42 protein-coding genes and 3 pseudogenes (1 of these 45 running past the window's edge) are annotated in these 57,671 nt (G+C 73.1%); 29 read left to right on the forward strand and 16 right to left on the reverse strand.

From position 1 onward, the window contains the following. The 8 genes and pseudogenes from AB0B33_RS13550 to AB0B33_RS13585 form a co-directional block, all read left to right on the forward strand. Positions 1–1,337 (forward strand): annotated as a pseudogene (locus tag AB0B33_RS13550) (hypothetical protein); the annotation flags it as partial. Between the two features lie 99 nt (positions 1,338–1,436). Next, positions 1,437–1,742 carry a DUF1883 domain-containing protein gene (locus tag AB0B33_RS13555; protein ID WP_247023020.1) on the forward strand — a complete coding sequence of 102 codons (306 nt, stop codon included), beginning with the start codon at positions 1,437–1,439 and terminating at the stop codon, positions 1,740–1,742. Positions 1,743–1,824: 82 nt separating this feature from the next. Then, positions 1,825–2,301, forward strand: coding sequence for an MSMEG_6728 family protein (locus tag AB0B33_RS13560; protein WP_360770681.1), 477 nt, complete (start codon positions 1,825–1,827; stop codon positions 2,299–2,301). Positions 2,302–2,773: 472 nt separating this feature from the next. Next, entirely contained in the window at positions 2,774–5,323 is a 2,550-nt protein-coding gene (locus AB0B33_RS13565) for a DUF5127 domain-containing protein (protein WP_360770684.1), read from the forward strand. A 22-nt stretch (positions 5,324–5,345) separates the two neighbouring features. Continuing rightward, positions 5,346–6,488 (forward strand): type III PLP-dependent enzyme, encoded by a 1,143-nt coding sequence (locus AB0B33_RS13570; protein WP_360770687.1) that lies wholly within the window; start codon positions 5,346–5,348, stop codon positions 6,486–6,488. Further along, entirely contained in the window at positions 6,481–6,840 is a 360-nt protein-coding gene (speD, locus tag AB0B33_RS13575; protein ID WP_247023024.1) for an adenosylmethionine decarboxylase, read from the forward strand. Before AB0B33_RS13570 ends, speD begins: the two co-directional genes overlap by 8 nt. Beyond that, positions 6,840–7,712: a spermidine synthase gene (locus AB0B33_RS13580; protein ID WP_360770690.1), complete on the forward strand. Its 873-nt coding sequence runs from the start codon at positions 6,840–6,842 to the stop codon at positions 7,710–7,712. The genes speD and AB0B33_RS13580 overlap by 1 nt, the downstream gene beginning before the upstream one ends. A 182-nt stretch (positions 7,713–7,894) precedes the next feature. Further along, entirely contained in the window at positions 7,895–8,521 is a 627-nt protein-coding gene (locus AB0B33_RS13585) for a DUF4360 domain-containing protein (protein WP_360770693.1), read from the forward strand. Positions 8,522–8,593: 72 nt separating this feature from the next. Here the strand turns inward: AB0B33_RS13585 and AB0B33_RS13590 are convergent, their stop codons facing one another. The 3 genes from AB0B33_RS13590 to AB0B33_RS13600 all read right to left on the reverse strand — a co-directional run bounded on the left by AB0B33_RS13590 (position 8,594) and on the right by AB0B33_RS13600 (position 9,729). Beyond that, a complete protein-coding gene (locus AB0B33_RS13590; protein WP_360770696.1) occupies positions 8,594–9,025 on the reverse strand; it encodes a hypothetical protein in 432 nt (143 codons plus the stop codon). A gap of 116 nt (positions 9,026–9,141) precedes the next feature. Then, positions 9,142–9,264, reverse strand: coding sequence for a hypothetical protein (locus AB0B33_RS13595; RefSeq protein ID WP_281506286.1), 123 nt, complete (start codon positions 9,262–9,264; stop codon positions 9,142–9,144). A gap of 30 nt (positions 9,265–9,294) precedes the next feature. Continuing rightward, positions 9,295–9,729 (reverse strand): MarR family transcriptional regulator, encoded by a 435-nt coding sequence (locus tag AB0B33_RS13600; protein WP_360770699.1) that lies wholly within the window; start codon positions 9,727–9,729, stop codon positions 9,295–9,297. 74 nt (positions 9,730–9,803) lie between these two features. Here AB0B33_RS13600 and AB0B33_RS13605 point away from each other — a divergent pair, with 74 nt between their 5' ends. Continuing rightward, positions 9,804–11,867: an MMPL family transporter gene (locus tag AB0B33_RS13605; protein ID WP_360770702.1), complete on the forward strand. Its 2,064-nt coding sequence runs from the start codon at positions 9,804–9,806 to the stop codon at positions 11,865–11,867. 444 nt (positions 11,868–12,311) lie between these two features. On the opposite strand, the pseudogene AB0B33_RS13610 reads toward AB0B33_RS13605, so the two are convergent. From AB0B33_RS13610 to AB0B33_RS13645, 8 genes and pseudogenes are all read right to left on the reverse strand, one after another. Continuing rightward, a pseudogene (locus AB0B33_RS13610) lies at positions 12,312–13,534 on the reverse strand (DUF222 domain-containing protein). A gap of 60 nt (positions 13,535–13,594) precedes the next feature. Beyond that, entirely contained in the window at positions 13,595–13,948 is a 354-nt protein-coding gene (locus tag AB0B33_RS13615; RefSeq protein ID WP_360770704.1) for an STAS domain-containing protein, read from the reverse strand. Next, the gene (locus tag AB0B33_RS13620) at positions 13,945–15,015 is read right to left on the reverse strand and encodes a cobalamin-dependent protein (RefSeq protein WP_360770707.1); all 1,071 of its coding nucleotides are present in this window, start codon (positions 15,013–15,015) and stop codon (positions 13,945–13,947) included. Before AB0B33_RS13620 ends, AB0B33_RS13615 begins: the two co-directional genes overlap by 4 nt. Further along, a complete protein-coding gene (locus AB0B33_RS13625) occupies positions 15,012–16,637 on the reverse strand; it encodes a PP2C family protein-serine/threonine phosphatase (protein ID WP_360770710.1) in 1,626 nt (541 codons plus the stop codon). The genes AB0B33_RS13620 and AB0B33_RS13625 overlap by 4 nt, the downstream gene beginning before the upstream one ends. After that, a complete protein-coding gene (locus AB0B33_RS13630; RefSeq protein WP_247023034.1) occupies positions 16,630–17,028 on the reverse strand; it encodes an ATP-binding protein in 399 nt (132 codons plus the stop codon). Before AB0B33_RS13630 ends, AB0B33_RS13625 begins: the two co-directional genes overlap by 8 nt. A 92-nt stretch (positions 17,029–17,120) precedes the next feature. Continuing rightward, positions 17,121–17,504 carry an STAS domain-containing protein gene (locus tag AB0B33_RS13635; RefSeq protein WP_360770713.1) on the reverse strand — a complete coding sequence of 128 codons (384 nt, stop codon included), beginning with the start codon at positions 17,502–17,504 and terminating at the stop codon, positions 17,121–17,123. A 98-nt stretch (positions 17,505–17,602) separates the two neighbouring features. Continuing rightward, positions 17,603–18,775, reverse strand: coding sequence for a VanZ family protein (locus AB0B33_RS13640; RefSeq protein WP_360770715.1), 1,173 nt, complete (start codon positions 18,773–18,775; stop codon positions 17,603–17,605). Positions 18,776–18,849: 74 nt separating this feature from the next. Continuing rightward, positions 18,850–19,044 carry an antitoxin gene (locus tag AB0B33_RS13645; protein WP_125316185.1) on the reverse strand — a complete coding sequence of 65 codons (195 nt, stop codon included), beginning with the start codon at positions 19,042–19,044 and terminating at the stop codon, positions 18,850–18,852. A gap of 195 nt (positions 19,045–19,239) precedes the next feature. Here AB0B33_RS13645 and AB0B33_RS13650 point away from each other — a divergent pair, with 195 nt between their 5' ends. From AB0B33_RS13650 to AB0B33_RS13675, 6 genes and pseudogenes are all read left to right on the forward strand, one after another. Beyond that, positions 19,240–19,644, forward strand: a complete 405-nt coding sequence (locus tag AB0B33_RS13650) for a PPOX class F420-dependent oxidoreductase (RefSeq protein WP_360770718.1) — start codon at positions 19,240–19,242, stop codon at positions 19,642–19,644. A gap of 96 nt (positions 19,645–19,740) precedes the next feature. Then, the gene (locus AB0B33_RS13655; protein WP_360770720.1) at positions 19,741–21,405 is read left to right on the forward strand and encodes a sulfatase; all 1,665 of its coding nucleotides are present in this window, start codon (positions 19,741–19,743) and stop codon (positions 21,403–21,405) included. Positions 21,406–21,572: 167 nt separating this feature from the next. Further along, positions 21,573–21,902 carry a hypothetical protein gene (locus AB0B33_RS13660; protein ID WP_247023039.1) on the forward strand — a complete coding sequence of 110 codons (330 nt, stop codon included), beginning with the start codon at positions 21,573–21,575 and terminating at the stop codon, positions 21,900–21,902. A 480-nt stretch (positions 21,903–22,382) separates the two neighbouring features. Continuing rightward, positions 22,383–23,504: a S1 family peptidase gene (locus AB0B33_RS13665; RefSeq protein WP_360770723.1), complete on the forward strand. Its 1,122-nt coding sequence runs from the start codon at positions 22,383–22,385 to the stop codon at positions 23,502–23,504. A 100-nt stretch (positions 23,505–23,604) separates the two neighbouring features. Continuing rightward, complete coding sequence (locus AB0B33_RS13670; RefSeq protein ID WP_360770725.1) at positions 23,605–24,183, forward strand: dihydrofolate reductase family protein; 579 nt, start codon at positions 23,605–23,607, stop codon at positions 24,181–24,183. A 135-nt stretch (positions 24,184–24,318) separates the two neighbouring features. Then, a pseudogene (locus AB0B33_RS13675) lies at positions 24,319–24,792 on the forward strand (integrase core domain-containing protein); the annotation flags it as partial. On the opposite strand, the gene AB0B33_RS13680 reads toward AB0B33_RS13675, so the two are convergent. Genes AB0B33_RS13680 through AB0B33_RS13690 form a run of 3 tightly spaced genes read right to left on the reverse strand, consistent with a single transcriptional unit; the run spans position 24,789 to position 26,915 of the window. Further along, complete coding sequence (locus tag AB0B33_RS13680) at positions 24,789–25,379, reverse strand: TetR/AcrR family transcriptional regulator (RefSeq protein WP_360770728.1); 591 nt, start codon at positions 25,377–25,379, stop codon at positions 24,789–24,791. The pseudogene AB0B33_RS13675 and the gene AB0B33_RS13680 overlap by 4 nt on opposite strands. A gap of 4 nt (positions 25,380–25,383) precedes the next feature. Further along, positions 25,384–26,253 carry an alpha/beta fold hydrolase gene (locus AB0B33_RS13685; RefSeq protein ID WP_360770731.1) on the reverse strand — a complete coding sequence of 290 codons (870 nt, stop codon included), beginning with the start codon at positions 26,251–26,253 and terminating at the stop codon, positions 25,384–25,386. A gap of 35 nt (positions 26,254–26,288) precedes the next feature. Further along, the gene (locus AB0B33_RS13690; RefSeq protein ID WP_360770733.1) at positions 26,289–26,915 is read right to left on the reverse strand and encodes an NAD(P)H-binding protein; all 627 of its coding nucleotides are present in this window, start codon (positions 26,913–26,915) and stop codon (positions 26,289–26,291) included. A 366-nt stretch (positions 26,916–27,281) separates the two neighbouring features. On the opposite strand from AB0B33_RS13690, the gene AB0B33_RS13695 reads away from it, so the two are divergent. Next, positions 27,282–27,794: a VOC family protein gene (locus tag AB0B33_RS13695; RefSeq protein WP_247023045.1), complete on the forward strand. Its 513-nt coding sequence runs from the start codon at positions 27,282–27,284 to the stop codon at positions 27,792–27,794. A gap of 51 nt (positions 27,795–27,845) precedes the next feature. Here the strand turns inward: AB0B33_RS13695 and AB0B33_RS13700 are convergent, their stop codons facing one another. Then, positions 27,846–28,271 (reverse strand): DoxX family protein, encoded by a 426-nt coding sequence (locus tag AB0B33_RS13700; RefSeq protein ID WP_360770737.1) that lies wholly within the window; start codon positions 28,269–28,271, stop codon positions 27,846–27,848. A gap of 375 nt (positions 28,272–28,646) precedes the next feature. On the opposite strand from AB0B33_RS13700, the gene AB0B33_RS13705 reads away from it, so the two are divergent. The 5 genes from AB0B33_RS13705 to AB0B33_RS13725 all read left to right on the forward strand — a co-directional run bounded on the left by AB0B33_RS13705 (position 28,647) and on the right by AB0B33_RS13725 (position 32,747). Then, entirely contained in the window at positions 28,647–29,333 is a 687-nt protein-coding gene (locus AB0B33_RS13705; protein WP_360770740.1) for a TetR/AcrR family transcriptional regulator C-terminal domain-containing protein, read from the forward strand. Beyond that, a complete protein-coding gene (locus tag AB0B33_RS13710; protein ID WP_360771152.1) occupies positions 29,330–30,436 on the forward strand; it encodes an FAD-dependent monooxygenase in 1,107 nt (368 codons plus the stop codon). Before AB0B33_RS13705 ends, AB0B33_RS13710 begins: the two co-directional genes overlap by 4 nt. A gap of 14 nt (positions 30,437–30,450) precedes the next feature. After that, positions 30,451–31,134, forward strand: a complete 684-nt coding sequence (locus tag AB0B33_RS13715) for an alpha/beta hydrolase (RefSeq protein WP_360770744.1) — start codon at positions 30,451–30,453, stop codon at positions 31,132–31,134. Between the two features lie 28 nt (positions 31,135–31,162). Further along, the gene (locus AB0B33_RS13720; protein ID WP_360770747.1) at positions 31,163–32,413 is read left to right on the forward strand and encodes a helix-turn-helix domain-containing protein; all 1,251 of its coding nucleotides are present in this window, start codon (positions 31,163–31,165) and stop codon (positions 32,411–32,413) included. Between the two features lie 85 nt (positions 32,414–32,498). Beyond that, the gene (locus tag AB0B33_RS13725; protein WP_360770748.1) at positions 32,499–32,747 is read left to right on the forward strand and encodes a hypothetical protein; all 249 of its coding nucleotides are present in this window, start codon (positions 32,499–32,501) and stop codon (positions 32,745–32,747) included. Positions 32,748–32,784: 37 nt separating this feature from the next. Here AB0B33_RS13725 and AB0B33_RS13730 read toward each other — a convergent pair whose 3' ends face one another. Then, on the reverse strand, positions 32,785–33,687 hold the full coding sequence (locus AB0B33_RS13730; protein ID WP_360770751.1) for a LysR family transcriptional regulator: 903 nt from the start codon (positions 33,685–33,687) through the stop codon (positions 32,785–32,787). A 122-nt stretch (positions 33,688–33,809) separates the two neighbouring features. On the opposite strand from AB0B33_RS13730, the gene AB0B33_RS13735 reads away from it, so the two are divergent. From AB0B33_RS13735 to AB0B33_RS13770, 8 genes are all read left to right on the forward strand, one after another. After that, positions 33,810–34,520 (forward strand): type 1 glutamine amidotransferase domain-containing protein, encoded by a 711-nt coding sequence (locus AB0B33_RS13735; protein ID WP_360770754.1) that lies wholly within the window; start codon positions 33,810–33,812, stop codon positions 34,518–34,520. A 311-nt stretch (positions 34,521–34,831) separates the two neighbouring features. Beyond that, entirely contained in the window at positions 34,832–38,263 is a 3,432-nt protein-coding gene (locus tag AB0B33_RS13740; RefSeq protein ID WP_360770756.1) for a beta-ketoacyl synthase N-terminal-like domain-containing protein, read from the forward strand. Positions 38,264–38,320: 57 nt separating this feature from the next. After that, positions 38,321–41,755 (forward strand): amino acid adenylation domain-containing protein, encoded by a 3,435-nt coding sequence (locus tag AB0B33_RS13745; RefSeq protein WP_360770759.1) that lies wholly within the window; start codon positions 38,321–38,323, stop codon positions 41,753–41,755. Next, positions 41,752–47,019, forward strand: a complete 5,268-nt coding sequence (locus AB0B33_RS13750; protein ID WP_360770761.1) for an SDR family NAD(P)-dependent oxidoreductase — start codon at positions 41,752–41,754, stop codon at positions 47,017–47,019. Before AB0B33_RS13745 ends, AB0B33_RS13750 begins: the two co-directional genes overlap by 4 nt. 10 nt (positions 47,020–47,029) lie before the next feature. Next, positions 47,030–50,014: an amino acid adenylation domain-containing protein gene (locus AB0B33_RS13755; RefSeq protein WP_360770764.1), complete on the forward strand. Its 2,985-nt coding sequence runs from the start codon at positions 47,030–47,032 to the stop codon at positions 50,012–50,014. Then, on the forward strand, positions 50,011–55,404 hold the full coding sequence (locus AB0B33_RS13760) for an amino acid adenylation domain-containing protein (RefSeq protein ID WP_360770766.1): 5,394 nt from the start codon (positions 50,011–50,013) through the stop codon (positions 55,402–55,404). The genes AB0B33_RS13755 and AB0B33_RS13760 overlap by 4 nt, the downstream gene beginning before the upstream one ends. After that, positions 55,401–56,654 (forward strand): ATP-grasp domain-containing protein, encoded by a 1,254-nt coding sequence (locus AB0B33_RS13765; RefSeq protein WP_360770769.1) that lies wholly within the window; start codon positions 55,401–55,403, stop codon positions 56,652–56,654. Before AB0B33_RS13760 ends, AB0B33_RS13765 begins: the two co-directional genes overlap by 4 nt. Next, positions 56,651–57,671, forward strand: the 5' portion of a protein-coding gene (locus AB0B33_RS13770; protein ID WP_360770771.1) for an ATP-grasp domain-containing protein. The gene runs 233 nt beyond the window's last position; 1,021 of the gene's 1,254 nt are visible here — the first part of the coding sequence; its start codon is at positions 56,651–56,653; its stop codon lies beyond the right edge, outside the window. Before AB0B33_RS13765 ends, AB0B33_RS13770 begins: the two co-directional genes overlap by 4 nt.

Genomic DNA, 57,671 nt, shown 5'->3' on the forward strand with positions numbered 1-57,671 from the left:
ACGTTGCTCGCTCAGCCGGATCGGTGGCCGCCGGTGTGGTTTCGCCGGGGGCGCACGTTGCCCGCTCGGCCGGTTCGGTGGCTGCTGGTGTGGTTTTGCCAGCGGCACACGTTGCTCGCTCAGCCGGATCGGTGGCCGCCGGTGTGGTTTCGCCGGGGGCGCACGTTGCCCGCTCGGCCGGTTCGGTGGCTGCTGGTGTGGTTGTGCCGGTGGCTGCGCAGGGAGCGCGGGCTGCCCGCTCGGCTGGGTCGGTGGCTGCTGGTGCGGTTTCGCCAGTGGTTGAGCCGGGGGCGCAAGCTGCCCGCTCAGCCGGGTCGATGGCTGCTGGTGTGGTTTCGCCGGTGGTTGCCCAGGCTGTGCGCTCGGCCGAGCCGCTGGTCGAGCTCACTGGGCAGGCCGCTCGCGCGGCGGAGCCGGTGGCCGCCGCGGTGGTTTCGGTGGTCGGGCCCGTATCCCAGGCCGCCCGCGCTGCCGAGCCGGTGGCCGCTCTGGGGACTGCGCCGGTGGTGCGGTCCGTTGAGGCTGTCACCAAGCCCGTCACACCCGTGCTCGAGCCGATAGCGCGGGTCGTGCGCTCCGCCGAGCCGATTACCAATGCGGCTGCTGCTGTGGTCGGACCCGTTGCCTCGATCGCCGGGCCGGTGACGAGTGCCGTCAAGCCGGTCGGCGAGACCGCAGGTGTCGTCGCGGGGACCTTGCTCGACCCGGTGACCGATGTCGTGCAAGTCGTGGCGAGGCCGGTGACCTGCACCGTCGGCGCCGTGGTGAAGCCCGTCGTGCGCGCGGTCGGGCCGGTGCTGTCGCCCGTGACCAGGACCGCCACCAGAGTTCTCGCGCCGGTGACCGATGTCGTGCAGCCGGTGGTGAACACCGTCGAGCCGATCGTCGCTCCCGTGACCGGCACCGCCGGGAACGGCGGTGAATCGCGGCCCAGGCCCGTGCCCGATGTCGTCGAGCCGCCCGTGTTGCAGGGGAAGTTCACACCGCCGTCGCGGAAAGCCGTTCTCCCAGTGCCCGCGAACGTGACCACGTCTGAGCACAGCCGGCTGTACGCCGCGGAAATCCAGCGGCCGGGGCAAAAGGCGCACCGGGCACGTCCGGCGCACCAGCCGGACCGGACGTCCCAAGCCGGCCGGGGACCCGCGAAGACCCCGCCCGCGCCGATGGTTCCCGGGGCGCCGGTGCCGTCCGATCTCGCCGGTAGTGGCGGCAGTTCCATTCCGCCCGCGTTCCTGACCTCCTACCACGGGACCCGCGACCTGCGGCCCGACGCGCGGGTGTCCGAGGACTTCGTGCCGCTCTTCCGGCCCTGCGAACCGGGCACCGGTCCCGGCTAGGCCCGTCTCGATCTTCCGCTCCGTCGCGATTCGCGGCGCGATCCGCGCTGCCCGCGACCAGAACTCGAACCGACCAACCACGCGTGGAAGAGGGACGTAATGGAAGCGAACGTGTTCGACCTCGGGAAAGTGCGAAGAGACGCGGTGGTCACCGTCCGCCTGGACGCGATGGCCAACGTCAGGCTCCTGACGGAGGTCAACTTCCAGGCATACCGGCGCCGGCAGTACTACCGGATGCACGGCGGGGTGGCCACCGCACCGATGTTCAAGATCCACATCCCCGCCAACGCCCACTGGTTCCTGGTGCTCGACGTAGAGGGGCTGGAAAACCTGCCCTTGCGCCCGCGGGTGAGCGTCGAGCCGGAACCGGCCGCCGCGGCCAAGGGACGCACGGACCGCCGGTGATCCGGTCCCTCCGCGGCCCCCGGACCCCGGGCCGCGGAGGGATCCACGTGTGGGCGCCCGGCGGCGGGGTAACCCGCGTCCGATGCAGACGTTCCTGCCTTGCGCCGACTTCACGGCCAGCGCCCGCACACTCGACCGGCGCCGGCTCGGCAAACAGCGCGTCGAAGCACTCCAGGTGCTGCGCGCGCTGGTCGTGCCGGGTTACGGCTGGCGCCACCACCCCGCGGCCAAGATGTGGACCGGCTACGAAGAAGCCCTGACCCGCTACGGCTTCGAGGTCTGCGCGGTGTGGCGCGCCCTGGGTGCGGCCGACACGTGCGCGGTGAAGCTCGCCGACGAGTACACGCGATCCCTCGGCGGCACCACGATCCGCACGCAGGCCGAGCTCGCGGCCGCCGGCGAGCTGCCGCCTTGGCTGGGCGACGACGCGGTGCACCGCAGCCACCAGTCCGCACTGGTGCGCAAGGACCCGGACCACTACGGCGCGCAGTTCCCGGACGTGGAGGCGGACTTGCCGTACGTGTGGCCGCCTTCGGACCGCCCCGCGCGCACGGCCTGAGGTCGCGCGCAGCCCGGGATGGAGCTGCCCGGCGTTGCCGAAACAGCCTATGGCCGCCCCGGCTTACTACGCCGGAAGCCGGGGCGGGCCGGACCGGGAACACCTGGGACCGACCGGGCTGCCACGAGCGGCTCGCTGCGGCCGGCGCTGCCCGGGGGAGGTGCTGGTCGGGTGCCGCACACCGGCGCCGCCGGCTCTCGACTGGTGCCGCCGGCTCTCGACCGGCGGCCGGGCCACTGCCCGGCCAGCGCCCCGCGAGCCTGCCCGCGACCAACGCCCAGCGAGCCGGTTCTCCCGCCGCGCCACCCGACCCGGTCCACCACCCTGTCCGCGACGTCCGAATCGTCCCCGGACCTGCGGCTCCCGTGGTCCGCACCCCGCCTCCCAGCCGACCTTCGGCGGATTTACAACGTTGTACCAACGATGTAAAAGTTGGTCCGCGCCTGTTCGCACGCCGTCGAAGGGGTCACCGATGTCCTCGCCCGCACGTGCTCACCTCACCCGTCGCGACCTGCTCCGGCTCGCCGGGGGAACCGCCGCCGCCGTGGCCGCCGCGCTCTGGTTGCCCGCGACCGCCGCCGTCGCCGGGACCTTCAGCCCGATCCGGCCGCCCGCCACGCCGCTCATCGTCCGGTCGCCCTACCTGTCCACCTGGCAGCCCGCCGACAACCTGCCCGGGACCTGGGCCGGCTTCTGGACCGGGCACGTCACCGCGCTGTGCGGCCTCGCCCGCATCGACGGCGCCGCGTACGTCTTCGCCGGGGCTCCCGGGCTGCCGTCCGGTCCCGCCCTCACCGCCATGACGCAGGTCAGCCTGCAGGTCACCGGCACCCGCTCGACCTACGTCCTCACCGGCGGGGGCGTGAACCTCACCGTCACGTTCTTCTCACCGGTCGACCCGGCGAACCTGCAACGCCAGAGCGTGCCCTTCGGCTACGTGACCGTCCAGGCAGCCAGCGCCGACGGGCGCGCGCACGCCGTCGACCTGCACTTCGACACCTCCGCCGAGTGGGTGCACGGCACCACCGGGACCCCGGTCACCTGGACCCAGCAGCAACGGAACGGCTACACCCTCCTCAGCTGCACCCCCGCCAGCCCGGGCGTCCTCCAGGAGAACGGCGACCAGGCCAGCTGGGGCTCCCTCGTGCTGGCCGCGCCCACGTCCGGGGTGAGCTGGCAGATCGGGCAGGACACCGTCGTGCGCGCCGCTTCGGCCGGTCAAGGTGCCCTCAACAACACCAGCGACACCGCCCAGCCGCGCGCGATCAGCGACCGGTGGCCGGTGCTCGCGTTCAACCGGGACCTCGGCACCATCCCGGCCGGTGGCTCCTCGGCGCCGTTCACGCTCTCGATCGGGCACGTCCGCACGCCCGCCGTCCGCTACCTCGGCACCACCCTGAACCCCTGGTGGACGCACTACTGGGGCAGCTGGCAGGACATGGCCGTCTGGTTCGCGAACGACTACGCGAGCGCGCTGTCCGCCGCGACCGCGATCGACCAGCGCCTGCACGACGACGCCGTCGCCGCGGCCGGGGGCGGGAGCACGGGCGAGCACTACGCCGCGATCTGCGCGCTCGCGCTGCGCCAGGCCTTCGGCGGCACCGAGCTGGTCGACCGCGGCGGCTCGCCGTGGGGTTTCCTCAAGGAGATCTCCTCCAGCGGCAACATGTCCACAGTGGACGTCACCTACCCGGCGTTCCCGGGCTACCTCTACCTTTCCCCGGCCTACCTCCGGCTGATCCTGGAACCGCTGCTCGACTACCCCGAGCACGGCGGCTGGCCGATGCAGTTCGCCGAGCACGACATCGGCGCGCACTACCCGGACGCGGCCGGGCACAACGACGGCAACGAGGAGAGCATGCCGGTCGAGGAGTCGGCCAACATGCTGATCATGGCGGCCGCGCTCGTGCAGCGGCTCCCGTCGGCCGAAGCCCTGTCCTTCGCCAGCACCCACTACCGGATCCTGCGGCAGTGGGCCGAGTACCTGATCGGCGCGACCCTCGACCCCGGCTTCCAGAACCAGACCGACGACTTCACCGGCTTCATCGCCCACAGCGCCAACCTCGCGCTCAAGGGCATCATCGGCGTCGGGGCGATGGGGATCATCGCCGCCGCCGTCGGCAACACCGCCGACGCCCAGCGCTACCGCTCGACCTCCCGCAGCTACATCAGCCAGTGGGTGACGCTCGCGCAGGACCCGTCGAACCAGCACCTCAAGCTCGCCTACGACCAGGACGGTACGTGGAGCCTGAAGTACAACGGCTTCGCCGACCGCGTGCTCGGCCTCGACCTGGTCCCGCTCGGCGTCGCGGCGCAGGAGGCCGCCTGGTACCAGGCCCGCGCGGGCGCCCACGGCGTCCTGCTCGATCCGCGCAACAACTACACGAAGGCCGACTGGGAACTGTGGACCGCGGCCTGGCTCACCGACCAGCCGAACATCCGCACCACCCTGGTCGAGGGCGTCTACAGCTTCGCGAACAGCACGCCGCAGCGGGTGGCGTTCACCGACTGGTACGTCGTCGCCGACGCGACCCAGCGCGGCTTCCAGGCCCGCCCGGTCGCCGGGGGCTACCTCGCCCTGCTGACCCGCCCGGCCGCGTCGACGACGGTGTGGCGGAAGCTGCAGAACCAGCGTTCGGGCAAGGTCCTCGCCGTCTCGAACATGGCGCTGGCCGACACCGCCGAGGTCACGCAGTGGACGGACAACGGCACGGCCGACCACCTCTGGGCCGTCGTGGACAACGGCGACGGCACCGTCCGGATCGTCAACCGCAACAGCGGCAAGGTCCTCGCGGTGCACGACCAGAGCCTCGACAACGGCGCCCACGTCCAGCAGTACCAGGACAACGGCACGCCGGACCACAACTGGCGGATCGTCGACGCCGGCGGCGGCTGGTCCAAGATCGTCAACGTCCGCAGCGGCAAGGTCATGGCCGTCGACCAGCAGTCCACGGCGGACGGCGCCCAGGTGACCCAGTGGGACGACAACGGGACACCGGACCACCTGTGGCGGTTCGCCTGACGCGGTTTGCGACACTGGCGCCGTGCGCGCCGACCCCATCCGCCGGTTCCTGGCCGAGCAGGACCCGCCGACGCCGTGCCTGGTCGTAGACACCGACGTCGTCGCCGCCCGGGCGCGGGAGTTCCGCGCGGCCTTCCCCGGCGCGCTGATCCGGTACGCGGTCAAGGCCAACCCGGCGCCGCCGGTGCTCGACGCGCTGGTGGCGGCCGGGGCCGGCTTCGACGTGGCCGGCCCCGCCGAACTGGCGCTGTGCCTGGCGCGAGGGGCCGAGCCGGCGGACATCGCCTACGGCAACCCGATCAAGAAGCCGCGGGACATCGCGTTCGCCTTCGAGCACGGCGTCCGGGAGTTCACTTCGGACGCCCCGGACGACGTCGACCACCTGGGCCGCCACGCGCCCGGCTCGGCCGTGTCGATCCGGGTGGTGTTCGACGCGCCGGACTCGGTGACGCCGTTCGGCCGCAAGTTCGGCTGCGAGCCGGCCGAGGCGCTGGACCTGGTGCTGCGCGCGGCCGCGCTCGGGCTGCGGCCCGGCATCGCCTTCCACGTCGGCTCGCAGCAGCCCGACGTCACCGCGTGGGACATCGGGATCGCCACGGCGGCGAAGCTGTTCGCCGAGGCCGGCGCGCAGGGCATTGCGATGACGCGGCTCAACCTCGGCGGCGGCTTCGCGACCGCGCACCGGACCGGCGTCCCGTCGCTGGACGCGTACGCGACGACGATCGCGGCGGCCCTCGACACGCACTTCCCGGGGAACCGGCCCGAGCTGCTGCTGGAGCCGGGCCGGGTGTTCGTCGCCGACGCGGGCCTGCTGCGGACCGAGGTCGTGCTCGTCGCGCAGCGGGGCGAGCGGCGCTGGGTGTACCTCGACATCGGCCGCTACAACGGCCTCGCCGAGGCCGAGAACGAGGCGATCGCCTACCGGTTCGAGCCGGTGGACCCGCCCGGCGGCCCGAGCGGCCCGGTCGTGCTCGCCGGGCCGACCTGCGACGGCGACGACGTGCTCTACCAGCGGACGCCGTACCAGCTGCCGCTGGCCTTGCGGACCGGCGACCGGCTCGACGTGGCGGGCACCGGGGCCTACACCGCCAGCTACGCGTCGGTGGGCTTCAACGGCATCGAGCCGCTGCGCACGTACTGCCTCGGGAGGTGGGGGGATGTCTGAGGTCGGCCGGTTCACCGGGCGGCACGTGCTGGCCGAGCTGCACGGCGTCGACCCCGGCCTGCTCGACGACCCCGTGCGGCTGGGGGAGCTGCTGCGCGCCGCGGTGACCGAGGCGGGCGCCACGGTCGTCGACGTCGTCGCCAAGCGGTTCGCGCCGCAGGGCGCCACCGTGATCGCGCTGCTGGCCGAGTCGCACGCGTCCGTGCACACCTACCCCGAGCACGGCTCGCTGTTCGCCGACGTGTTCACCTGCGGCGAGCGCGCCGACCCCGAGCACGCGCTGCGGTTGCTGGCGAAGTCGCTGGACGCCGCTTCGGTCCACCTTTCCGTCCTGCACCGCGGAGAACGCTGATGCCCCAGATCCCCGAACCGGTCGGCCCCGGCCTCACCCGCGTGTGGGAGGTCGGCGAAGTCGGGTACGACGAGCGCACGCCGTACCAGCACGTGCTGATCGGCAAGACCGCGCAAGGGGTCTCGCTGTTCTGCGACGGCGAGCGCCAGAGCACCGAGGCGAGCCAGCTCGTCTACCACGAAGCTCTGATGCTGCCCGCGCTGCTGCTGGCCGATCAGGTGCGCCGGGTGCTCGTCATCGGGTCGAGCGAAGGGGTCGCCTCCCAGCTGGCGGTGGCCGCCGGGGCGGCGCACGTCGACCACGTCGACATCGACGAGCAGGCCGTGCGCGCCTGCGCCGAGCACCTGCCCTACGGCTACACGCCGGCGGAGCTGGAGCGGGCTTCGCGGGGCGAAGGCCCGATCCGGGTGTCCTTCGAGGACGGCTGGACGTTCCTGGCCGCGGCGGCGGACCAGGGGCTGACCTACGACGTCGTCGTGATCGACCTGCCGGACGAGAACACCGACCCGGACGCGCAGCACAACCGCTTGTACGGCACGGACTTCCTCACCCGCTGCGCGCGGCTGCTCGCGCCCGGCGGCGTGGTGACCGGCCAGGCGGGCTGCCCGACGCTGTGGCGCAACGAGACGCTGCGGGCGTCGTGGCGCCGGTTCCGCGAGGTGTTCGGCACGGTCCTGTACTTCGGGTCCGACGAGCACGAGTGGGCGTTCCTGTCCGGCCGCGCCGACCAGGTCGACGACCCGGGCGCGCTGGTGGCGCGGCGGTTCGCGGAGCGGGGGAGCGCGGCGGCGACGCTGGACGCCGAGGCGCTCCTCGGCGGCGCGACCCCGCCGTATTCGCTCCGGCACGGGAGTGGTCCGGACCACTCTTGACCTTCGAACATCCGTGTATTCCTCGTTTTTTGCCGTGAAATTGCGGGAAATGGATTTCCCGTACTCTTCGCGGTGGTGTTACTCCGTTCAGTGGCCGTCGAATAGGTTGCGATCGCGCTACGATCTGCTCCGCGCGCGATCGGCTCGATCACCAGGCACCGTGGCCCGTTTGGAGGAGCGTCATGTTCGTTGTTTCGGTCGTCGCCGGAATGGTTCTGTCCGCGCTCGCAGTTCCCGTCGATTCCTCGGCCGCTTCGGCTCCGACCGAAAAGATCACGCTCGACATCAAGACCGTCAACGGCTCCGGCTGCCCGGCCGGCACCGCCACCGCGTCGGCGGACGTCGCCTCGGACAACACGTCCTTCACGGTGCACTACACGAACTTCACCGCCAAGGCCGGCGGCGGCGCTCCGGCGCTCGAAGCCCGGAAGAACTGTCAGATCAACGTGCTCGTCCATGTCCCGCAAGGGTTCACGTACGCGATCGCCGAAGCCGAGTACCGCGGCTTCGCGCACATCGAGAGCGGGGCGAGCGCGCTCGAGCAGGCCAACTACTACTTCGCGGGGACGTCGCCGACCGCGCGGGTGCGCCACACCTTCCCCGGCCCGTTCCACGGCGTGTGGCGGGCCTCGGACGTGACCGAGGTCGCGGAGCTGGTGTTCGCCCCGTGCGGGGAGAGCCGCAACCTGAACGTCAACGCGGAACTGCGGGCGGACGCGGGCACCTCGAGTGGTGCGACTTTCATCGAAATGGATTCCGAACACGCGAGCGTGGACACGATTTACCACTTCGCGTGGAAGACCTGCTGAATTCCGCGGGCATTGCCGGAAACGGACCGCTCACCGGGACCCCGCCGGTGGGCGGTCCGCCCGTTCACGCGCTCAGACGTGGGTGACCAGCAGGGTCACGCCCGCTTCGCCACCGCAGTCCACGAAGACCGGGCCCACCCCGTTGCCGATGGTCTGCACCACGGTGGCCTTGGCCACGAAGTGGTCCGGGCCGGCCGACAGGATCCGGATGTTCTCGAGTGCCGGCCGCTCCGGGAAGCCGCCGAGCACGGACTTCAAGCCCGTGCCGCCGCCGCAGTCGCCGGTGATCGTCACCTCTTGGCCGCGGTGGGTGGTCGGGTTGGGGCTCACCTGCACGGTGGCCCGCGCCCCCTTCGGGGGCTGGTTCGCGTTCGTCATCGTCCCCTCCGTGCTCCCCGGTTGCGCCGTCGCGCCCCCGGCCATCCCGATGCTCGCCGCCGTGACCAGGCCGGCCGCGAGGGCCAGGCCGAGTGCGGTGCGAACGGTTTTCGGGTTGCTGCGCATGGTGTTCTCCTCCCTTGAACCCGGTCTCGGTCCGCCGGATCCACCCGGTCAGTCGCCGGGGGACGGGCCCGAGGTTCTCGTGGGAGGAGAGTGAGACGTGGATCACAAATGAGGGGTCAGCGTGCGACGCGAGGCTGTTCGGTCTCGGCGGTCGGCACCAGGCGGCATCGTCGTTCGAACCGCTCCATCAGGACGGTAGCGATCAGGAGGGCCACTGGGGTGCTCACCGCGATCCACATGCCAGGGAACCTACCCAGCCCCGCGACGTCTCAATCGCCCGCCGACAGGCTCGTGATCACCTCCAGCAGCCGGGCGCGGAAAGCGTCGTCCGCCCCGAGCCCGCCGAGCAGGGCGGGCTCGGCACGCACCGCCCGTTCGTGGATCGTCCGGCCGGCCGAAGTCAACCGGGTCAGGTGACGCCGGGCGTCCGCCGGGTCCGGCGTCCGCGTCACGAAACCCGCCTTCGCGAGGCGGTCGAGCGTGCGGCTCATGGTCTGGTCGGTCACCTGGCAGTGCTGGGCGAGCGTCCGCTGGGGGAGCGGCCCGTCACGCAGCGAGTGCAGCGCGATCAGCCCCGCGTGGGTGAGCCCCATGCCGGCGAGGACGGTCACCCAGCGTTGCTCCACCAGCCGGGCGGCGACGGCGAGCAGGCGCCCGGTGGGCCACGTGCTCAGGTCGGGTTCGGGGGCTGTGCTCACCGTCACTCCGCGTCGTCGTGCAAAATGTTCAGCCTGCTGAACAATAGGGCGTGTTCGCCCTCGAAAGGACCTTAGCGACCATGAACGACTCCCCGCGCCGCCTCCGCTGGCTGCTCCCCGCGTTGCTCGTGGTCGCCTGGCTCGGGCTGGGCGGGTTCGGCGGGCCGTTCGCCGGCAAGCTGAGCGAGGTCGCGAAGAACGACAACGCCGCGTTCCTGCCGAGCTCGGCCGAGGCCACCGAGGTCTCCGACGAGCAGAAGGCGTTCACCCCGCGCCAGGTGCTGCCCGCGACCGTCGTCGCCGAGCGCCCGGCCGGCCTGACCGCCGCCGACCGGCAGTTCCTCGAGACCAAGGCGCGCGAGCTCGGCAGCGTGCCCGGCGTCGTCGGCCCGCTCGGAGTCCCCGAAAAGGCGCCGCGGGACGACCAGGCCGTGCAGCTCAGCGTGCCGATCCTCGCCGACGGCAACCCCGGCGAGGTCGTCAAGGAGGTCCGCGCGAAGCTCACCGGCGGCCCCGAAGGGCTCACCGTGCTCGTCACCGGGCCCGCCGGGCAGATCGCCGACCTGGTGAAGGCGTTCGGCGGCATCGACGGCATCCTCCTGCTCGTCGCGGGCGGGGTGGTCGCGCTGATCCTCATCGTCGTCTACCGCAGCCCCCTGCTGCCGTTCCTGGTCCTGCTCTCGGCGGTGTTCGCGCTCGGGCTCGCCAGCCTCGTCGTCTACCTGCTGGCCAAGAACGACGTCCTCGCGCTCAACGGCCAGAGCCAGGGCATCCTCTCGATCCTCGTCTTCGGCGCGGCCACTGACTACGCGCTCCTGTTCGTCGCGCGGTTCCGCGAGCAGCTGCGAGACACCCCGAGCCGCTTCGACGCGGTGAGGCTCGCCTGGCGCGCGACGCTGGAACCGATCGCCGCGTCCGCGGGAACCGTCGTGCTCGGCGTGCTGTGCCTGCTGTTCAGCGACCTCAACTCGAACAAGGGACTCGGGCCGGTCGCGGCGATCGGCATCGGCGCCGCGTTCCTGGCGTCGACCACGTTCCTGCCCGCGGCGCTGGCGCTGTGCGGCCGCGGCGCGTTCTGGCCGTTCAAGCCCGCGCTCGGCTCGCCGCACCCGGAGACGGCGGGCATCTGGGGCCGGGTGGCCGGGCTGGTCGGCCGCCGCCCGCGGGCGGTCTGGGTGGTGACGGCGCTCGTGCTCGGCGTCGGCGTCGCGTTCCTGCCGCAGCTCAAGGCGTCCGGCACCGCGCAGTCCGACGTGTTCCTCACCGAGGTCGAATCCGGCACGGGGCAGGAGATCCTCGGCCGCCACTTCCCGGGCGGCCTCGGTGCCCCGGCGATCACGATCGCCGACGCCGGCGCGCTGCCCGCGGTGCTCCAGGCGTCCACGATGGACGGAATCGCGCAGTCGTTCCCGCTGCCCGGCCCCGACGGGAAGCCCAAGGTCGTGAACGGCCGCGTGCAGATCCTGTCCGTGCTCGACGACCCGGCGGACTCGGAAGCGGCGGTCGCGACGGTCGGCAAGCTGCGCGACGCCGTCCACGCGGTACCGGGCGCGAACGCGAAGGTCGGCGGCCCGACGGCGATCCAGCTGGACACGCAGCAGACGTCCAAGCACGACCGCGCGCTGATCATCCCGATCGTGCTGCTGGTGATCTTCCTGGTGCTGGCGCTGTTGTTGCGGTCGCTGCTCGCACCCCTGCTGCTGATCGCCACGGTGGTCCTGTCGTTCGCGGCGACGATGGGCGTGTCGGCGCTGGTGTTCAACCACATCTTCGGCTTCCCGGGCGCGGATCCGGTGGTGCCGCTGTTCGGCTTCGTCTTCCTGGTGGCGCTGGGGATCGACTACAACATCTTCCTGATGACCCGCGTCCGCGAGGAAGCACTGACCCGCGGAACACTCGCCGGCACGCTGCGCGGGCTGTCGCTGACCGGCGGGGTGATCACGTCAGCCGGCGTCGTGCTGGCGGCGACGTTCTCGGCGCTGGCGGTCATCCCGATCCTGTTCCTGGCGCAGATCGCGTTCATCGTCGCGTTCGGCGTCTTGCTGGACACGCTGCTGGTGCGGTCGCTGCTGGTGCCGGCGCTGACCGTGGACGTGGGGCGCCGCGTGTGGTGGCCGTCGAAGCTGGCCCGCGCGGAGAAGTAGGGCGTGTCCTGGGGGTCTTCATCGGAGGCGAAGGCCGATGCAGGCGCGGTGGTAGGCCGCTTGTTTGGCGTATCCAGGTGGCCGGGCCGCGGAATTGCTTGAGCCGGGCTCGATTACGTTGCGCAGCTTGGAGAGGCTGGGTGTAGGCCTTGTCGGCCAGCACCCGTCCGACCCCGCACCCGCTGCGGGTTGTCTCCGGCCTGACCGGGGGTGAAGACCACCGCCAAGGGATCCGTTGCCACGGTCCCGTGCGCGGTTCACTTGAGCAATCGCTCGTGCGGGGTCCGTTCCGCGGGTTCGAGGAGTCCGTCCCTAGGGCACGAGCTCGCTGTAGCGAGTAGGCAGGCCCGCACCGCCCGACCGGCCGCGGACTGCTGTATATGCGAGCAGAACATCTGTGGACATGGGTCTGGGCCCGCAGCCGGTGGCTGCGGGCCGATCCCATCACGCTGCGAAGGGCAATGGTTGATGCAGGTTATTGCGCCGGGGTTTTCGGCGTTTGTCCAGGAAACGTGGGGGTAGGAATTCGGGGTGGCCGTCGGTCGCGAGGCGGACCTGCCAACCCGAGCGGTGCATCAAGCGGTGATGGTGGGCGCAGAGCAGGACCAGGTTCGCGAGATCGGTGGGGCCGCCGTTGGCCCAGTGGCGGATGTGGTGGCCTTGGCAGTGCCGGGGTGGGCGGTGGCAGCCGGGGAAGGCGCAGCCTCGGTCACGGAGGAACAGGGCTCGGCGGAGGTCGGGGGAGATCAGGCGGCGGGCTCTCCCCAAGTCCAGAGGTTCACTGGCGGCGCCGAGGACGGTGGGGATCAGTTTGCAGTCGCAGGCGTGGATGCGGGCCTCGACCGCGGAGATCCGGCCGGTGTCGCCCAGGGTCGCCTGGCCGAGGCCGGATTGCAGGTCCGACAGGGAGACGGCAACCAGGAGGTGGGCGCGTTCACCGGCCTGGGTCGGGAGCTCTGGGGAGTTCAGGGCCAGGTCGATGGCGTCGGAGAAGGCGTCGCCGTAGCGTTCCTGCGGGGAACGGAAGTCTCCGCCGTCGTCGGAAGTGCGGCGTTCGGCCAGCGCGTCGAGCAGGGCGCTCGCTCGGGTGCCGGTTTCGTCGTCGAACCGGCCCGACAGTTCCCAGATCCCGGTTCTTTTGCGGCGCAACGACAGTTCCCGGGCCGGGGCGATGGGTTCGGTGTCCTCGGGCTCGGTGCCGTCAGGGTCGAGGTGGGCCAGGATTCGGGTGCCGAGGGCGGCGACTTGTTTGTGGCCTGCGTCGGCGGCGAAGGCGAGCAGGTCCTGTTCGGCGGTGTCGCGGTGCTCGACGGGGATCCGCAACACGGCCTCGATGATGGTGTCGATCATCGGGGTGCTCAGGGATCCCGTCAGAGCGGCGACGCCGGTGGCGGGGGCGATAGCGGGCGGCGAGTCGAGGGTGTGCGCAGAGGTGAGAGCGAGGGCTCGGGCGACCGTGCGTTGGGCGGCTGCGTGGGGAATGTCGGCGAGGTGTTCGAGTAACCGGGCAACCAGCGGTAGCCGAAGAGTTCCATCACGCCACGCGACTCGATTTCCACCAGCAGAGTTCCGATTTCCGCCTCGGCAGCCCGCACGACGGTGAGCAGCCCACGGAGACGGTCGGCCAAGGCCTCCGCGTCCGCTTGCCACGCCGCTTCTCTGTCCACACACCAAGATTACCGGTGTCCGAACATCTGTTCATCACTCGATCAGGTGGAGGTCAAAGCCTAAGAATCGTGCAGCGCCCGCGAATCCGCAGTCTCACCGGTCAGGTACTTCGCCGTCCCCGTCAGCGCAAAGAGACGGTCGAGCGCGGGCTTCCGGTTGTCCAAGAACAACCGACGACCCGTCCCGACGACCGCGCGGTGCACCTTGATCAGCTCCGACAACCCGGACGAGTCGCAGAAGCCGATCTCGCCGCAGTCGAGGCGCACCTCCCGCACGCCGGGATCACCGGCCAGGCGGTCGGCGACCAGGCGCACGAGCAGGCCGGCCGTGGCGAACTCGAGGTCGCCGGTGACCGTGACGCGCGCCGTGCCCTCGTCCGCGATCGTCCAGGTGCAGGTCAAGCCGCTGGTCATGCCGTTCGCTCCGTTCCGGCGGCCGGCTCCACCAGGTGCGTGCGGGCGGCTCGGAGCAGGCCGGTGGCGCGCGGGAAGTCGCGCAGCTCCGCTTCGAGGAGTTCGAGGGCGGGCACCAGCGAAGCGGCGGGGACGCCCCGCGCCGTGAGGATGCCCGCGGTCCAGGTCAGGAACCCGGTGAACAGCTCTTCGTCGCCGACGTACAGCGCCGTCGCCAGGTACTCGACGATGTGCGCCAGGTCTTCGGCGGTGTACTGGCGCTGCAGGTCGGTGTAGTCCCGCATCGCCGGGATGCGCTCCTCCAGCCCGGCCAGCACCGCCTTCACGAGCCGGCCGGAGCTGCGCGTCACCAGCGTGTACTCCTGGTCGGCCAGGTGCGGCAGGTCGTCGAGCGGCTGGTGGGCCGCGAGCGGGCGGGGGAGCGGCTTCGCGAGCCTGTCGGCCGCCGTCCGGGCGTCCGGGGCCCACGCTTCGGCGCCCAGCAGCCGCGCGTAGCGGCCGTCGGGGCCGAAGGCGGCGCCGCCCGCGATGACCGGGGTCGCGGCCGCCTGGCAGGCGGTGATCGTGGCGTGCGCGGTCGGCAGCCGGGTCGCGATCGAGCTGGACAGCGCGACCGCGTCCGGCCCGGTCCGGTGCAGGTGGGCCACCAGGTGCGGGGCGGGGACCTGCGCGCCGAGGTAGTCGACCTGGAACCCGCGCAGGCGCAGCACCTCGGACAGCAGCCGGGCCGGCATCGCGTGCCATTCGCCGTCGACGCACGCGACCGTGACGCGGCCGAGGTGCGGCTCCGGGCGCTCCAGGACGTGGCCGAAGGTCGCGATCACGCGGTCGTTGATCGCGGTCGCGGCGTGCTCCTGGGCGACGCTCAGGCGGTTGGCCGCCCACTCCTGTCCGACCCGCCGCTGCACCGCGGCGATCACGTCGAGCAGCACGCTCTCCGGGTCGGTTCCATCGCTCAGCGCCTGGACGACGACGTCGCCGGCGGCGTACTCGTCGCCGGTCGTGACGGCGGCCCAGAGCCGCTCGGCCTGCTCGGCCACCCCGGTGCTGCGGGTAGCGGTGCTCATGCGGTGTACCTCCCGCGGCCGTGCCCGCCCACCGCCGCCAGGTGCTGCCCGCGCGGCGCGGTGATCGCCAGCACGGCCATGTCGTCGTGGGTGCCGCGCCCGATCCACTGCGAGGCGAGCATCTGCACCCGCTCGACGACGGCGTCGGCGGGCATGTTGGCGCACTCGGCGAGGGCCTGGTGGAGCCGGTCCTCGCCGAACATGGCGTCCCCGAGCGGGCCGCCCTTCGCCTCGATGATCCCGTCGGTGTAGAGCAGGCAGGTCTCACCCGGGTTGAGCGTGACGTCGGCGCTCACCGACTCGATCTCGGGCAGGACGCCGATGAGGCTGCCCTGCGTCTTCGCCTCCTCGACCCGCCCGTCGGCCCGCACGATCAGGGGCGGCGGGTGCCCGGCGGCGGTGACGCGCAGCCGGACTGTCGCGCCTTCGCGGCGCGCGGAGGCCAGCACCAGCGTGACGTACCGGGCGTCGGCGTTGTCGCCGAGCGTGCGGTTCAGCAGGTCGAGCAGCCGGTGGTGCTCGCCGGCCATCGGCAGCAGCGCCCGCAGCGTCGTGCGGATCTTGCCGGTCAGCACGGCCGCTTCGAGACCCTTGCCGCAGACGTCGCCGAGCACGGCCAGCGACTCGTCGTCGCCATCGGCGGTGACGGCGGAGTGGACGTCGTAGAAGTCGCCGCCGATCCGCTCGCCGTCGCGGGCCGGGCGGTAGCGGCCGGCGAACTCGACGCCGCCGAGCTGCTCCAGGGTGGGCGGCAGCAGCTCGCGCATCAGCGTGTCCGTGATGGACGCCTGCAGCGCGAACACCCGCGCCGCCGACATCGCCGCGCCGGCGCGGGCCGCGAACAGCCGCGCGAAGAGCTCTTCCTGGTCGGAGAAGGACGCCCGGTCGCCGCGGCGCAGCAGCACCAGTGCGCCGGCGGGCACGCCGTGGCCGGGCAGCGGCGTCACGACGATCGACCCGACCGGACCGAACCCCGCGGGCAGCACCCAGCTGGGTGCCGCGTCCGGGTCGAGCCAGCGCGAAGGCACCGGCGGGAAGCCCTGCAGGGCCTCGCCGAGGCCGGGCAGCTCGTCCGGGTCGATCACCAGCCGGGAGCGGGCCGGTTCGCCGCCGCGCACGCAGGCGACGGCGGGGAAGCTCCCGCTGTGGGTGGGGGCCAGGACCAGCGCGGCGTCGGCGAGGTGCTCCGCGGCCAGCCGGGCGGCGACCTCCATGCAGCGTTCGAGGTTGAGCGAGCCCAGCAGGGCGGCCGACGCGTCGCTCAGGAAGGCGGTCCGCTCCTGCTCGCGGGCCAGGGCGTCGCGGGCCACGCGGGCGTCGGTCTCGTCCACGAGCCACCACGTCACGGCGTCGCCGTGCAGGATCGGGTGCGCCGCGAACGACCGCTCGCCGACCTCGCCGCGGGCGACCCCGCCGGGGCCGTGGGCGGCGGCCAGCCAGTCCGCGACCGCGCCGTCGAGCGGCCGGCCGGGAGCGGCGGCGGGGAAGAGCAGGCGGGCGGCCTCGTTGAGCGAGCGGATCACCCCGGATCCGTCCGCGACGACCGCCGCGATGGGGGCGGCGGCCCACTCCCGGCCGGCGTCGACCGAGGTGGCGGGCGCGGTGCGCGCGCGGTCAGCCACGGGCTCCGGCCGGGTCCGGGTCGGTGACCAGCTCGGCCCACAGGGTCTTGCCGCTGGGCCGGCGCAGCTGGCCCCACGCCGCGGCGCAGCGCTCCACCAGCAGGAGCCCGCGGCCGCCGTGGTCGGACGGCGCCCGGCGGCGGGCGGTTTCGCCACCGCCGTCGTCGACCTCGATCCGCAGCTTGGCGGCGCCGGGCAGCAGCCGGACGTGGTAGGGCGCGCGGCCGTGGCGCAGCGCGTTCGAAGTCAGCTCGTCCACCACCATCACGGCGGTGCTGACGACGTTCACCGGCAGATCGCACAGCACGGTGCGCACCCAGTGGCGGACCCGGGCCAGCTCGGAGAGCTCGGCGGAGATGCCGAGCTCGTGCCGCACATCGCGGAGCTTCACAACCGCCTCCTTCGCCGTGCCCGGCCCCTGGGGGAGGCCTTCCCCTTCTTCATGCCCGGATCCGGGGCCGCTCACACGGGTATCGGAGCTCGTCACGCGTCTCCCCAGGAAGATAGGGCCGCTTCGAGGGTCGGGTGCACCGGCATCAGGTCGCCGAGCCCGAGCAGTTCGATCGGCCGGACCACGACGGGCGCGGTCGTCACGACGGCGAAGCGGCCACCCGCCCGGAGCAGCTCACGGCCGAGCCGCAGCAGGACCTGCAGGCAGCTGGAGTCGCAGTACTGCACGTCGGCCATGTCCACGACGATCCGCGCGGCGCCGGGATCCGCCGGCACCAGGGCCGCCAGCTTGGCGGACACCGCGAAGTCGAACTCACCACGCAGGGTGTAGACGCTCAGGTCCCCGTCTTCGGAGCATTCCAGGGACCAGCCGTCACCGGAAGATCGCTGCCGGGACCGCGCTGCGTCGGTGGTCATACGAACTCCAGGTCGGGGAGCGGGACACGGGCTGGCGGCTCAACCCGTTCCGCACGCAATCTACCAGCGCCGCCCGGCGCGGGCAGCACGGTGTCCGTTCACCGTCCTTTGAGGACAGGCTGCCGAGGCTGCGGTTCGGCAGCCGGTTCGGGCTCGTCGGGGGTGGGCGGCACGATGGCGGTGTTGACGGTGCGGGTCAGCCGTTCGTAGGGGGCGCGGTGCTCGTCGTCGAGCAGCACCGCCAGCGGCGTCCAGACCCCGACCACGAACACCGACGCGGCGAGCGCGACGGGCAGCAGCAGCTGCTCGGGGTGGCTGCCGAGGTCCCAGCGGTCGAGGTCCAGCAGCCACCAGCCGAGCCACAGCGGGGACAGCAGCACGCCGTTGCGGACCAGCAGCGAGACAGGCCCGGCCCGGCGCCCGCCCCGGCGCGTGACCCGCAGCAGCATGGCGCGCTTGCCGGGGGTCGAACCGGTCACCGCGGGCAGCACCACGAACCAGACGAGGGCGAGGATCACGACCGGCGTGTCGCGGTGGCGCAGGTCCTCGCCGAACAGCGTGAGCAGGCCGAAGAGGAAGCCGAGCAGCGCGGCGAACCCGAGCAGGTCGCTGGCCAGCGCGAAGAGCCGCCGCGTGAAGGTGACCTTCGCGGCGTAGCGGCGCCGGTCGTGCTCCGGCTCCGGCGAGGGCAGCAGGCGGCCGAGCGGGCCGGCCACGAGCCAGCCCACGACGACACCGGCGGTGTTGAGGATCAGGTCGTCGACGCTGAACAACCGGTACGGGCACGGGTAGACGAACCACAGGCCGGTCAGCTGCGTCAGCTCGAAGAACAGGGAGACGCCGAAGCCGATGAGGGCCGCGGGCACCAGCCGCATCCGCTGCGCGTACCGGACGTAGAAGCCGAGCGGCGCCAGCATCACGACGTTGAGCGCCGTGGTCCAGACCGCGGGGTTGTGCAGGAGCGCGCCGGGGCTCCAGTGCCCGCGGGCGCGCTGCGAGACCACTTCGACGAAGTAGAAAGGCCGCAACTGGGGAGAACTCGCGTACGTGTGCCCCGCGCAGTACGCCGGATCGGCGGGCAGCGGCAGCACCGTCTGCGTCGCGATCGCCAGCAGGTAGAAGAGGAACGTGTAGAAGACGAAGGTCGGCCAGCCGCCGGCGCGGCCGCGGCGGCGGTAGCTGACGAACGCGGCCGGCAGCATGACGGCCAGCACGAGCAGCGGGAAGAGGAGGAGGGCGGTGCGGACGGGGACGAGGTAGGTGGCGACCACGGAGCCGGTGGTACCCAGCCGCGCGGGAGGTGAAGCGTGCTTCCCCCGGACGGCTGGGTTTCACCGGCGGCCGGTCACTGCGGAGGCGCGTCCTGCTGCCCGCCGCCCTGCTTGTGCAGGAAGTCCTTCACCTTGTCGGAGCCCTGGTCGATCTTGTCGGAGTGCTCGCCGAACCGCTGCTTCGCGGCCTCGGCGGCCTTGTCGACACCCTGGTCGGCCTGCTCCGGGTTCTTCCCGAGCGCTTCCTTGGCCTTGTCGAACAGGTTCATCCGTCCTGCCTCCGTCCGGAATTCGATCATCGGTCGTCCCGAGGAGAACACCGGCTCCCGGCGGCCGCAACCACGAGGCACCCGTCGCGGGGATTTCCGGTGTTTTAGCGGGTGAAAGGTGGTGCGCGGGGTTTGGGCCCGAGGCTTCGGGGTAAGGGCCGATTCCTTTCCGGGACGGCGCCGGTCGGTACCGGCATGAGCGATCCCCTCCTGAACGCCGCCGCCCGCGAGGTGCTGGACGGCCCGCACACCGCCGTGCTCGCGACCTCGAACGCCGACGGCAGGCCGCAGTCGTCGGTGATCTTCGTGAAGCGCGACGGCGACGCGGTCGTCTTCAGCACGATCCACGGGCGGCTGAAGACCCGGAACATGCTGCGCGACCCGCGGGTCAGCCTGCTGGTCGCCGGCGAGCCCGGCCGGTACGTCGAGATCCGGGGGAGCGTGGAGCTCACCGAAGACCCGGAAAAGGTGCTGCTGCACGAAATGTACGCCCGCCACATGGGCGGGGCGGCGCCGCCGCCCGAGCCGGGCGCGCGGCGGGTCGTCGTCCGGATCCTCCCGGAAAAGGTGTACCTGTGGCCGCCCGCGGGCCGGGCGTGAACCACTCGGCGGCCCGGCCCGTATACCGGGTGAGGATCGCCGGTCCCGCCGCACGGGCCGGGCGGTCACCGCCGCGATCGACGACGTGAGGCCCGCATGCTTGGAAGAACCGCCCCGGCCGCGCCCCTGCCCGACTTCGGCCTGCCCCGGCCCGGCCGCCGGCACGCCGTCGCGGGCCGGGTGCTGACGGCGCTGGCGGCGCTGCTCGTGCTGTTCGCGCTCCTCGCGCCGGACGACCTCACGGCGTTCTCGGCCGAGGCGCTCGTGCGGGTGCCGGTGGAGGGTGTCGTCGTCGCCGCGTTCGTGCTGGTGCTGCCGCCGCGTCCGCGCCGCGTCGTCGCCGTCCTCTTCGGTCTGGTGCTGGGGCTCCTGACCTTGATGAAGGCGCTCGACACCGGGTTCTACGCCACCCTCGAGAAGCCGTTCGACCCGGTTTACGACTGGAGCTTCTTCCGCGCCGGTGTCGAGTTCCTGGCCGGCCAGATCGGGGACGCGGCCACCGTCGGCGCGCTCATCGGCGCCGGCGTGCTCGCGGTGGTCGTCGTGGTGCTCATGGTGCTGGCGATGCTGCGGCTCTCGCGCGTCGCGGCCGGGCGCCGGACCGCGGCGACGCGGGTCGTGGCGGTGCTCGGGGTCGTCTGGATCGTCTGCTCGGTGTTCGGCGTCGAGATCGCGCCCGGCCAGCCGGTGGCCGCGCAGAGCGCCGCCGCGCTGGCCTACGGCGACCTGCGGCAGGTGGGCGCCGACCTGCGGGAGCAGCGCCCGTTCGGCGAGGTGGCGGCGGAAGACGCGTTCCGCGTCACCCCCGGTGCGCAGCTGCTGAACGGGCTGCGCGGCAAGAACGTCGTGCTCACCTTCGTCGAGAGCTACGGCCGCGTCGCGCTCGACGACCCGGCGATCGGCCCGAAGATCGGTGCGACGCTCGACGCCGGCACCGCGGAGCTGCGCGCGGCGGGCATCGGCGCGAAGAGCGCTTTCCTGTCGTCCTCGACGTTCGGCGGCGGCAGCTGGCTGGCCCACTCGACGGTGCAGTCGGGCATGTGGATCGACAACCAGCAGCGCTACAACGACCTCCTCGCCAGCGACCGGCTCACCCTCGGCGGCGCGTTCCAGCGCGCCGGCTGGCGGACGGTCTGGGACGTGCCCGCGCACACGAAGGACTGGCCGGAGGGGCAGAAGTTCTACCACCCGGACGCCTACTACGACGCCCGCGCCATCGGCTACCACGGTCCGGGCTACGCCTACGCGACCATGCCCGACCAGTTCACGATGTCGATGCTGCAGCGCAAGGAACTCTCGAAGGCGGGACCGGTGATGGCCGAGGTCGACCTCGTGTCCAGCCACGCACCGTGGTCGCCGCGCCCCTGGCTGGTCGACTGGAACCAGGTCGGCGACGGCTCGGTCTTCGCCCCGCAGCCGGCGGCGGGCGAAGCGCCGGAATCGGTCTGGAAGGACCCCGCGAAGATCCGCGACGCCTACCGCGACGCCACGGACTACTCGCTGAAGACGCTGATCTCGTTCATGCAGCACTACGGCGACGAAAACACGGTGCTGGTGTTCCTCGGCGACCACCAGCCACCGGTGGTCACGCCGCAGGGGGCGGTGCACGACGTGCCGATCACGATCGTGGCGAAGGACCCGAAGGTGCTGGACCGGATTTCCGGCTGGGGCTGGACGGACGGGCTGCACCCGGCCGCGCGGGCGCCGGTGTGGAAAATGGACTCGTTCCGCGACCGGTTCCTGACGGCGTTCGCTCGTTGACCGGCCACGGAAGGAGCACGCCATCCGTCCAGGGTCGCGGGCTAGCCCGGATGGAGCAGTGCCGTGACTTTCCGCTGCGCGCGAATTCACTGGCCCGATGAATTGCCGGTAATTCTTCCGCACTTCTACGCTTCTCGACGTCGGGTTCTCCGCGCTGAGGAGTGGTCATGCGAAGGAAATTGGCGGTTCTCGGGGTCGCTTTGTTTTCGCTGTTCGGTCTGACGGTCGTACCCGCGGCCGCGGCCGGCGGCGATTTCGCGCCACCCGGCTGCTTCGGCGAGCGGTACGCCACCCTCTTCGGGCAGGGCGTCTCGGTGAGCTGCTTCCCCGGCGAGGGCTACGGCTACCGCGTGCTGGCGCACTGCGCGAACGGTTCCGCGTTCTGGTTCGTGGCCGGTGATTTCGTGCCGTACGGATTCGGTCCGGCGGTCGCGGAGTGCGCCGGGGCGCTGCTGGTGCCGGCGCGGGTGGTCGGCTACCAGGTCGACGAAATCTGATTCGGGCACGGAACCGTCCGGTCACCCATTTCCCGGGTGACCGGACGGTGTCGTGCGCGCGATTTACGGAGAGTTTCCAGCGCGGCGGTCGTCGCGAACGGATCCGGCCGGTTCGGCCGTGGTCAGCTCGGCGAGCACGCTCTCCTGGACTCGAACGCCGGGTACGTGAGCTGTCGGCGGCGAGGGACGGTCGTGCACGTTCGCTGCCCCGCGGTCTCCGGTTCGGTCCGGGGCCCGCGCCGCCGTGGTGTACTTGGTCCAGACCTTCGTCTGGCGCGGACGGGTGAGCCCGGTCCGTGCCTCTTGGCGTGCCCGGAACCCGTTGTCCCCCAGTGTGATTGCGCCTTCAGTCCGCAATGGACAGACGTTCGCTCCCGCGAATTCCGGACAGAAGACCGGACAAATCTGGACCCGCCGAGCACCGGCCCGCACACTCGGCGGACGGTGTGTTTCTTTCCCCCGGTCCCTGGAGGAGTCCCCATGCGTCGAAGAATCTCCCTTGCCCTCGGCGGTGCCGCCGTCCTGACCGCGTCCCTCGCTTCCGCCTCGCTGAGCCCGGCCGTCGCGTCGCCCGGGCTGATCGCCGCCATGCAGCGGGACTTCGGCCTGACCGCCACCCAGGCCGAAACCCGGCTCGGCCAGGAAACGTCCGCCGCGCGGGTGATGCCGGCCGCGCAGCAGGCCGCCGGTGCCGCGTTCGGCGGCGCGTGGTTCGACCCCGCGCTCGGCAAGCTCGTCGTCGGCGTGACCGACCCGGCCGCCGCCGACGCCGTCCGGAAGACCGGTGCCGAGCCCACCACCGCCCGGGTCAGCGCGGCGAAGCTCGACGCCGCCAAGGCCGCGATCGACGCCTCGGCCAAGGCCGACCCGGCCCCGGCGGCCGTCAGCGGCTGGCGCGTCGACCCGCGGGCCGGCAGCGTCGTGGTCACCCTGCGGCCGGGCGCGCACGGCGCCGACGTCGACGCCTTCCTGGCCCGCGCCGCGAAGTCGGGCCCGGTGACCGTGGCGAGCGCGCCGGCCGCGCAGCCGTTGTCGGCGGGCACCGTCGGTGGCGACCCGTACTACATCAACGGCAACACCCGCTGCTCGATCGGGTTCTCCGTGCAGGGCGGCTTCGTCAGCGCCGGGCACTGCGGCGGCGCGGGCAGCTCGGTCGTCGGCTGGGACGGCTCGGCGATGGGCAGCTTCGCCGGCTCTTCCTTCCCCGGCAACGACTACTCGTTCATCCGCATCGGCAACGGCTGGTGGACCGCGCCGGTCGTGCTCGGCTGGGGCACGGTCAGCGACGCGCTCGTCCGCGGCTCCTGGGTCGCGCCGGTCGGCACGTCGGTGTGCCGCTCGGGCTCGACGACGCACTGGCACTGCGGCACGGTGCTGGGTCTCAACGAGACGGTCAACTACTCCCAGGGCGCGGTCTACCAGATGACGCGGACCAACGTCTGTGCCGAGCCCGGCGACTCCGGCGGTTCGTTCATCACCGGTGACCAGGCCCAGGGCGTGACCTCGGGCGGCTGGGGCAACTGCAGCTCCGGCGGCGAGACGTGGTTCCAGCCGGTGAACGAGATCCTGCAGGCCTACGGCCTGTCCCTCGTCACGGCGTAAGAAACTTTTCCGGCGGCGGCCGATGAATCCGGCGGCCGCCGCTGGTAGGTACCGGTGAGGCCGCGCCAAGGGGGCGCGGCGGGACCCACCGGGAGCAGTCATGAGCGTCATCGTCACCGAGTTCGTCACCCTGGACGGCGTCGCCGAGGACCCGGACGGCTCCGGCGGCACCGCCACCGGCGGCTGGGCGTTCCGGCACGGCCCGGAAGCCGTCGCCGGGGACAAGTTCCGGCTCGGCACCCTGCTGGAAACCGGCACCCTGCTGCTCGGGCGCACCACGTGGGAGCTCTTCTCGAAGCTCTGGCCCGGCCGCACCGACGAGTTCTCCGCCCGGCTCAACGCGGCCCGGAAGCTGGTCGTCTCGCGGACGTTGACCGACGTGTCGGCGTGGCAGAACTCCACGCTGCTGCCAGGGGATCCGATCGAGGTGGCCGAGCGCCACGACGGGGACCTGATCGTCATCGGCTCGCTCGGGGTCGCGCAGGCGCTCGGCCGCCGCGGCCTGGTCGACGAGTACCGGCTGCTCGTGTTCCCGAGCCTGGCCGGGGCCGGCCGCCGGCTCTTCGACGGCGCGGCGCCCGCGGACCTGCGGCTGGTCTCCAGCACGGAGGTCGGCGCCGCGGTGCTGAGCACCTTCCGGACGCGCGGTGTGATGTCCAGGGACGTTGTCCCGAGTTGAGGTGACCTGGTGGCGCCTGTCGTGCAGACAGGTGAAGGCCTCCGGATGTGAAGTGGAGCTGTCCAGGAACCGCTTCACCCACCGGAGGCCTTCGTGTCCAACCCTAACGCCACCCTGACCCCACGCACCCGCCTGCGACTCACCCACATCGACCGGGTCACCGGCGAACCCCTTGCGCCGCTACGAACACGCCTGTCCCGGATCGCTGATCCATGTCGATGTCACCGAGTTCGGCAACATCCCCGACAGCGGCGGGCGCCGCTTCGGCGGATGCGCCCAAGGCGACCGCAACAAACGCGCCACCCCCGAGACCGCAGCCACCGCCACCGCGGTTTTGCACCGGGCAGTGGCCTGGTTCGCCGACCGCGGGGTCACCGTCGAACGGGTCCTGCCCGCCCCTACCGGCCGCAGACCAACGGCAAGAGCGGACGGTTCCACCGGACACTGACCGAGGGATGGGCCTTCGCCCGCTTCTATCCCTGCGAGCAACAACGCCGAGCAGCGCTACCGGGCTGACTGCACTTCTACAATCACCACCGACCCCACAGCTCAACCGGCGGCAAGCCGCCGGTCACCCGGCTGACCAACTTCCCCGGACATCACAGCTAGGTCCGCAGCAGGCTCCCGAGCCAGCCGCCCAGTACCTGCTGGACCTCGGCGCGGGTCGTCGCGGGGTCGGCCGCCGCGGCGATCATCCGCGCCGACTCCATCACCGCGCTGAGCACGAGCTGGGCCAGGGCGCGGACGGGCTGCTCGACGATCAGCCCGTCCGCCCTGGCCTGCTCCAGCACGGTGACGAGCAGGCCGAGGCCGTACTCCGCCTCGATCTCGCGCCAGACCTCCCAGCCCAGCACGGCCGGGGCGTCGGTGAGCGAGATGCGGCGGACCTCTTCGCGCAGGCAGGCGTCGAGGAAGACGCCCAGGCCCTGCAGCATGCCGGTCAGCGGGTCCGCGGCGCCGGCGAACGCGGCTTCGACCTCTCGGGTCAGCTCGCGCTCGAGCTCCTCGACGACGGCGCGGAACAGGCCCTGCTTGTCGGCGTAGTGGTGGTACAGCGCGCCCCGGGTGACGCCGGCGGCGCGGGTGATCTCGTCCGCCGGCACGGCCTGGTAGCCACGGCTGGCGAACAGCTCGCGCGCGGCGGTGACCAAGGCGGCCTTCGTGCCGGCGGAACGGTCCTGCTGGGTACGTCGCACCCGCCTAATCTGCCACGGCACCCGCGAACTCGACGACGTGGCGGGCCAGCACGGCGGGCTGGTCCTCGGAGATGAACGTGTAGGAGTCGGGCACCTCGACGAGTTTCGCGTCCGGCAGCAGCGCGGCGAGCCGGTGCGCGAGCCGGATCGGGAACAGCTTGTCCTCGGCCGCCCAAGCCAGGAGCACCGGCCGGTCGAAGGTCCGCAGCTTTTCGGCCGCGGCCAGGGTGTGCCGCGGATGGACTTCCCGGAGCAGCTTGCGCAGGTCCCGCCGCACCCCGGCCGACTTCCGCAGCTGCCCGAGGTAGGCCTGCGCGACCGCGTCCGGCAGCGGCCGCTTGGTCACCCAGCCGAACAGCAGCGGAAGCCGGTACAGCGCTCGGATCCGCAGCAGCTGCCCCAGCACGGCCATCGACCCCGGGATCCGCGCGATCGGCGGCAGCGCCTTGAAGATCGGCGGGAAGAAGTACTCGAAGCAGTCGGACGGCGTGAGCACCACGCGCCCGACCCGCTCCGGACGGCGGCTGAGCACGATCTGCGTCAGCGCGCCGCCGGTGTCGTTCGCGACGAGCGTGACGTCGCGGAGGTCGAGCGCCTCGAGGAAGCCGGCGATGACGTCGGCGTTCCCGGTGGGGGACAGGTCGGCGTCCGCGCGCATCGGCAGGTCGTGCGCGCCGAGCGGCAGGTCGGGCGCCAGGCACCGGAACCCGGCCGCGGCGATGTCGGGGACGACTTTCCGCCAGAGTTCCGCGTTCGTCAGCACCCCGTGGACGAACACCACCGGGGCGCCGGAGCCCCGCTCGAAGTACCGCACCTCGCCGGCGGGCAGCCGGACGCGGTGCTCCTGCCCCAGGGTTTCGCTCCGTTGCGTCATGCGGTCAGGTTACATACATGATGTATGTATGTAAATCAGTTCGCGACGGTGAACCGGGTCCGGTGGTGGCGCGGCCGTTCCGCTTCGTCCAGCAACGCGACCGCGAAGTCCTCCATCGAGATCGCCGACCGGCCGTCGGAGTCGACGAGCAGTTCGTCGCCGCCGAGGCGGTAGTGGCCGGTCCGTTCGCCCGGTTCCAGGAGTGCGGGCGGGCTGGCGTAGGTCCAGTCGACGGCGGTGTCGGTCCGGTATTCGTCGTGCTGCGCCTGGCATGCCGCGGCGATCGGGCGCAACTCGGCGGGGAAACCCGGGTCTTCGAGCACCGTCGTGCCGGCGGGGGTGAGCAGGCTCGCCGCGCCGCCGGCGGCCAGCAGCCGGATGCCGGTGCCGGCGAGACCTTTGAGCAGGCCCCGGGTCGCTTCGACCAGCTCGTGTTCCCGGCCGGGTGCGGGGCGGGTCGCCGTGATCACGAGGTCCTGGCCCCGGCTGAGCGCGGCGACGTCGTCGGGGTTCGCGGCGTCGCCCGGGCGGACGGGGACCGGCAGATCCTCGGCGCGCCGAGGATCGCGGGCGACGGCGGTGACTTCGTGACCTCGGGCGACGGCTTCGGCGACGACGCGGCGGCCGACGTTGCCGGCCGCGCCGAACACGGTGATGCGCATGGGGACTCCTCTGCGTCAAATTGCTTAGCGCTAAGAAGTCTAGCTTAGGGCTAAGGTAACTGTGCGCGTCAGGAGCCGGGTACGAAGGACTGGCGACGGGAAGGCGGCGCGATCGGCCGGGGAGGCGCGGCGGTGCCCCGGACTTGGCTTCGGGGAAAGGTCGGACCCGGGGCCCCGCCGCCCGCGGGACAGCTGACACGGTGTCCTGCGGTGGAACCACCCTACGAACCGCCGGGGCGCCTGACCAGGGCCTCGATCCGGTGTCGAAGGTTTGTCGCCCGGTCGGTCACGACACCTACCGAGAGTGGTCCGTGGTAGCCTTAAGTTGAAACTTCAATCGATTACGTACCGCGCGCGGGAGTCCCGATGTCGATCTTTCGCCTGAACCACGCCGTGCTCTACGTCCGGAACCTGGCGGAGAGCGTCGCCTTCTACCGGGACGTGCTGGGCTTCGGCTACATCGACGGCGGCGACGCCCACCGCGGCGCGGCCTTCCTGCGCGCCCCCGGCTCGACCAACGACCACGACCTCGGCCTCTTCGAGATCGGCGCGCACGCCGAGGATTCCGGCGCGGGCCAGACGTCGGTGGGGCTCTACCACCTCGCGTGGGAGGTCGACACCCTCGGCGACCTCGAGCGGATCGCGGGCCGGCTCCGCGAGGCGGGCGCGCTGGTCGGGTCGTCGGACCACGGCACCACGAAGTCGTTGTACGCCAAGGACCCCAGCGGCATCGAGTTCGAGGTGGTCTGGATCATCCCGCGCGAGCTGCTGACCGACGCGGACCGCGCGAAGAGCGCGGCCATCGGCCGGCTGGACCTCGCGGGCGAGCTGGCGAAGTACGGCCCGGACGCCCGCAGCGGCGTGGGCATCTCCCGCTAGGCGAACCCGGCGGCGCACCGGTGGAGCGGGCGCCGCCGAGCCCTCCCTTCGTCAGGCGGTGACGCTGGTCCGGTCCGGCTGTGCTTCCCGCTGTCGCGTCGCGAGGTTGCCGAGCGCGAAGCGGCCGGGGCCCACGAACGCGACGATGAGCAGCGACCAGCAGAACAGCGTCGCCGCTTCGCCGCCGTTCTGGATCGGGAACAGGCCGTCCGGGGCGTGCGAGGAGAAGTACGCGTAGGCCATCGAGCCGGAGCCGAGCACGGCGGCGACCCGGGTGCCGAAGCCGACGCAGACGAGCACGCCGCAGACGAGCTGGATGAGCGCGGCCCACCAGCCCGGCCAGGCGCCGACGGCCGTGGGGGCCTTCGCGCCGAACAGGCCGAACAGGGTCTTGAGGCCGTGGCAGGCGAACAAGAAGCCGATGACGATGCGGTACAGCCCGATGACGTGCTCGCGGGCCGGGTCCAGGCGGTGCATGGTGCCTCCGGTGTCGGTGCTGGGCGGCATCGAACCGGCCGGGGGAGGGACCGGCCGCTGCGAATTCGGTACGCGCCCAGATATACCGTCCGTCAGTGACTCGTCACAAGGTCCTAAGGTCGGTTAAGCACATTTAAGTAATGGTATTCACTGGAGTTTCCGGCCGCAGGCAACGTAAAACCGCCGTCCGGGTGATCTTGATCCAGTGGTCCAGACCAGTTTGCGGAGTGGTCCGCTCCGGTGTTTCGGGAATGTTTCCGAACCATTGACCCTGAACATTGTTCTGAGAAAATTCTGAGGACTCGAACCGTACCCTGACGGTGACGTGGCGCACCCGAACACGTTCGTCACGAACATGTTCGCTATGGTGGTGGCATGGCACCGGACAGCACGTACAACCGGCGGGAGCGCCCGGCGAAGCCGGCGTTGACGCGTGACGGCATCGTGGCGACAGCGGTCGCGCTGATGCGCGCCGAAGGCGTCGAGCGCGTCACCATGCGACGGCTCGCCAAGGAGCTCGACACCGGGGCCGCGTCGCTCTACGTCTACGTCAAGGACACCGAGGAACTGCACGCCGCGGTGCTCGACGAGCTGCTCGCCGAGGTCGACCTCGGCGGGGAGGGGGACTGGCGCGAACGCCTGTGGGCGGTGCTGGACTCCTACCGGGCGGTGCTGTTCGCGCACCCCAGCCTGGCCCGCGTCGCGCTGGTGACGCGGCTGAGCGGGCCGAACTACTTCACGCTCGTCGAGCGCGTGCTCGCGCTGCTCGACGAAGGCGGCATGGCACCGGGGCAGGCGGCGTGGGCGGTCGACGCGCTGCTGCTGAGCGCCACCGCGGCCGCCGTCGAGCACGGCAGCCGCCGGGAAAAACCCGGTGCCGCCCGCGAGCACGACGTCCTGGTCGAGTCGGTGGCGACGGCGTCGCCGCGGACCCACCCGCACATCGCCGCGCTGGCCGCCGACCTGGTGTCCGGCCCCGGCCCCCGCCGCACGAGGTGGGCGTTCGACGCGCTGCTCAACGGCGCGCTCGCCACCCCGCGCCCCGAACCCGAGGAGTCCTGATGCCCGCGATCGCCATCACCGGCGGCGGCCTGGGTGGGCTCACCCTGGCCCGCGTCCTGCACACCCGCGGCATCGCCGCGACGGTGTACGAACTGGACGCCACGCCCACCGCCCGCGACCAGGGCGGCACGCTCGACCTGCACGAAGAATCCGGGCTGCGTGCCCTGGCCGAAGCCGGCCTGCTCGACGGATTCCGGGCCCTCGCCCGGGAAGAAGGCGAAGCCCTGCGGATCCTCGACCGCCACGGCGTCGTCCGGTTCGAAGAGGCCGCCGAAGAAAGCGGGGGCACCCGGCCCGAGATCGACCGCGGTGCCCTCAAGCGGATCCTCGTCGAATCGCTGCCGGACGGAGTGGTCCGCTGGGGTGCCAAGGTGACCGCGGTGGCGCCCGGGCGGCTCACCCTGGACACCGGCGAAGTCGTCGAAGCCGATCTGGTGGTCGGCGCGGACGGCGCGTGGTCGAAGGTCCGCCCGCTGCTGTCGGACGCCGTGCCGCGCTACTCCGGGCTGTCCTTCGTGGAGGCTCGGCTGTCCGATGTGGACGACCGGCACCCGGCGGTGGCGGCGCTGGTCGGCGCCGGGTCGATGTTCGCGCTCGCCGCGGGGAAGGGGCTGATCGCCCAGCGCACCGGCGGCGGGTGGATCCGGGTGTACGCCGCCGTCGAGACCGCGGATCCCGCCGCGGTCGCGGACTTCGCCGAGCGGGACCGGTTGCTCGAGGTCTTCGCGGACTTCGACGCCGGGCTCCGGGCGCTCATCGCGGAAAGCGACGGTGCCCTGATCCCGCGGCCGATCCACGCCCTGCCGGTCGGGCACCGCTGGGCGCGCGTCCCGGGTGTGACACTTCTGGGCGATGCCGCACACGTGATGTCACCCTTCGCCGGCGAGGGCGCGAACCTCGCCATGCTCGACGCCGCCGAACTGGCCCTCGCGCTGGCCGGGCACGACGACGTCGAAAGCGCTCTCTCGGCCTACGAAGCCGCGATGTTCCCCCGTGCGGAAGCCGCCGCCCGGGACTCGGCGGACAACCTCGAAGCCTGCTTCGCCCCCGGCGCGCCCGCCGCGATGGTCGAGCAGATGACCCGGTTCGCCGCCCGCCACTGACGAAAGGGACCACCATGACCTTCGACCTCCTCGACACCGGTGCCGGCGACCGGACGGTGCTGGTGCTGCACGGCGGCGCCGGACCCCGCGGCGTCGCCTCGATCGTCGAGTACTTCGCGCCGCGCGCCCGGGTGCTCGCCCCGACGCACCCGGGCTGGTCGGGCACCCCGCGCCCGGACTGGTGCACCGGCGTCGACGACCTCGCGCTGGCCTACCTCGAGCTGCTCGAGGACGAAGACCTCACGGACGTCACCGTGGTGGCCAGCTCCTTCGGCGGCTGGGTCGCGGCCGAGCTGGCCGTCCGCGACCGGGGGCGGCGGCTCGGCAAGCTCGTGCTGCTCGACGCCATCGGTCCCGAGGTCGACGGCGTCCCCGTGCGGATGCCGCAGCCGCCGGCCGGTGCGCCGCAGCTGCCGCCCGGCGCGCCGGGGCCGAACCCGGCCGACCTGGAGGCGCTGCGGACCTACGCCGGCCCCGGCCTGGCCGATCCGAAACTGTTGCGCCGCCTGGCGCGGGTCCGGATCCCGGCGCTGCTCATCTGGGGCGAGGACGACACCGTCGTCCCGCCGGCCTTCGGCAAGGCCTACGCGGCCGCGTTCGCCGACGCCCGGTTCGAGGTCGTCCCGGGCGCCGGGCACATGCCGGCGCTGCAGGCTCCCGATGCGACGTTCGACTTGATCGACGTGTTCCTCGAATAGCTTGATCCATACCCCGTAGAGTGGCTCCATGGTGGACGAAGAAGTCGTCTCGGAGCGCATCCGGCAGATGGCCGCCGCACTGGCGGGCCGCGCGGACGAACTCACCGGCGAACTGATCCAGCTGTACGCGGCCGACCTGCCGCAGCTGGTCAACGACGACGAGCGCATGGTGAGCCTGCTGTCGGCGAGCGTCTACCAGAACATCGAGACCGCGCTGCAGATCTTCCGGCACGGCATCGACCCGGCGACCGTCGAGCCGCCGGCCGCGGCGATGGAGTACGCGCGGCGGCTGGCGCAGCGCGGCACGCCGGTGTTCGACCTGATCCGCGCGTACGACCTCGGCCAGGCCGCGATGCTCGACTTCGGGTTCCAGGAGTGCATCCGGGTCGTCGACGACGCGGCGCTGCTCGGCGCCATGATGCGCCGGCTGCTGAAGGTCGCCTACGAGTTCATCACCCGGGTGGTCCGCCAGCTCGTCGGCGTCTACCAGGACGAACGCGACCGGTGGCTGCTCAACCGGAGCGCCGCGCGGGCGGCCAAGGTGCTGGACCTGCTCAGCGAGAACGGCGGCCCGCCCGACGTCGACGCCGCCGAGGCGGTGATCGGCTACCGGCTGCGCGGCACGCACGTCGGGCTGGTCGTCTGGCACGCGTCCGAAGCCCACGACGTGCTGTCGCACCTGGAATCGGTCGCGGGCGCGGTGCTCGAACGCGCCGGTGGTGCGGGCCGCCCGCTGTTCGTGCCCCGCGACGAAGCCGGCGCGTGGGCGTGGCTGCCGGTCGAGGCGGTCCGGCGGGAAGACCTCGACGCGGCCCTCGCGGACGCCGATCCGGGCGTGCGGGTGACCGTCGGCGACCCCGGCACCGGCGTCGACGGCTTCCGCGACACCCACCAGCAGGCCCGCCGGGTGCACGCGCTGGCCCTGGCCGCCGGCGAACACTGCGACCGCGTCCTGACGTTCCGGGAAGTCGGCACGGTCGCGCTGATGACGAGCGACCTCAACGCGGCGCGCCTGTGGGTCGCGAGCACGCTCGGGCCGCTGTCGGCCGACGACGAGAACTGCGGGCGGCTGCGCGAGACGCTGCGGGTGTTCCTCGCTTCCGGCGGCAGCTACACCGCGTCGGCGGCCGAGCTGACGATGCACAAGAACTCCGTCCAGTACCGCGTCCGCAAGGCGCAGGAGCTGCTGCCGCGCGGGCTCGGCGAGGGACGGCTCGACGTCGAGCTGGCGCTCAACCTGTGCCGCCGGCTCGGGGCAGCCGTGCTGGCCGCGGCGTGACTTTGGTGCCGCGGACCACCGGTGGCGGAGATCATTGGGTCGCGGGCACGAAGCCGTGATCGGCCGTTCGGCCTACCGTTCGGCTATGGGTGAGAACGGTGGGATGCTCGCGTTGGTGCGGCTTCGCCGAGGCGTCGTGGGCGAAAGCAGACGCGTCTGCCACCTGATCCCCGTCCCGGCGGGCCCGGTCCCGGGGCACCTGACGGCGCTGTGCGGCGAGTCGATCTTCCCCGGCGAGGCCGAGGTGCTCGACGGGCTGCGCGGCATGCCGTGCCACGCGTGCCTGATGCAGAGCGCCCCGGCGGGCGGAGACCTCCTGGCCAACGCGGGCTGAGCCGCGCGCGGCGGGGAGTGAGCACGGCGGGAGCCTGCTAGAGCGAGCCCCAGGCTTGGGCGCGCTGGAGCAGGCGGTCGCGCACCAGGCTCACCGCCGGGCGGGGCGGCGTCGTGCGGGTGACCAGGTACCAGGTGTTGAGCGGTGGGGTCTCGGGCTCGTGGACCAGCTCGACCGAGCCCGCCTCCAGCGCCGCCGCCGCGAGGTAGCGGGGCAGGACCGTCGCGCCCGCGCCCGCGATCACCACCGCCAGGACCGCGCGCAGGTCCGGGACCACCACCGCGACCCGGTTCGGCGGGCGCCTGCCGAACTCGCTGCGCCAGTAGCGGCGGATGATCGGCAGCTCCTCGGCGTAGGCCACGAGCGGCAACGCCGCCAGCGCGCCGACCGGGTCGGCCGCCAGCCGGGCCGGGTCGACGCCGCGGGCCAGGGCCGGGGCGGCGACCAGGACGAACTCTTCGTCGATCATCGGGGTCGCGGTCAGCGCGCGGTCGCGCGGCCGCACCGACGAGACGACGAGGTCGAGACGGGCCGCGGTGAGCGCGGCCAGCAGTTCCTCGGCGAGGCCGAGTGTCACGGTGAGCTGGAGCCCGCGCGTGACCAGCGGGGTGAGCGCGGGCAGTACCCGGGTCGCCATCGCGTCGCTCGCGCCGCCGAGCGCGACCTTGCCGAGCGGGACGGCGTCGTCCGGGCCGGGCGTGAGCGCGCCCCGCAGTTCGTCGATCCGGGTGCCGACGCGCGCGGCCAGCTCGACCGCGCGGGCAGTCGGCGCGGCGCCGTGGCGGGACCGGGTGAACAGCGGCTCGCCCAGCTCCTTCTCCAGCCTCGACAGCTGGCCGGTGACGGCGGGCTGGGTCAGGCCCAGCTCCGCCGCGGCGGCCGAGAGCGAGCCGCGGCGGTAGACCGCGACGAACGTGCTGAGCAGATCCAGACTTGGCACGCAAGCCACCTTCCATAAGCACCGTTATGGATGGTACCGGCCGCGGCGGACTACCGGCCGGGCTCGCGCGGTTGACCCCGGCGTGCGGGGCACCGGGTCCCGCGGACAAGGAAAACCCCGACATGGCACGGATCCTGATGATCGTTTCGGCCGCCGGCCGGCTGCGCCTCGCCGACGGCACCGACCACCCGACCGGCTTCTGGGCCGAGGAGGTCGCCGAGTCGCACCGGGTGCTCACCGAGGCCGGGCACCGCGTCGACGTCGCCACCCCGGAGGGGCGGCAGCCGGTCGCCGACCCGGTCAGCTTCGACGAGCGCGGCGGCGTCGACCCCGTGGCCGGCGCGAAGTACCGCGCGTACCTCGACGCGCTCGACGGCCTGGCCGCGCCGCTGAAGCTGGCCGACGCGACCGTCGACGGCTACGATGCGCTCTACTTGCCCGGCGGGCACGGGCCGATGGCCGACCTGGCCACCGATCCCGCGCTCGGGCGGCTGCTGGTCGCCGCGGACGACGCGGGCAAGCTCGTCGCGGCGCTGTGCCACGGCGTCGCCGGGCTCCTCGCCGCCCGCCGGGACGACGGGACGTTCGCCTTCGCCGGGCGCGTGATGACTTCCTTCAGCGACGACGAAGAACGCCAGGGCGGCCTGGGGGAGCGGACGCCGTTCTTCGTCGAGGCGCGGCTGCGTGAGCAGGGTGCCGCCGTGACGCCGGGCGCGCCGTGGTCGAGCACGGTCGTCGCTGAGCAGAACCTCGTCACGGGCCAGAACCCGCAGTCCAGTGTGGACACCGAGGCCCGCGTCGCGCGGCTGCTCGATTCTGGATCGATTTCGTGAAATGGATTGTCGGTGAATATCCGACCGGCAAAGGGAACAATTCGCTGGTGGTCACGTGCAGTAGTGGATCGGGTGTCCACAGTGGCGGGTGGGCCGGGTTCGATCATGGATCGCGTGGCGAACTCGTGCGTCTGGTCCAGGATCGATAGGTCATTCGGCTGAACTCTGCGGATTGCGTATCCCCCCGCGGCGTCTTGAGCCTTAACCTTGCGTGATTCTTCACCATGAATCGCACTGGGGAGTGAGATGAAGTCGACGTCACCGCCGTGGTTTCCGCGCGCCCATTCGCCGTCGGGAGCCGATACCCGGCGATGACGCAAGACGGCTGCATCAGACGTTTCGCGGGAATCGCGCGGCAGTCACCCGACCGGATCGCCGTGGTCGAGCACGACTCGGTGGTCAGCTACGCGCGGCTGGCGGAGCTGGCCGGCGGGCACGCCGCCCGGCTGCTCGACGCCGGCGTCCGGCCGGGTGAGTTCGTCGGCCTGCTCACCGGGCACGGGACCGCCGCGATCGCCGCGATCCTCGGCACCCTGGCCGCGGGCTGCGCGTACGTTCCGCTCGACCCGACGTTCCCGCGGGACCGCCTCGCCCACCAGATCGCGGCGGCCCGCGTGTCGGCCGTGCTCACCGTCCCCGAGCACGGCGACCTCGCGGAAGCGTTGTGCCGCAACGCTTCCGCGCGGGTCGTCCGGTCCGGTGCGGACACCGCGCCGCTGCCGGTGCCCGACCCGGACCCGGCCGCGCCGGCCTACGTGCTGTTCACCTCCGGCTCCACCGGCACGCCGAAGGCGGTCGCGCAGACCCACCGCAACCTGCTGCACGTGGTGGACAACCAGATCGCGACGCTCGCCGTCACCGCCGCCGACCGGCTCAGCCTGCTGGCTTCCTTCGGCTTCGACGCGGCGATCCCGGACCTCTACCCGGCGCTGCTGACCGGCGCCGCCGTGGTGCCGGTGGACGTGCGCGCCCACGGCGTGGCCCACGCCGCGCGCGAACTCGCCCGGCACCAGGTCACCGTCTACCACTCGACGCCGACGGTCTACCGCTACCTCCTCGACGCGCTCGAGGGCGACCTGCCCGCGGTGCGGACCGTCCTGCTGGGTGGTGAGCAGGCGACCTACGCCGACGTCCGCCGCGGCCGCTTCGCCGCGGATTGCGTGTACGTCAACGGGTACGGCGCGACCGAGGTGACCTTCGCCGCGCAGTACCGGCTGACCGCCGCCGACGTCCCGGCCGACGCCACCGGCCCGCTGCCGATCGGCACCGCGCTGCCCGGCTACGCGCTCACCGTGCTCGAGGGCGGCGAACTCGAAGTCAGCGGCGAATACCTGGTCGACGGCTACTTCGACCAGCCGGGCCCGGCGTTCGGCACCACCGCCGACGGCGTCCGCAGCTACCGCACCGGCGACCTCGGCGAGGTCCGGCCGGACGGCACCCTGGTCTGCCTCGGCCGCCTCGACCGGCAGGTCAAGGTGCGCGGGTTCCGCGTCGAGCTGACCGAGGTCGAAGCCCGCCTCGGCGAACAGCCCGGCGTCGCCGAAGCGCGCGCGATCGTGCGGGACGGCGAGCTGCTCGCCTACGTCGTGCCGGCCGGGGAACCGGACGTGACGGCGTGGCGGGCCGCACTGGCCGACGTGCTGCCCGCGCATTCGGTGCCCGCCGCGGTCGTCGCCGTCCCGGCGTTCCCGCTCACGGTCACCGGGAAGCTGGACGAGGAAGCTCTTCCGGACCCGCGCCCGGCCGCGCCCGTCGAGGCCGGGCCGATGACCGCGGCGCAACGGCGGGTGCACGCGATCTGGGCCGCGGTGCTGGGGCACGACGGGTTCGGCGTCGACGACGCCTTCTTCGACGTCGGCGGGCACTCCCTGCTGCTGGGCCGGGTCCAGCAGCGGCTGGCCGCGGAGTCCGGCGTGGACGTCCCGCTGCTCGGCCTGCTGGAGCACCCGACGGTCGCGGCGCAGGCCGCCTACCTGGAACCGGCTGCTTCGGACGGTCCGCGCACCGCGGTGGCCGAGCCGGACGACGACGAGCCGGGCAGCGACCTGATCGCCGTCGTCGGGCTCGCCTGCCGGTTCCCCGGCGCGCCGGACGCGGACGCGTTCTGGTGGAACCTCTGCGCGGGCGTCGACGCGATCCACGACTACGCCGACGACGAGCTGGCCGCGCTCGGCATCGGGCCCGGCCTGCGCGCCGACCCCGCGCACGTGCGGGCCGGCGGCCGCCTCGGCGGGGTCGAAGACTTCGACGCCGGGTTCTTCGGGTTCACCGCGGAGGAAGCGGCCCGCACCGACCCGCAGCACCGCCTGTTCCTGGAGACGGCGTGGCGGGCGCTGGAGGACGCGGGCCGCGACCCGGCGCGGGAACACGGCCCGGTCGGGGTGTTCACCTCCGCCGGGGTCAACCGGTACTTCCTCTTCCACCTCTTCGGGAACCCGGCGGTGACCGGCGACGTCGACCCGGACGACTGGGAAGGCCGGCTGCTCGGGCGCCAGCTCACCGACCACCTGCCCGGCCAGGTCGCCTACCGGCTCGGGCTGACCGGGCCCGCCCTCGCCGTCCAAAGTGCCTGCTCCAGCTCGCTCGCCGCGGTCGGCCTGGCCGCGCAGAGCCTCGCCGAATACCGCTGCGACCTGGCGATCGCCGGGGGCGTGAGCGTGACGTGGCCGCGGTACCGCGCGGGCGGAATGGCGTCGGCGGACGGCCGCTGCCGCTCGTTCGACGTGGCCGCGGACGGGGCCGGCTTCGGGTCCGGCGCCGGGGTCGTCGTGCTGCGGCGGCTGTCGGACGCGCTCGCCGACCGCGACCACATCCACGCCGTGCTGCCCGGCTGGGCGATGACCAACGACGGCGCCGACCGCGCCGGGTACGCCGTGCCGAGCCCGGCGGGCCAGGCGGCCGCGATCGCCGAGGCGCTCGCCGTGGCCGAGGTCGACCCGGCCGACGTGGGCCTGATCGAAGCGCACGGCAGCGGCACCCCGCTGGGCGACGCGATCGAGGTCGCCGCGCTCAACCGGGTGTACCGCGACGTCCCGCCCGGGACGTGCGCGCTCGGTTCGGTCAAGACGAACATCGGGCACCTGGACGCGGCCGCCGGGGTGGCCGGGCTGATCAAGGCCGTGCTTGCGGTGCGCCACGGCGTGATCCCGCCGAACCTGCACTTCACCGCGCCGCACCCGGAGATCGACCTGGCCGGCGGCCCGTGCTTCGTGCCGGTCAAGGCGACCGACTGGCCCGACGCGCCCCGCCGGGTGGCGGGGGTCAGCGCGTTCGGCATGGGCGGGACCAACGTCCACGTCGTCGTCGAAGAAGCACCGGCGCCGGGCCCGCGCGTGACCGCCGAGGGCCCGCACGTCCTGCCGATCTCGGCGCGCGACCCGCAAGCGTTGCGGGAGGCGCTGTCCGCGGTGCGTGACCGGCTCGCGGCCGACCCGCCGGACCTCGCCGACGCCGCTTACACCCTCGCCGTCGGCCGCCGGGAGTTCGCCGGCCGCGCGGCCGTGGTCGCTTCGACCGCCGAGGAAGCCGTCGAGGCCCTCGACACCCTGCTGGCCGAGGGCGGCGACGTCGCCGGCCCGCCGGGCGCGGCCAGGGAGCTGGCCCTCCGCTGGACCGGCGGCGCCGACGTCGACTGGACCGCCCGCCACGACGGCGCGGAGCCGGGCCGGGTGCCGCTACCCGGCTATCCGTTCCAGCGCGGCAGGTTCTGGATCGACCCGCCGGTTCCGGGACACCACCCGTGAGCCGCACGCACCACCACCCGGCCGCCACCGCGACCGGACCGAACTGGGGAGTTCTTCGTGACCGACACGCTGCCCGTCGCGGGCACGCACGGCCCACCGCTGTCCTTTCCGGACACCACGGTCGCCGGCCTGGTCCTGGCGCAGGCGGAGAAGACGCCGGACGCGCTCGCCGTGCGGCAGGGCACCACCCGGCTCACCTACGCTGAGCTCGTCGCCGCGGCCTGGGGCGTCGCGGACGCCCTGCGCGAACGCGGGGTGGGCCCGGGGACCCGGGTCGGCGTGTGCGCCCACCGGACGCCCGCCCTCGTGAGCACGGTGCTCGGAGTGCTGCTGTCGGGCGGCGCCTACGTCCCGCTCGATCCGGGCGGGCCACGTGCCCGCCTGACGGGGATCGCCGCCGACGCCGGGGTGTCCGTCGTCGTCGGGGACGCCGCGGTCGCCGAATTCGGTGCGGGAACGGGGATCGACGTCCCGCCGCCCGCCGCGCCCGGCACCTGCCCGGCCACGCCGGACACGACCGCGCACGTGCTCTACACGTCCGGCTCGACCGGGCGGCCCAAGGGCGTGCTCACCAGCCACCGCAACGTCGTCGCGTTCGTCACCGGGTTCGCCGGCCGGCTCGGCGTCGGCCCCGGCACGCGGACGCTCGGCATCTCCTCCCTGGGGTTCGACGCCTTCACGATGGACGTCTTCGTGCCGCTGGCGGTCGGCGGCTCGGTGCAGCTGGCCGGGACGGCCGACCGGGCGGACCCGGAACGGCTGCGCCGGTTCATCGTCGAGCACGACGTGAACTGGGGCTTCATCACCCCGACGCTGCTGTCGCTGCTCGACCCCGCCGACGTACCCGGCTGGCGGACCGTGGCCTGCGGCGGCGAGCCGGTGCCCGCCGAACTGGTCGCCCGCTGGCTGCCCGGGCGCCGGTTCTTCCACGTCTACGGCCCGACCGAGACCACCGTCGTCGTGGTCACCGACGAGGTGACCGGCGTGCCCGCCGACCCGCTGCCGCTGGGGACGCCGACGCCGTGGCACCGCGCCCACGTCGTCGACGGCGAACTGCGGCCCGTCGCGCCGGGTGAGGTCGGCGAACTGGTCATCGGCGGGCCCGGGCTCGCCGCGGGCTACCTCGGCAGCCCGGAACTGACCGCGCGGAAGTTCGTCGAGGACCCGTTCACGCCGGGGGAGCGGCTCTACCGCACCGGCGACCTGGCCCGGCTCCGCCTCGACGGCAGGCTGGAGTTCGCCGGCCGCGCCGACCGGCAGGTGAAGATCCGCGGGCAGCGCATCGAACTCGGCGAAGTCGAGGCCGCGCTGGGCGCGCACCCGGACGTCGGTGCCGTCGCCGTCGAAGCCGTGCCCGGTCCGGGCGGCACCCGGCTGGTCGCGTTCCTCAGCCCGGCGTCGGCACCGTCCGATGTGGACCTGCACGCGTACGCGGGGGAGCGGCTCACCGAGGCGATGCGCCCGGCCGTCGTCCGGCGGCTGGACGTGCTGCCGGTCAACCCCGTCACCGGGAAGGTCGACCGGCCCGCGTTGCGGGCGCTCGCCGAAGACGCACCGGTCGGTGACCTGGGCGGCTCGCCGGTCGCCGAGGTGTGGCGGCGGGTGCTGGGGGCCGGTGCCGGACCCGACTTCCTGCTGTCCGGTGGCGACTCGATCGCGGCGATGCGGCTGGTGGCGGCCCTCCGGAAGGACCTCGCCGCCGATGTGTCCGTCGAGGACGTCTTCGCGGGGCGGACGCTCGAGGAGCTGACGCGGCGGGTGGCCGCGGCCGCCCCGCTCACCGGCCCGGGCTTGACCACCGGTCACGCGCCCGCGCTGTCCCCGCCCCAGCGGCGGCTGTGGTTCCTCGACCAGCTCGCCCCGGACGCGGCGCCGTACAACATCGCGATGGCGTTCCGGCTGACCGGACCGCTCGACGTCGGCGCGCTGCGCGCGGCCCTTCGCGCGGTCGCCGAACGGCACGACGTGCTGCGCTGGCGGATCCGGCCGGTCGACGGCGTCCCGCGGGCGGACTGCCTGCCCCCGGCCGACGTCGAGCTGCCGGTGCTCCCGCTGACCGAGGCCGCCGTCGGTGAGCGGCTGGCCGCCGACGCGGCGGCACCGGTCCGGCTCGACCGCGAAGCGCCGTGGCGCGTGCGGCTCTACGAGCTGGGGCCCGAGGACCACGTGCTCGGCTTCACACTGCACCACGCCGTGTTCGACGGCTGGTCGCAGGAACTGCTCTGCGCGGACCTCGCCGCGGCCTACCGCGGCGAACCCCTGCCGCCGCTGCCGGTGTCCTATGCGGACTACGCGGTGTGGCGCGCCGAGCGCGACGGCCGTCGCGAAGCCGTCGACCTCGCCTGGTGGACCGAGCACCTCGCGGGCGCGCCGTCCACAGTGGACCTCCCGCGGGACCGGCCGCGCCCGGCCGTCCAGACCTACCGCGGCGCGACGCACCACCAGGCCTTCCCCGACGGCGTCGCCGAGGCCGTCGCAGCGCTGGCCACCCGCACCGGAACCACCCGCGCGGGCGTGGTGCTCGCCGCGTTCGGGCAGCTGCTGCACCGGCTCACCGGCGGGGACGACCACCTGGTCGCCACCGTCGTCGCGGACCGGCAGCTGGCCGAAACCCAGGACGTCGCCGGGTTCTTCGTGGACATCGTCCCGGTGCGGCTGCGCGCCGCGGACGCGGACTTCACCACGCTCGTCCGGCGCGGCGGCGAGGAGCTGCTGGCCGCCACCGCGCACCCGGCGGCGCCGATCGACCGGCTCGTCGGCGCGCTCGGCGTACCCCGCGACCCTTCGCGGGCGCCGCTGGTGCAGGTGATGGTGAACGTCCTGAACTTCACCGAACCCCGGCTCGACCTGCCCGGGCTGCGGGGAACGTGGGTGCCGGTCGAGAAGCCCGGTTCGCCGTTCGACCTGACCGTCTACGTCCTCGGGCACGGCGTCGAGCTGCTGTACAACCCGGACCTGTTCGACGCGGCCCGGGTGGCGGCGCTCGCCGAGGACTTCACCGCGCTCCTCGCGGCGCTGGCCGCCGAGCCGGACCGGCCGGCCGGGGCGTGCGCGCCGGAACTCCCGCGGGCCTCGGTCCGCACGGCCGCACCGGAAGCGGCCGCGCGGCCGAAAGCCGAGCCGGCACCGGTCGTCGACCCGGCCGCGCTGGCGGCGACCGAGGCGCTGATCGCCGCCACCTGGCGGGAAGTGCTCGGCCTCGACGCCGTCCGGGTGACCGACAACTTCTTCGACGTCGGCGGGCATTCGCTCGCCCTGGCGAAGGTGCACGCCGAGGTCACCGCCCGGCTCGGCCGCCGCATCCCGATGGTCGACCTGTTCACCCACCCCACCGTCCGCGCCCTCGCCACCCACCTCCACGCGGGGGCCGCGCCCAGCCCGGAACTCGCCAGGGCCGCCGAGCGGGTCGCCGCCCGCCGGGGGCGCACCCCGTCCAGAAGACCCCGCCGCAGTGCCGGCACAACCGGCCACGAACAGGAGCGACACCAGTGACGAACGACCTCGAACCGGGCGCCGAACCCATCGCCATCGTCGGCATGGCCGCCCGTGTCCCCGGCGCCGGTGACCTCCGGCAGTTCTGGCGCAACCTCGTCGACGGCGTCGAGTCCATCAAGCCCGCCACCCGGGAAGAACTGCTCGCCCGGGGCGCCGACCCGGCCACTTTGGACGATCCCAGCTGGGTCAACGCGACGACCGTGGTCGACGGCTTCGACGAGTTCGACGCCGACCTGTTCGGGATGACCAGCCGCGAAGCCGAGATCACCGACCCGCAGCACCGGGTCTTCCTCGAGGCGTGCCATTCGGCGCTGACCGACGGCGGCTACGACCCGGCCCGCTACGGCGGCGCGATCGGCGTCTACGGCGGCACCGGGCGGACCGGCTACCTGATCGAAAACCTGCTGCGCAACGAGCGTGTGCTGGCCTCGCAGCACGGCGGCATCGGGATGTCCACCGGCAACCAGCCCAGCTACCTGACCACGTCGGTGTCCTACAAGCTGAACCTGCGCGGCCCGAGCCTCGCGATCCACACGGCGTGCTCGACGTCGCTGGTCGCGGTGCACCTGGCGTGCGAGGCGCTGCGCAACGGCGAGTGCGACCTCGCGCTGGCCGGCGGCGTGAACCTGGAGATGCCGCACGGCATCGGGTACATGGGCGTCGAGGGCTTCACCTCGCCGGACGGGCACGTGCGCGCGTTCGACGCCGGCGCCAACGGCACGGTGTGGAGCAGCGGCGTCGGCGTCGTCCTGGTCAAGCGGCTCTCCCAGGCGCTGGAGGACGGCGACCACATCCGCGCGGTCGTGCTCGGCAACGCGATCAACAACGACGGCGCCACGAAGGTCGGCTTCTCCGCGCCCAGCGTCGCCGGGCAGACCGAGGCCATCGCGCAGGCGGTCGGCATGGCCGGGGTCAACCCGCGCACGATCGGCTACGTCGAGGCCCACGGCACCGGAACGGCGCTGGGCGACCCGATCGAGATCACCTCGCTGTCCACTGTGTACGGCCACGGCGTCCCGGACACCGGCTGGTGCGCGATCGGCTCGGTGAAGTCGAACATCGGCCACCTGTCGCAGGCCGCCGGTGTCGTGGCGCTGATCAAGACCGTGCTGGCGATGGAACACGGCCTCATCCCGCCGACCATCAACTACGAAGAAGCCAACCCGGGCATCGACTTCCCCCGGAGCCCGTTCCACCCGGCGACCACCGTGACCAAGTGGGAAGCCGCCGACACCCCGCGCCGGGCGGGCGTGAGCTCCTTCGGCGTCGGCGGCACCAACGCCCACCTGGTGCTGGAAGAGGCACCCGCGCCGCGGCGGCACCGCCGTCCGCGCCCGGCGCACCTGCTGCGGGTGTCGGCGAAGACGCCGGAAACGCTCGCCACCGCGGTCGAGCGGCTCGCCGACCGGCTGGCCGGCGACGTCGACCTCGACCTGGCCGACGTCGCGCACACCCTCGCCGCCGGGCGGACCGAGTACCCGCACCGCGCGGTCGTCGTCGCCCGCGACTCCGAAGACGCGGTCGACGGCCTGCGCGACCCCCGCCGGCTCGCCACGGCCCAGGCCGGTGAGCTCAAGGTGGCGTTCCTGTTCTCCGGGCAGGGATCGCAGTACGCGGGGATGGGCGCCGAGCTGTACCGCAGCGAGCCGGTCTTCGCGACGGCGTTCGACGAATGCTGCGAGCTGTCCGGTCTTCCCGGCCTGAAAGAGCTGGTGCTCGGCCGCGGCGGGGACGCCGAGCTGAAGGAGACGCGCTACACGCAGCCCGCGCTGTTCGCCGTCGAGTACGCGCTGGCCCGGCTGTGGCGGAGCTGGGGCGTGCGGCCGGGCGCGATGATCGGGCACTCGGTCGGCGAGTACGTGGCTGCGACCGTGGCCGGGGTGTTCACCCTCGCCGACGCGATGCGGCTGGTCGTGCGGCGCGGCGAGCTGATGCAGGCGATGCCCGCCGGCGCGATGCTCGCCGTCCAGCTCGACGAAGAATCCGTCGCGAAGCGGCTGCCGGAAGGGCTTTCGATCGCCGGGGTCAACGGGCCGGGGACGTGCGTCGTCGCCGGGCCGTCCGGTGCCGTCGCGGACTTCGCGTCACTGCTGAAGTCGAGCGACGTGCAGTGCCGGGAACTGGTGACCTCGCACGCCTTCCACTCGCCGATGATGGACCCGATCCTGGCGGAGTTCACCGAGGCCGTCGCCGCGGTGCCGCGGTCGGCGCCGTCGCTGCCGTTCCTCTCGAACCTGACCGGCGGCTGGATCACCGCCGAGCAGGCCACCGATCCCGCGTACTGGGCCGCGCACCTGCGCCGGGCGGTCCGGTTCGGCGACTGCGTGCGGACGCTGGCCGGCGGCGGCGAGCGGTGGGCGCTCGTCGAGTGCGGCCCCGGCCACCAGCTGGCCGGCCTCGCCCGTGGCCAGGTGCCGAAGGGCTCGCCCGCGCCGCAGCCGAGCCTGCCCGGCCGCAGCGACCGCGAGGGCGACGTCGAAACGCTGTACGCCGCGGCCGGTCTGTTGTGGACACACGGGGTGTCGGTCGACCTCACGACGGACGGCCACCGCGTGCCGCTGCCCGGCTACCCCTACGCGCGCAAGCGGTACTGGGTCGACCCCGATCCGAAGGGGACACTGGCCGAGCTCGCACAGCCGAGCGGGCCGCTGCCGCTCGACGAGTGGTTCGCGGTCCCGTCCTGGCGGCAGGCCGGTCCGGAACTGCGGCGCGAGCCGTTCGCGTCCTGCCTCGCTTTCGTCGGCGACGACGTCCTCGCGGACCTGCTGCGGGACGCCGGGGTCGCGGTCACCGAGGTCCGTCCCGGCGACGCCTTCACGACGACCGAGCGCGGCTTCACCGTCCGGCCCGGGGTGCGCGAGGACTACGACGAACTGGTCGCCGCCCTCGGTGACCGCCCCGAGCGGGTGGTCCACGCGTGGGCCCTCGACGGCACCGAAACCGGGATGGCCGCCCAGGAGCGCGGGTTCTTCAGCGTGCTCAACCTGGTCCAGGCCTGGGGCGAGCCGGTCCGGATCGACGTGCTGAGCACCGGCACCGCGGACGTCACCGGCACCGACCTCACCCGGCCCGAACACGCGACCCTGGCGGGCATCGCGCGGGTACTGCCCCTGGAAGTCCCCGGCACGCTCGTGCGGCGGATCGACGTCGAGGCCGTGACCGAGGACGTCGTCGCCGAGCTGTTCCGCGCGGCCGGCACGGAAGCCGAGGTCGCCCTGCGGCGGGGCCGGCGCTGGGTCCTGGAGCACACGCAGCTCACCGTGCCCGAAGCGGCGCCGGTGCTGCGCGGCGGCGGCCGGTACCTGATCACCGGGGGCACCGGCGGCATCGGCGTCACCCTCGCCGAGGACTTCGCCCTGCGCGTGCGCGCGAAGCTCATCCTGCTGACCCGCAGCGGCCTGCCGCCGCGCGAGGAGTGGGACACCCACGACGGAACCGACCGGACCGGGCGCGCGATCCGCGCGATCCGGCGGATGGAGGCCGCCGGGGCGGTGGTGCACGTGGTCGCCGCCGACGTGACCGACCCGGCCGCCCTGCGGCGGGTCCGCGAGCTGGCCGAAGCCGAGTTCGGCGGGCTGGACGGCATCGTGCACGCGGCCGGCCTGCCCGGCGGCGGCGTCGCGGAGGTCAAGGAGCGGGCGGCCGCGGAAGCGGTGCTGGCCCCGAAGATCGGCGGCACCCTGGCGCTGGCCTCGGCGTTCGCCGATTTGCCGATGGACTTCGTGGCCCTGTGCTCGTCGGTCACCGCGGTCTCCGGCGACTTCGGGCAGGTCGACTACTGCGCGGCCAACAACTTCCTCGACGCCTACGCCCGCGGCGACCACGGCTGGCGGGCCCGGGTCGTCTCGCACAACTGGGGTGGCTGGGACGAGGTCGGCATGGCCGCCGAAGTGGCCGCGCCGGCGACGATCCGGTCCACCCGCACGAAGGCGGACGGCCCGATCGCGCACCCGGTGCTCAGCACGCGCACCGGCGAGGACTGCCACGGCCTGGTCTCGGCGGCCGCGCACTGGCTGCTCGACGAGCACCGGATCGCCGGCGTCCCGGTCGTGCCCGGCACCGGGCACCTGGAAACCGTGCGGGCGGCCGTCGAGGCGGCGCTGCCGAAGCCCGGCGACGGCCACGTCGTCGAACTGCGCGATGTCGCCTTCCTCGAACCGTTCTCGGTGCCCGAGGGCACGGTCGCGGAGTACCGGGTCGGCTTCGACGGTGACGGGTTCGCGGTGACCAGCCGCGCGGGTGGCGTGACGAAGACGCACGTCCGGGGTTCCGCGGGCTGGGTGCCGGCGCCCACGGCGTCCACTGTGGACCTCGACGCGGTGCGGGACCGGACGAGCGTGCTCGACGACGGCAACGCGTTCGGCACCGGCCGGACCAGCATGGTCACCTTCGGCCCGCGGTGGGCCGCGCTGCGCACCCACCACGTCGGCGCGCACGAGGAGCTGGCCTCGCTCGTCGCGCCGGTCTTCGACACCGGCTGGGGGCTGCACCCGGCGCTGCTCGACGTCGCGACCGCGTTCGGCCGCGGCCGGGGGAGCGGCACGTACCTGCCGATGAGCTACGGCCGGGTGGTCGTGCACGACGTGCTCCCGGCGAGCTTCCACAGCCACCTGCGCTACCGCGACTCCGGCGGTGACCAGGTCATCGCCGCCGACCTGACGCTGTGCGGCGACGACGGCCGCGTGCTCGTCGAGATCGAGGACTTCGTGCTCCGCCAGGTCGACGAGGGCGCGGTCAGCGGCGGGCTCACGGCGCCGGTGGCCAGGTCCACTGTGGACTCCAGCGGGATCCGGCCGGTCGACGGCGCCGAGGCGTTCCTCCGGGCGCTGACGTCGGGGCTCGGCGGCCAGGTGGTGATCAGCACCCGCCCGGTGCGCGACCTGTTCGCCCGCCGGGTCACCGCCGAAGCGCTGGAAGAAACCGAAGAGGTCGCCGAAACCGTCCAGCCGACGGCCCAGGACGACTACGTCGCCCCGCGGACCGACCTCGAAGCCGAGATCGCCCGGCAGTGGGCCGAGGTGCTCGGCGTCGAGCGCGTCGGCGTCGACGACGACTTCTTCGCCCTCGGCGGCAACTCGCTGGTCGCCATCCAGCTCATCGCCCAGGTCCGCAAGACCACCGGCGCCCGGCTGGCCATGAAGACGCTGTTCGAATCCTCCACGGTGGCCGCGCTGGCCGAGCGGATCGAGGAGCTGCGGACCGCCGCGGCCCCCGCCGCCGAGGCGCCGGCCGCCACCACCATCCCCAAGCTCGAGCGCTGAAGCAGGAGACATGACCGACACGAAGGAATGGACGTTCCCGGCCTCGTTCGGGCAGGAGCGGATCTGGCTGTCGAACCAGCTCGACCCGGCGTCCCCGGTGTACAACCTCCCTTGCCAGGTGCGGCAGGACCTGCCGCTCACCGAGGGGCAGTGGCGGGCCGCGCTCGGCGTGGTCGTCGGGCGGCACGAAGCCCTGCGCACGGCGTTCCGGATGGACGGCGGCGAGCTCGTCCAGGTGGTGCACGCCGACGTCCCGATCGACCTCGAGGTGCACGACCTGCGTGACCTCCCGGAGCGGGAGGCCCGCGCGGCCGAGCTCGCCGAGGCGATCGCCCGCCGCCCGATCCCCCTGGACTCGGCCCCGCCGTGGCGGGCCCAGCTGTGCCGGCTCGGCGACGCCGACTGGCTGCTGACGTTCGTCGTGCACCACACGGTGTTCGACGCCGGCTCGGTCCTGGTGCTGGCGAGCGAACTCGACGAGGCCTGCGACGCGGCCGCGGAGGGGCGGCTGCCGAAGCTGCCCGAGCTGGCCATCCAGTACCCGGACTACTCGGCGTGGCAGCGCGGCCAGCTGCCGCTCGTGCGCGCGCAGCTGGACTACTGGCGCGAGCGCCTCGCCGGGCTCCCGCCGGTGCACAGCCTGCCCACCGACCGGCCGCGGCCCGCGGGCTTCGGCTTCGACGGCGGCCAGGTCGACTTCACCCTCCCGGACGGCCTGCTCGACCGGGTCGGGGAGGTCGGCCGCGAGCTGTCGGCGTCGCCGTTCATGGTGCTGCTCGCCGGGTACACCGCGCTGCTGGCGCGGCTGTCCGGGACGACCGACGTCGTGGTCGGGGTGCCGGTCGCCGGGCGCGACCTGCCCGAACTCGCGCCGCTGATCGGCATGTTCGTCAACCAGCTCGCCATCCGCGTCGACTGCGGCGGCGACCCGGCGTTCGCCGAGCTGGTCGGCCGGGTCCGCACCGCCGTGCTCGACGCCATCGAGCACGGCCGCGTCCCGTTCCAGCTGGTCGCCGACGCGGTGCGCCCGGAGCGCGACCCGGCGGTGCAGGCGCTGTACCAGATCGGCTTCAACTTCATCCCCGACTCGGGCATCGAGCCGGTCCGCTACGCCACCGCCAAGGACGACGTCGCCATCGACCTCACCGCGACCGGTGGCCGGCTGCTGTACCGCACCGACCTGTTCGACCGCGAGACCGCGGAGTCGATGGCGGAGCGGTTCCTGCGCCTCCTCGTCGCGGCGGTCGAGGACCCGGCCGTCGCGGTCACGGACCTGCCGCTGCTGTCGGACGCCGAACGCCGTCAGGTCGAAGAGTGGAGCGGCTCGTCCACCGAGGACGCTCCGCTGTTCGTCGAGCGGTTCGAAGAGCAGGTGCGGGCGACGCCCGACGCGGTCGCGGTGGACCTCGGCGGCACGTCCCTGACGTACGCCGAGCTGAACGCGCGGGCCAACCGCGTCGCGCACCGGCTCGGTGCCGGCGGGGTCGTCGGCGTCTGCGCACCGAACTCGGCGGAGCTGGTCGTGGGCATCCTGGGCGCGCTCAAGAGCGGCGCGGCCTACGTCCCGCTCGACCCGGCGAACCCGGCCGCGCGGCAGGCACTGGTCCTCGCCGACGCCGGGGCCCGCGTCGTGCTGACCGCAGGCGACGGCACCCTCGACGTCGAGACGCTGGACCTGGGCGATCCGGCGGTGTGGGCGGAGTCGTCCGAAGCGGACCCCGCGCGGCCGGGGCCGGACGACGTCGCCTACGTCATCTACACCTCCGGCTCGACCGGGCGGCCCAAGGGCGTCCAGGTGGGGCACCGGGCGCTCGCCACCTACCTCGGCTGGGCGCGGGAGGCGTACCCGAGCCTGGCCGGCCGCGCGCTGCTGCACACGTCGGCGTCGTTCGACCTCACCGTCACGACGCTGCTCGGCCCGCTCACCGCCGGCGGGTCCATTGTGGACTCGGGGCGGCCGGACTTCGTCAAGGCCACCCCGACGCACCTCGCCGTGCTGCCGGAAGAGTCGTACCCGACCGGTGACCTGGTCCTCGGCGGCGAGGCGTTGCCGGGCGAGGCCGTGCGGCCGTTCGCCGAAATCTCCGTCACCAACGAATACGGGCCGACCGAAGCGACCGTCGGGTGCATCGCCCACCGGCTGGACGGCCCGGTCGACGGGCCGGTGCCGATCGGCCGCCCGACCCCGGGCACCCGCGCCTACGTCCTCGACGAGCGCCTGCGGCCGGTGCCGCCGGGCGTCGTGGGTCAGCTCCACCTGGCGGGCGCCCAGCTCGCCCACGGCTACCTCGGGCTGCCCGAGCTGACCGCGGAACGGTTCCCGGAGGGCCCGTACGGGCGGATGTACGCCACCGGCGACCTCGCCCGCTGGCGCCGCGACGGCACCCTCGACTACCTCGGCCGGACCGACGACCAGGTCAAGCTGCGCGGCTTCCGGATCGAGCCGGGGGAGGTGGAAGCCGCCCTGCGCGAGCTGCCGGAGATCCGGGACGCGGCCGTCGCGGTCCGCGAAGGAACCCTCGTCGGGTACGTCGTCGGCAACGCGGACGGCGCCGCGGAGGCGCTACGGGCCACGCTGCCCGAGTACCTGGTGCCGACGGTGTTCGTCACGCTCGACGCGCTGCCGGTGGCGGCGAGCGGCAAGCTCGACCGGGCCGCGCTGCCCGATCCGCAGCTCGGCGGCGAGGCGGAGTACGTGGCCCCGAGCACCGCGGCCGAGGAGCTGGTCGCCGAAGTGCTGGGCGAACTCCTCGGCATCGAGAAGCTCGGCGTGCACGACGACTTCTTCGCCCACGGCGGCAATTCACTGCTCGCGATCCGCGCGATGGCCCGGATCCGCAAGCAGGTCGGCGTCGAACTGCCGGTCCGCGGCCTGTTCTCGTTCACCACGGTGGCCGGGCTCGCCGCCGAGGTCGAACGGCGGCTCGAAGCCGACCTCGACCAGCTCAGCGACGAAGAGGTCCGGGCCCAGCTGGCCGAAGGTGAGCAGGCGTGACGACGATCGACGAAACCAGCAGCGCGGCCGCGCGCCGGGCCCTGCTGGAACGGCGGCTGCGGCGGCGCGCCGAGCCGGCCGCGACCATCACCCCGCGGCCGGAGGGCGACGACGTCCCGTTGTCGTACCAGCAGGAACGCGTCTGGTTCATGGAGCAGTTCGCGCCCGGGACCACGTCGTACAACATCCCCGTGCCGATCCGGCTCACCGGCCGCCTCGACGTCACCGCGCTGCGGGCGGCCCTCGATTCCCTGCCCGTGCGGCACGAGGCCCTGCGCATGCGGTTCCCGGCCGGGGACGACGGGCAGCCGTCCGTCCACGTCGAACCGGTCGTCACCGTCCCGCTGTCCCTGGTGGACGCGGCGGACGAGGAAGCCGCCCGGGCGGCCGTCGACGCCGCCGCGGCCGAGCCGTTCGACCTGGCCGGAGGACCGTTGCTGCGCGCGACCCTGGTGCGTGTTGCCGATGACGAGCACCTCCTCGCCGTGTGCACGCACCACATCGTCGGCGACGGCTGGTCGGTCGACCTGCTGCTGCGCGACCTCGCGGCGGGCTACCACGGGACGGCGGCCGCGCTGCCCGCGCTGTCCATCGGCTACGGCGACTTCGCGCACTGGCAGCGCCGGACGCTGACCGGCGCCGAACTGGACCGGCAGCTCGACCACTGGCAGGAGACCCTCCGCGGCGTCGAACCCCTGGAGCTGCCCACCGACCGGCCGCGGCCGGCGACCCAGACGTTCGACGGGGCGATCCACGAGTTCTTCGTCGAGCAGGACCTCGTCCGGGCGCTCGGGGACCTGAGCCGCGAGCACGGCGTCACGTTGTTCATGACGTTGCTGGCCGCCTACCAGGTGCTGCTGTCCCGGTATTCCGGGCAGGAGGACTTCGCGGTCGGTTCGTCGTCGGCCGGGCGCGGGCTGCCGGAACTGGAAGGCGTCGTCGGCATGTTCATCAACATGCTGCCGCTGCGCGCCCAGCTCGAGGGCGACCCGGGCTTCACCGAGCTGCTGGCCCGGACCCGGCGGCACGTGCTCGACGCGTTCGACCACGCCGACGTCCCGTTCGAGCGCCTGGTGAACGCGCTCGGCGTACCGCGTGACGTCAGCCGCTCGCCGGTGTTCCAGGCGATGTTCGTGCTGCAGAACTACGAAATGGGCCGGCTGGGTGCGGCGGGGACGTCCGAAGTGGACTTCCGCTGGCTGCCGATGGACCTGCCCTCGACCCGGTTCGACTTCGAGTTCCACGCCATCGAGGTCGAGTCCGGGCTGATCGGCAAGTTCGTGCACAACACCGCGCTGTTCGGCGCGGAGACCGTCGCCGGCATGGCCGGGCGCCTGGTCACGCTGCTGCGTTCGATCGTCGCCGACCCCACGCGGCCGCTGTCCGGGCTGGACATCCTGGGCGACCAGCGGGACCTGGTCGTGCACCGGTGGAACGACACCGCGGGGGAGATCCCGCCGGGCACGCTGCACGGCCTCGTCGAGGCGCAGGTCGCGCGCACGCCGGACGCGCCCGCGCTGACCTTCCGCGGTGACTCGCTGTCCTACCGGGACCTGGACGCCCGGGCCAACGGGCTGGCGCACCGCCTGCGTGAGCTGGGCGTCGGGCCGGGCACCTTGGTGGGCGTCTTCGCGAACCGCTCGTTCGAGCTGGTCACCGGCCTGCTCGGGGTGCTCAAGGCGGGCGGCGCGTACGTGCCGCTCGACCCCGAGTACCCGGCGGACCGGCTCGCGTTCATGCTCGAAGACGCGGCCGCGCCGGTCGTGCTGACCCAGGCCGCCCTCCGGGACACCCTCCCGCCCGGCGACGCGACCGTCGTCGTGCTGGACGAACTGACCGGCCCGGCCACCCCCGTGGAACCCTTGGCGAGCGCGGAAGATCCCGCGTACGTCATCTACACCTCGGGCTCCACGGGACGGCCGAAGGGCGTGCCCAACGGGCACCGCGGCATCGTCAACCGGCTCGACTGGATGCAGCGCGAATACGGCCTCGACGGTTCGGACGCGGTGCTGCAGAAGACCCCGGCGAGCTTCGACGTCTCGGTGTGGGAGTTCTTCTGGCCGCTGATGACCGGCGCCCGGCTGGTGCTGGCCGAGCCCGGCGGGCACAAGGACGCCGCCTACCTGCGGGAACTCCTGGTCACCGAGGGGATCACGACCGCGCACTTCGTCCCGTCGATGCTGACCTTGTTTTTGAACGAGCGGGGCATCGAGTCGGTGACGGCGTTGCGCCGGGTCGTCTGCAGCGGCGAGGAACTCCCGCTCGACACCGCCCGCGAGTTCGTCCGGCGGCTGCCGCACTGCGAGCTGCACAACCTGTACGGCCCGACCGAAGCCGCGATCGACGTCACCGCCTGGCACTGCACGCCCGAAGCGCTGGCCGAGGTGGCGTCCGTGCCGATCGGGGCGCCGATCCGCAACCTCCGCGTCTACGTCCTGGACGGGCGCGGCAACCCGTGCCCGGTCGGCGTACCCGGCGAACTCCACATCGCCGGCGTGGGCTTGGCGCTGGGGTACCACAACCGGCCGGAGCTGACGGCGGAACGGTTCGTCACGGATCCGTTCCACGGCGGCCGGATGTACCGCACCGGCGACCTCGCGCACTGGCGATCCGACGGCACGATCGCGTTCCTCGGCCGCCTCGACCACCAGGTCAAGCTGCGCGGGCTGCGCATCGAGCTGGGCGAGATCGAGGCCCGGCTGCGGGAACAGCCCGGCGTGGCCGACGCCGTCGTGCTCGTCCGGGAGGACACGCCGGGGGACAAGCGGCTGGTCGGGTACGTCGTCGGGGCGGTGGAAGGCCTGCGGACCGCGTTGAAGGAGACGTTGCCGGACTACATGGTGCCGCCGTCGTTCGTCACGCTCGACGCGCTGCCGCTGACGCCGAACGGGAAGCTCGACCGCAAGGCGCTGCCCGCCCCGGTCGCCGCCCGGGACGCGAGCACCGCGCTCGTCGCACCGGCCGGCGCCCTCGAAGTGCTGCTCGCGGACATCTGGCGGGACGTGCTCAAGGTCGAGGAACTGGGCGTCGACGACGACTTCTTCGACCTCGGCGGCCACTCGATGCTCGCCACGCAGGTCGTCGCGCGGATCGCGAAGGCCGGGCACCAGGCCGGCGTGATGGACCTGTTCCAGCACCGCACGATCCGCGAGCTGGCCGGGTTCCTCGACGGCGACCGCGACGACTCGGGACACCTGCTGTACGAGCTGACCAAGCCCGTCGCGAAGCCGACCCTGACCTACGTCTGCTTCCCGTACGGCGGCGGCAGCGCGATCGTCTACCAGCCCCTCGCCGACGCGCTGCCCGGCGGGTATTCGCTGTTCTCGGTCGCGATCCCCGGTCACGACGTCGGCCTGTCCGAGGAGGCCGTGCCGTTCGACGAACTGGTCGAGCGCCTCGCCGGCGAGGTCCTCGAGCGGATCGACGGGCCCCTGGCCATCTACGGCCACTGCGGCGTCGGCAACGCCCTCGCCGTGGGCGTGGCCCGGCGCCTGGAGGAGCGCGGACGGGAGCTCGAAGTCGTGCACATCGGCGCGATCTTCCCGTTCGCGCGGATCAAGGGTGCCGTCGGGACGCTGCGGACGCGGCTGGAGAAGCTGCGCAGCAACCGGTACTACGCGAACTGGCTCAAGGGCATGGGCGTCGACACCGACGACCTCGACCCGGCGCAGGCCGACCGGATCATCAGCAACATGCGGGCCGACAGCCGCGCCGCCGAGGAGTACTTCAGCGGCCTGCTCGACGCCCGCGTCGCCAAGCTGCGCGCGCCGATCATCTCGGTCGTCGGCTCGGAGGACCCGGTCACCGACTACTACGCCGAGCGCTACCGCGAATGGGAGTTCCTCACCGACCGCACCGCGCTCGTCGTGCTCGACCAGGCCGGGCACTTCTTCCTCCGCTACCGCGCGGAAGAACTGGCGGAGATCATCACCCGGGTGCACCCCGCCGTGGACGAGCCCGGTGACCTGCACGTTTCCGCCCGGGGCGAGGACGCGGGCTGGGCGGTGCACGACACCCACCGGTCCGAAGTGGACGACAAGCCCGCCGTGCAGCCGAGCATGGCCCGGTTCGTCACGGTCACGGTGGGCCAGCTGGTCTCCTCGACCGGCTCCGCGCTGACGTCGTTCGCGGTGCCGATCTGGCTCTACACCAGGACCGGCTCGGTCACCGACCTCGGCCTGCTCTGGGCGCTGGCCCTGCTGTGCGGGGTGCTGGTGCTGCCGGTGGCGGGCGCGCTCGTCGACCGTGGCGACCGCCGCAGGATCATGATCGCGGCCAGCGCGCTCGCCGGCGTCATCCAGCTCGCGCTCGCGGTGCTGCTGACGGCGGGGAACCTGCAGCTCTGGTGGCTCTACACGCTGATCCCGCTCGGGTCGGTCGCGGGGTCGATCCAGCGCATCGCCTACCAGTCGTCGGTCGCGCAGCTGGTGCCCAAGCAGTACCTGGGCCACGCGATGGGGCTCGCCCAGCTGTCCAACGGCTTCGCGCAGCTGCTGATGCCGGTGATCGCGGCCGGGCTGCTGGCGGCGATCCAGCTGACCGGGATCCTGGTCCTCGACATGGCGAGCTACGTGTTCGCCATCGTCAGCCTGCTGTTCGTCCGGTTCCCCGACCTGCTCGGCTGGCGCCCGCGCGAGCCGCTGCTGACGGCGATCGCGGGCGGGCTCAAGTACTCGTGGAACCACCGCGGCTTCCGCACGATGCTGCTGTACTTCGCGCTGGCCAACGTCTTCCTGGCGCCCGCGCTGGTGCTCGTCTCGCCGCTGGTGCTGTCCTTCGGCACCGTCACCGACGTCGCCCAGGTCGCGCTGGCCGAGGCAGTCGGCGCGGTGGCCGGCGGCATCGGCATGGCGCTCTGGGGCGGCCCGCGCAAGCGGCGCATGGTCGGCGTCCTCTTCGGCAACGTCGGCATCGCGCTCGGCAGCCTCGTGATGGGGCTGCGGCCGTCGCTCATCGTCGTCGCCGCGGGGGTGTTCCTGCTGGCCGCGGCGATGGCCGTGTCGCAGGGCATCTACGCGACGCTGGTGCAGGTCAAGGTGCCGCAGCGCTACCACGGGCGGGTGTTCGCCATCAACCAGACGATCACCTGGTCCACCCTGCCGATCGGGTTCGCGGTGCTCGCGCCGCTCGCGGTCGGCTGGTTCTCGCCGCTGCTCGCGCCCGGCGGCGCGCTCGCCGGGTCGGTCGGCACGGTCCTCGGCACCGGCGAAGGCCGCGGGGTCGGGCTCGCCTTCGTCGTCTACGCGCTGATCCTGCTGCTGATCAACGCCGGCGGGTTCGCCGTGAAGCTGCTGCGCCGGTTCGACACCGAGGTCCCGGATTCGCTGCCGGACGACCTCGTCGGCGCTCAGGAACGGGAGCGCAAGCTCGCCGGGAAGGAGGCCGCGTGAGCGACGTCGTGCTGATCAGGGAAGCGCGCGGGCACTGGGTCGGCGAGGTCGCCGCCGCGGTGCACGCGGCCGGGCACCGCGCGGTGCTGTTCGCGCCGCCGGTGGACGAGGCGTCCCTGGCCGGGGTGGTGGACGAGGTGGTCGCCGTCGACGACGTCTACGACGCCGAAGCCGTCGCCGCCCGGATCCGCTCGGCGGTCGGCGTGCCCGCCGCCGTGCTGACCGGTTCGGACGGGGCCATCGCGAGCACCGCCCGGGTCGCCGAGCTGCTCGGCGTCGCGCGGTGCCCGGCGTCGGTGTTCGCCCTGTGCGCGGACAAGTTCGCGGTCCGGGAAGCGCTGGCCGCGGCCGGCCTGCCGGGTCCCGCGGTGGCGCTGATCTCCTCGGCCGCTTCGGCGGCCGAGGTGGCGGAGCGGGTCGGGCTGCCCGCGATCGTCAAGCCGGTCAACGGCGCCGGGAGCAACCTCGTGCGCACAGTGTCCACTGTGGACGAGCTGGCGGCCGCGTACGAGCTGCTGGCCGCGCGGCTGCCCGAGTCCGCGGACCCGCGCTACCACCGCCGGTTGGGGACGCTCGACCCGGCGTCGACGTTCCTGGTCGAAAGCCTGCTGCGGGGGCCGGAGTACGCGGTGGACGTGCTGGTCCGCGACGGCGTCGCCGAGCCGGTCGAGATCCTCGACAAGCCGCTGATCGACGAGCGCAAGTTCGAGCTGGTGCTGTCCTGCCCGCCGGCCGGGCTCTCCGGCGAGCGGGCCGCACTGGTCACGTCGGCGGCGTCCGCCGCGGTCCTCGCGCTGGGGCTCGACAACACGATCGCGCACGTCGAGGTGATCGACGACGAGCGGCGCGGCCCGACGATCGTCGAGGTCAACGCGGGCCGCCCGGCGGGCTCGATCATGCCGCTGCTGGCCAAGCTGCGCACCGGCGTCGATGTGTTCGCCGAGCTGACCGCGCTCGCCCTCGGCGCGCCGCCGCCCGCGCGCGAGCCGGCGAAGCTGCCGATCCCGCTGGGCATGCTGATCCTGTACGCGACCGGGTCCGGCACCCTGACCGGCATCGGCGGCCTCGACGAGGTCGCCGCGCTGCCAGAGGTCGTCGACGTGGTCACGACGGTATCGCCCGGCCAGGTGCTCACCGACGAGCAGGAGACGTACGCGGTCAACCTCGTCGTCGCCGGGTTCGCCGACCACGAAGACCTGGCCGCGCTGCACGCCGAAGCGAGCAACCTGATCCGGCTGGAGGTCGCGTGAAGACCGCGTTCATCGTGCGGGAAACGCACGGGCAGTGGATCGCGGACTTCGCGGCCGCCGTCCGGGCCGCCGGCTGGCGGGCCGAGCTGGTCACCGAGCCCCTGGACGACGGCGAGCCGGAGTACCAGGTCGACGGCTTCGTCGTGGTCGACGACGTCCGGGACGCGCCCGCGGTGGCCGAAGCGCTCCGCGACCGGGAGCCCGCCGCGGTGCTGACCGCGGCGGAGGGGATCATCGCGAGCACCGCCCGGATCGCCGAGCTGCTCGGCGTCGCCCGCTGCCCGGCGGACGTGTTCACGCTGGCGCACAACAAGTTCGCCGTCCGGCAGGCCCTCGCCGCGGCCGGTCTGCCGGGGCCGCGGGCCGCGTTGTTCGCCGACCCGGCGCAGGCGCCCGCGATCGCCGCGGAGGTCGGTCTCCCCGCGATCGTCAAGCCGGTCAACGGCGCCGCCAGCACGCTCGTCCGCACGGTGTCCACTGTGGAGGAACTGGTCGCGACCTATCGACTCCTGGCCACCCGGCTGCCGGAGAACCCGGACGCGCGCTACCACCGCCCGCTGCCGGGACCGCTCGACCCGTTGCGGGTGTTCCTCGTCGAGAGCCTGCTCGACGGGCCGGAGTACGCGGTGGACGTGCTCGTCCGGGACGGGGCCGCCGAACCCGTCACCGTGGTCGGCAAGCCGCTGATCGACGAGCGGAAGTTCGAGCTGGGCATGGTCTGCCCGCCGTTCGGGCTGGCCGGGGAGCGGGCCCGGCTCGTCACCGAAGCCGCGTCCGCCGCGGTGCTGGCCCTGGGGCTGGACTCGACGTGCGCGCACGTCGAGGTGATCGACGACGCCGTCCTCGGCCCGGTGGTCGTCGAGGTCAACGCCGGGCGGCCCGCCGGGGGAGCGCAACCGGCGCTGCTGAAGCTCGCCACCGGCATCGACGTCACCGCTGAAGCGGTTTCCCTCGCGCTCGGTACGCCGCCGCCCGCGCGCGGCACCGGGCTGCCCGTGCCGGTCGGCTACCTCGTCC

Source organism: Amycolatopsis sp. NPDC049159 (genome assembly GCF_040648295.1).
GTDB classification, from domain to species: Bacteria; Actinomycetota; Actinomycetes; order Mycobacteriales; family Pseudonocardiaceae; genus Amycolatopsis; species Amycolatopsis pretoriensis_A.

What these genes read in the sequence shown, in the direction of transcription:
- AB0B33_RS13735 (WP_360770754.1), top strand. Translation starts at nt 33,810, where the DNA reads ATGGCACGGATCCTGATGATCGTTTCGGCCGCCGGCCGGCTGCGCCTC.
- AB0B33_RS13685 (WP_360770731.1), bottom strand. Translation starts at nt 26,253, where the DNA reads ATGACGCAACGGAGCGAAACCCTGGGGCAGGAGCACCGCGTCCGGCTG.
- AB0B33_RS13665 (WP_360770723.1), top strand. Translation starts at nt 22,383, where the DNA reads ATGCGTCGAAGAATCTCCCTTGCCCTCGGCGGTGCCGCCGTCCTGACC.
- AB0B33_RS13755 (WP_360770764.1), top strand. Translation starts at nt 47,030, where the DNA reads ATGACCGACACGAAGGAATGGACGTTCCCGGCCTCGTTCGGGCAGGAG.
- AB0B33_RS13560 (WP_360770681.1), top strand. Translation starts at nt 1,825, where the DNA reads ATGCAGACGTTCCTGCCTTGCGCCGACTTCACGGCCAGCGCCCGCACA.
- AB0B33_RS13720 (WP_360770747.1), top strand. Translation starts at nt 31,163, where the DNA reads ATGGTGGACGAAGAAGTCGTCTCGGAGCGCATCCGGCAGATGGCCGCC.
- AB0B33_RS13605 (WP_360770702.1), top strand. Translation starts at nt 9,804, where the DNA reads ATGAACGACTCCCCGCGCCGCCTCCGCTGGCTGCTCCCCGCGTTGCTC.
- AB0B33_RS13555 (WP_247023020.1), top strand. Translation starts at nt 1,437, where the DNA reads ATGGAAGCGAACGTGTTCGACCTCGGGAAAGTGCGAAGAGACGCGGTG.
- AB0B33_RS13670 (WP_360770725.1), top strand. Translation starts at nt 23,605, where the DNA reads ATGAGCGTCATCGTCACCGAGTTCGTCACCCTGGACGGCGTCGCCGAG.
- AB0B33_RS13740 (WP_360770756.1), top strand. Translation starts at nt 34,832, where the DNA reads ATGACGCAAGACGGCTGCATCAGACGTTTCGCGGGAATCGCGCGGCAG.
- AB0B33_RS13590 (WP_360770696.1), bottom strand. Translation starts at nt 9,025, where the DNA reads ATGCGCAGCAACCCGAAAACCGTTCGCACCGCACTCGGCCTGGCCCTC.
- AB0B33_RS13565 (WP_360770684.1), top strand. Translation starts at nt 2,774, where the DNA reads ATGTCCTCGCCCGCACGTGCTCACCTCACCCGTCGCGACCTGCTCCGG.
- AB0B33_RS13615 (WP_360770704.1), bottom strand. Translation starts at nt 13,948, where the DNA reads ATGACCAGCGGCTTGACCTGCACCTGGACGATCGCGGACGAGGGCACG.
- AB0B33_RS13595 (WP_281506286.1), bottom strand. Translation starts at nt 9,264, where the DNA reads ATGTGGATCGCGGTGAGCACCCCAGTGGCCCTCCTGATCGCTACCGTC.
- AB0B33_RS13660 (WP_247023039.1), top strand. Translation starts at nt 21,573, where the DNA reads ATGCGAAGGAAATTGGCGGTTCTCGGGGTCGCTTTGTTTTCGCTGTTC.
- AB0B33_RS13645 (WP_125316185.1), bottom strand. Translation starts at nt 19,044, where the DNA reads ATGAACCTGTTCGACAAGGCCAAGGAAGCGCTCGGGAAGAACCCGGAG.
- AB0B33_RS13705 (WP_360770740.1), top strand. Translation starts at nt 28,647, where the DNA reads ATGGCACCGGACAGCACGTACAACCGGCGGGAGCGCCCGGCGAAGCCG.
- AB0B33_RS13585 (WP_360770693.1), top strand. Translation starts at nt 7,895, where the DNA reads ATGTTCGTTGTTTCGGTCGTCGCCGGAATGGTTCTGTCCGCGCTCGCA.
- AB0B33_RS13655 (WP_360770720.1), top strand. Translation starts at nt 19,741, where the DNA reads ATGCTTGGAAGAACCGCCCCGGCCGCGCCCCTGCCCGACTTCGGCCTG.
- AB0B33_RS13725 (WP_360770748.1), top strand. Translation starts at nt 32,499, where the DNA reads ATGGGTGAGAACGGTGGGATGCTCGCGTTGGTGCGGCTTCGCCGAGGC.
- AB0B33_RS13635 (WP_360770713.1), bottom strand. Translation starts at nt 17,504, where the DNA reads ATGACCACCGACGCAGCGCGGTCCCGGCAGCGATCTTCCGGTGACGGC.
- speD (WP_247023024.1), top strand. Translation starts at nt 6,481, where the DNA reads ATGTCTGAGGTCGGCCGGTTCACCGGGCGGCACGTGCTGGCCGAGCTG.
- AB0B33_RS13620 (WP_360770707.1), bottom strand. Translation starts at nt 15,015, where the DNA reads ATGAGCACCGCTACCCGCAGCACCGGGGTGGCCGAGCAGGCCGAGCGG.
- AB0B33_RS13580 (WP_360770690.1), top strand. Translation starts at nt 6,840, where the DNA reads ATGCCCCAGATCCCCGAACCGGTCGGCCCCGGCCTCACCCGCGTGTGG.
- AB0B33_RS13690 (WP_360770733.1), bottom strand. Translation starts at nt 26,915, where the DNA reads ATGCGCATCACCGTGTTCGGCGCGGCCGGCAACGTCGGCCGCCGCGTC.
- AB0B33_RS13650 (WP_360770718.1), top strand. Translation starts at nt 19,240, where the DNA reads ATGAGCGATCCCCTCCTGAACGCCGCCGCCCGCGAGGTGCTGGACGGC.
- AB0B33_RS13695 (WP_247023045.1), top strand. Translation starts at nt 27,282, where the DNA reads ATGTCGATCTTTCGCCTGAACCACGCCGTGCTCTACGTCCGGAACCTG.
- AB0B33_RS13715 (WP_360770744.1), top strand. Translation starts at nt 30,451, where the DNA reads ATGACCTTCGACCTCCTCGACACCGGTGCCGGCGACCGGACGGTGCTG.
- AB0B33_RS13700 (WP_360770737.1), bottom strand. Translation starts at nt 28,271, where the DNA reads ATGCACCGCCTGGACCCGGCCCGCGAGCACGTCATCGGGCTGTACCGC.